At 30.2% G+C, this 57,083-nt stretch carries 75 protein-coding genes (1 of these 75 running past the window's edge); 47 read left to right on the top strand and 28 right to left on the bottom strand.

Translation table 11 applies throughout. The features are described from left to right. From KSU54_RS05240 to KSU54_RS05155, 18 genes are all read left to right on the top strand, one after another. Nucleotides 1-443, top strand: the 3' portion of a protein-coding gene (locus tag KSU54_RS05240) for an aldose 1-epimerase family protein (protein ID WP_003538252.1). 436 nt of this gene lie to the left of the window's left edge; only the last 443 of its 879 coding nucleotides appear in the window; its start codon lies beyond the left edge, outside the window; it ends in the stop codon at nt 441-443. Between the two features lie 38 nt (nt 444-481). Continuing rightward, nucleotides 482-655 (top strand): sporulation protein Cse60, encoded by a 174-nt coding sequence (locus KSU54_RS05235; protein WP_003538253.1) that lies wholly within the window; start codon nt 482-484, stop codon nt 653-655. 68 nt (nt 656-723) lie between these two features. Then, nucleotides 724-873: a DUF1540 domain-containing protein gene (locus KSU54_RS05230; protein ID WP_003538256.1), complete on the top strand. Its 150-nt coding sequence runs from the start codon at nt 724-726 to the stop codon at nt 871-873. Nucleotides 874-1,016: 143 nt separating this feature from the next. Further along, on the top strand, nt 1,017-1,508 hold the full coding sequence (locus tag KSU54_RS05225; RefSeq protein WP_003538258.1) for a hypothetical protein: 492 nt from the start codon (nt 1,017-1,019) through the stop codon (nt 1,506-1,508). Then, nucleotides 1,492-2,211 (top strand): pseudouridine synthase, encoded by a 720-nt coding sequence (locus tag KSU54_RS05220; protein WP_008791749.1) that lies wholly within the window; start codon nt 1,492-1,494, stop codon nt 2,209-2,211. The genes KSU54_RS05225 and KSU54_RS05220 overlap by 17 nt, the downstream gene beginning before the upstream one ends. A 32-nt stretch (nt 2,212-2,243) precedes the next feature. Then, nucleotides 2,244-2,897, top strand: coding sequence for a tRNA (guanosine(46)-N7)-methyltransferase TrmB (gene trmB / locus KSU54_RS05215; RefSeq protein ID WP_003538263.1), 654 nt, complete (start codon nt 2,244-2,246; stop codon nt 2,895-2,897). After that, nucleotides 2,890-3,210 (top strand): thioredoxin family protein, encoded by a 321-nt coding sequence (locus tag KSU54_RS05210; RefSeq protein ID WP_009009120.1) that lies wholly within the window; start codon nt 2,890-2,892, stop codon nt 3,208-3,210. Before trmB ends, KSU54_RS05210 begins: the two co-directional genes overlap by 8 nt. A gap of 11 nt (nt 3,211-3,221) precedes the next feature. Then, nucleotides 3,222-3,821: a YtpR family tRNA-binding protein gene (gene ytpR / locus KSU54_RS05205; protein WP_003538266.1), complete on the top strand. Its 600-nt coding sequence runs from the start codon at nt 3,222-3,224 to the stop codon at nt 3,819-3,821. A gap of 17 nt (nt 3,822-3,838) precedes the next feature. Further along, complete coding sequence (locus tag KSU54_RS05200) at nt 3,839-4,507, top strand: hypothetical protein (RefSeq protein ID WP_117791796.1); 669 nt, start codon at nt 3,839-3,841, stop codon at nt 4,505-4,507. Nucleotides 4,508-4,509: 2 nt separating this feature from the next. Beyond that, nucleotides 4,510-4,845 carry a holo-ACP synthase gene (gene acpS, locus KSU54_RS05195; protein WP_003538269.1) on the top strand — a complete coding sequence of 112 codons (336 nt, stop codon included), beginning with the start codon at nt 4,510-4,512 and terminating at the stop codon, nt 4,843-4,845. A gap of 289 nt (nt 4,846-5,134) precedes the next feature. Continuing rightward, nucleotides 5,135-7,399 (top strand): bifunctional diguanylate cyclase/phosphodiesterase, encoded by a 2,265-nt coding sequence (locus KSU54_RS05190; RefSeq protein WP_117791795.1) that lies wholly within the window; start codon nt 5,135-5,137, stop codon nt 7,397-7,399. A gap of 20 nt (nt 7,400-7,419) precedes the next feature. After that, complete coding sequence (locus KSU54_RS05185) at nt 7,420-9,501, top strand: sensor domain-containing diguanylate cyclase (protein WP_003538274.1); 2,082 nt, start codon at nt 7,420-7,422, stop codon at nt 9,499-9,501. Nucleotides 9,502-10,063: 562 nt separating this feature from the next. Continuing rightward, nucleotides 10,064-10,399: a single-stranded DNA-binding protein gene (locus tag KSU54_RS05180; protein WP_003538275.1), complete on the top strand. Its 336-nt coding sequence runs from the start codon at nt 10,064-10,066 to the stop codon at nt 10,397-10,399. Nucleotides 10,400-10,459: 60 nt separating this feature from the next. Then, the gene (gene lepA, locus KSU54_RS05175; protein ID WP_008791747.1) at nt 10,460-12,268 is read left to right on the top strand and encodes a translation elongation factor 4; all 1,809 of its coding nucleotides are present in this window, start codon (nt 10,460-10,462) and stop codon (nt 12,266-12,268) included. A gap of 89 nt (nt 12,269-12,357) precedes the next feature. Then, nucleotides 12,358-13,758 (top strand): glycoside hydrolase family 1 protein, encoded by a 1,401-nt coding sequence (locus KSU54_RS05170; RefSeq protein WP_008791746.1) that lies wholly within the window; start codon nt 12,358-12,360, stop codon nt 13,756-13,758. A 306-nt stretch (nt 13,759-14,064) separates the two neighbouring features. Continuing rightward, the gene (locus KSU54_RS05165) at nt 14,065-16,176 is read left to right on the top strand and encodes a peptidoglycan D,D-transpeptidase FtsI family protein (RefSeq protein WP_003538278.1); all 2,112 of its coding nucleotides are present in this window, start codon (nt 14,065-14,067) and stop codon (nt 16,174-16,176) included. Nucleotides 16,177-16,248: 72 nt separating this feature from the next. After that, a complete protein-coding gene (rpmG, locus tag KSU54_RS05160; protein ID WP_008791745.1) occupies nt 16,249-16,398 on the top strand; it encodes a 50S ribosomal protein L33 in 150 nt (49 codons plus the stop codon). A gap of 36 nt (nt 16,399-16,434) precedes the next feature. Beyond that, nucleotides 16,435-17,052: an MBL fold metallo-hydrolase gene (locus tag KSU54_RS05155; RefSeq protein WP_003538280.1), complete on the top strand. Its 618-nt coding sequence runs from the start codon at nt 16,435-16,437 to the stop codon at nt 17,050-17,052. A 38-nt stretch (nt 17,053-17,090) separates the two neighbouring features. Here the strand turns inward: KSU54_RS05155 and KSU54_RS19405 are convergent, their stop codons facing one another. Beyond that, nucleotides 17,091-17,267, bottom strand: coding sequence for an IS3 family transposase (locus tag KSU54_RS19405; protein ID WP_147360195.1), 177 nt, complete (start codon nt 17,265-17,267; stop codon nt 17,091-17,093). 80 nt (nt 17,268-17,347) lie between these two features. Beyond that, nucleotides 17,348-17,725 carry a DDE-type integrase/transposase/recombinase gene (locus KSU54_RS05145; protein WP_009300662.1) on the bottom strand — a complete coding sequence of 126 codons (378 nt, stop codon included), beginning with the start codon at nt 17,723-17,725 and terminating at the stop codon, nt 17,348-17,350. Nucleotides 17,726-18,128: 403 nt separating this feature from the next. On the opposite strand from KSU54_RS05145, the gene KSU54_RS05140 reads away from it, so the two are divergent. The 27 genes from KSU54_RS05140 (at nt 18,129) to KSU54_RS05010 (ending at nt 40,781) form a co-directional block, all read left to right on the top strand. Then, entirely contained in the window at nt 18,129-20,822 is a 2,694-nt protein-coding gene (locus KSU54_RS05140) for an alpha/beta hydrolase (RefSeq protein WP_226814550.1), read from the top strand. 296 nt (nt 20,823-21,118) lie between these two features. After that, nucleotides 21,119-21,529, top strand: a complete 411-nt coding sequence (locus tag KSU54_RS05135) for a MerR family transcriptional regulator (protein ID WP_308214321.1) — start codon at nt 21,119-21,121, stop codon at nt 21,527-21,529. Between the two features lie 305 nt (nt 21,530-21,834). Continuing rightward, the gene (locus tag KSU54_RS05130) at nt 21,835-22,821 is read left to right on the top strand and encodes an ATPase, T2SS/T4P/T4SS family (RefSeq protein ID WP_008791742.1); all 987 of its coding nucleotides are present in this window, start codon (nt 21,835-21,837) and stop codon (nt 22,819-22,821) included. After that, nucleotides 22,814-23,815, top strand: a complete 1,002-nt coding sequence (locus KSU54_RS05125; protein ID WP_003538290.1) for a type II secretion system F family protein — start codon at nt 22,814-22,816, stop codon at nt 23,813-23,815. Before KSU54_RS05130 ends, KSU54_RS05125 begins: the two co-directional genes overlap by 8 nt. A gap of 12 nt (nt 23,816-23,827) precedes the next feature. Further along, a complete protein-coding gene (comGC, locus tag KSU54_RS05120; RefSeq protein WP_003538293.1) occupies nt 23,828-24,133 on the top strand; it encodes a competence type IV pilus major pilin ComGC in 306 nt (101 codons plus the stop codon). Next, entirely contained in the window at nt 24,111-24,530 is a 420-nt protein-coding gene (gene comGD / locus KSU54_RS05115) for a competence type IV pilus minor pilin ComGD (RefSeq protein WP_224209103.1), read from the top strand. The genes comGC and comGD overlap by 23 nt, the downstream gene beginning before the upstream one ends. Continuing rightward, nucleotides 24,520-24,741, top strand: a complete 222-nt coding sequence (locus KSU54_RS05110; RefSeq protein ID WP_009301114.1) for a hypothetical protein — start codon at nt 24,520-24,522, stop codon at nt 24,739-24,741. The genes comGD and KSU54_RS05110 overlap by 11 nt, the downstream gene beginning before the upstream one ends. Further along, a complete protein-coding gene (locus tag KSU54_RS05105; protein ID WP_008791741.1) occupies nt 24,693-25,154 on the top strand; it encodes a competence type IV pilus minor pilin ComGF in 462 nt (153 codons plus the stop codon). The genes KSU54_RS05110 and KSU54_RS05105 overlap by 49 nt, the downstream gene beginning before the upstream one ends. Next, entirely contained in the window at nt 25,132-25,512 is a 381-nt protein-coding gene (locus KSU54_RS05100; RefSeq protein ID WP_008791740.1) for a hypothetical protein, read from the top strand. The genes KSU54_RS05105 and KSU54_RS05100 overlap by 23 nt, the downstream gene beginning before the upstream one ends. Before the next feature lie 75 nt (nt 25,513-25,587). Then, nucleotides 25,588-26,145: an elongation factor P gene (gene efp / locus KSU54_RS05095; RefSeq protein ID WP_003538298.1), complete on the top strand. Its 558-nt coding sequence runs from the start codon at nt 25,588-25,590 to the stop codon at nt 26,143-26,145. A gap of 79 nt (nt 26,146-26,224) precedes the next feature. Next, nucleotides 26,225-26,695, top strand: a complete 471-nt coding sequence (locus KSU54_RS05090; RefSeq protein WP_003538299.1) for a SpoIIIAH-like family protein — start codon at nt 26,225-26,227, stop codon at nt 26,693-26,695. A gap of 50 nt (nt 26,696-26,745) precedes the next feature. Next, entirely contained in the window at nt 26,746-27,084 is a 339-nt protein-coding gene (locus KSU54_RS05085) for an Asp23/Gls24 family envelope stress response protein (protein WP_008791739.1), read from the top strand. 104 nt (nt 27,085-27,188) lie between these two features. Next, complete coding sequence (nusB, locus tag KSU54_RS05080; protein ID WP_003538301.1) at nt 27,189-27,593, top strand: transcription antitermination factor NusB; 405 nt, start codon at nt 27,189-27,191, stop codon at nt 27,591-27,593. After that, a complete protein-coding gene (gene xseA / locus KSU54_RS05075) occupies nt 27,593-28,909 on the top strand; it encodes an exodeoxyribonuclease VII large subunit (protein WP_003538303.1) in 1,317 nt (438 codons plus the stop codon). Before nusB ends, xseA begins: the two co-directional genes overlap by 1 nt. A gap of 10 nt (nt 28,910-28,919) precedes the next feature. Then, nucleotides 28,920-29,135: an exodeoxyribonuclease VII small subunit gene (gene xseB / locus KSU54_RS05070; protein WP_008791738.1), complete on the top strand. Its 216-nt coding sequence runs from the start codon at nt 28,920-28,922 to the stop codon at nt 29,133-29,135. Nucleotide 29,136: 1 nt separating this feature from the next. After that, complete coding sequence (locus tag KSU54_RS05065; protein WP_003538307.1) at nt 29,137-29,985, top strand: polyprenyl synthetase family protein; 849 nt, start codon at nt 29,137-29,139, stop codon at nt 29,983-29,985. After that, the gene (gene dxs / locus KSU54_RS05060; protein WP_117791793.1) at nt 29,985-31,856 is read left to right on the top strand and encodes a 1-deoxy-D-xylulose-5-phosphate synthase; all 1,872 of its coding nucleotides are present in this window, start codon (nt 29,985-29,987) and stop codon (nt 31,854-31,856) included. Before KSU54_RS05065 ends, dxs begins: the two co-directional genes overlap by 1 nt. Continuing rightward, entirely contained in the window at nt 31,837-32,637 is an 801-nt protein-coding gene (locus KSU54_RS05055) for a TlyA family RNA methyltransferase (RefSeq protein ID WP_003538311.1), read from the top strand. Before dxs ends, KSU54_RS05055 begins: the two co-directional genes overlap by 20 nt. Nucleotides 32,638-32,645: 8 nt before the next feature. After that, entirely contained in the window at nt 32,646-34,301 is a 1,656-nt protein-coding gene (gene recN / locus KSU54_RS05050; protein ID WP_003538312.1) for a DNA repair protein RecN, read from the top strand. A gap of 53 nt (nt 34,302-34,354) precedes the next feature. Beyond that, nucleotides 34,355-35,344 carry a SpoIVB peptidase S55 domain-containing protein gene (locus KSU54_RS05045; RefSeq protein WP_003538314.1) on the top strand — a complete coding sequence of 330 codons (990 nt, stop codon included), beginning with the start codon at nt 34,355-34,357 and terminating at the stop codon, nt 35,342-35,344. Between the two features lie 86 nt (nt 35,345-35,430). After that, nucleotides 35,431-36,102: an AzlC family ABC transporter permease gene (locus tag KSU54_RS05040; RefSeq protein WP_009301112.1), complete on the top strand. Its 672-nt coding sequence runs from the start codon at nt 35,431-35,433 to the stop codon at nt 36,100-36,102. After that, entirely contained in the window at nt 36,095-36,418 is a 324-nt protein-coding gene (locus KSU54_RS05035) for a branched-chain amino acid transporter permease (protein ID WP_003538318.1), read from the top strand. The genes KSU54_RS05040 and KSU54_RS05035 overlap by 8 nt, the downstream gene beginning before the upstream one ends. A gap of 13 nt (nt 36,419-36,431) precedes the next feature. After that, on the top strand, nt 36,432-37,634 hold the full coding sequence (locus KSU54_RS05030; RefSeq protein ID WP_008791734.1) for a DNA polymerase IV: 1,203 nt from the start codon (nt 36,432-36,434) through the stop codon (nt 37,632-37,634). A 50-nt stretch (nt 37,635-37,684) separates the two neighbouring features. After that, nucleotides 37,685-38,248, top strand: coding sequence for a hypothetical protein (locus KSU54_RS05025; RefSeq protein WP_008791733.1), 564 nt, complete (start codon nt 37,685-37,687; stop codon nt 38,246-38,248). A gap of 59 nt (nt 38,249-38,307) precedes the next feature. Beyond that, on the top strand, nt 38,308-39,246 hold the full coding sequence (gene xerD / locus KSU54_RS05020; RefSeq protein ID WP_003538326.1) for a site-specific tyrosine recombinase XerD: 939 nt from the start codon (nt 38,308-38,310) through the stop codon (nt 39,244-39,246). Between the two features lie 78 nt (nt 39,247-39,324). Further along, a complete protein-coding gene (locus KSU54_RS05015) occupies nt 39,325-40,506 on the top strand; it encodes a phosphopentomutase (RefSeq protein ID WP_117791792.1) in 1,182 nt (393 codons plus the stop codon). Between the two features lie 8 nt (nt 40,507-40,514). Then, the gene (locus KSU54_RS05010; RefSeq protein WP_003538330.1) at nt 40,515-40,781 is read left to right on the top strand and encodes a hypothetical protein; all 267 of its coding nucleotides are present in this window, start codon (nt 40,515-40,517) and stop codon (nt 40,779-40,781) included. A gap of 137 nt (nt 40,782-40,918) precedes the next feature. Here the strand turns inward: KSU54_RS05010 and KSU54_RS05005 are convergent, their stop codons facing one another. The 18 genes from KSU54_RS05005 to KSU54_RS04920 all read right to left on the bottom strand — a co-directional run bounded on the left by KSU54_RS05005 (nt 40,919) and on the right by KSU54_RS04920 (nt 50,516). Beyond that, on the bottom strand, nt 40,919-41,110 hold the full coding sequence (locus KSU54_RS05005; RefSeq protein ID WP_003538332.1) for a hypothetical protein: 192 nt from the start codon (nt 41,108-41,110) through the stop codon (nt 40,919-40,921). A 132-nt stretch (nt 41,111-41,242) separates the two neighbouring features. Next, a complete protein-coding gene (locus tag KSU54_RS05000) occupies nt 41,243-41,437 on the bottom strand; it encodes a hypothetical protein (protein ID WP_003538335.1) in 195 nt (64 codons plus the stop codon). Between the two features lie 32 nt (nt 41,438-41,469). Next, the gene (locus KSU54_RS04995) at nt 41,470-42,303 is read right to left on the bottom strand and encodes a rolling circle replication-associated protein (protein WP_003538337.1); all 834 of its coding nucleotides are present in this window, start codon (nt 42,301-42,303) and stop codon (nt 41,470-41,472) included. Nucleotides 42,304-42,578: 275 nt separating this feature from the next. After that, nucleotides 42,579-43,265, bottom strand: a complete 687-nt coding sequence (locus KSU54_RS04990; protein ID WP_003538338.1) for a hypothetical protein — start codon at nt 43,263-43,265, stop codon at nt 42,579-42,581. 63 nt (nt 43,266-43,328) lie between these two features. Further along, nucleotides 43,329-43,577 (bottom strand): hypothetical protein, encoded by a 249-nt coding sequence (locus KSU54_RS04985; RefSeq protein WP_003538340.1) that lies wholly within the window; start codon nt 43,575-43,577, stop codon nt 43,329-43,331. Continuing rightward, complete coding sequence (locus tag KSU54_RS04980) at nt 43,574-43,957, bottom strand: hypothetical protein (RefSeq protein ID WP_003538343.1); 384 nt, start codon at nt 43,955-43,957, stop codon at nt 43,574-43,576. Before KSU54_RS04980 ends, KSU54_RS04985 begins: the two co-directional genes overlap by 4 nt. Before the next feature lie 203 nt (nt 43,958-44,160). After that, complete coding sequence (locus tag KSU54_RS04975) at nt 44,161-44,742, bottom strand: hypothetical protein (protein ID WP_003538345.1); 582 nt, start codon at nt 44,740-44,742, stop codon at nt 44,161-44,163. 70 nt (nt 44,743-44,812) lie between these two features. Further along, on the bottom strand, nt 44,813-44,953 hold the full coding sequence (locus KSU54_RS04970) for a hypothetical protein (RefSeq protein ID WP_003538347.1): 141 nt from the start codon (nt 44,951-44,953) through the stop codon (nt 44,813-44,815). A 14-nt stretch (nt 44,954-44,967) separates the two neighbouring features. After that, nucleotides 44,968-45,279, bottom strand: a complete 312-nt coding sequence (locus KSU54_RS04965) for a hypothetical protein (protein ID WP_003538348.1) — start codon at nt 45,277-45,279, stop codon at nt 44,968-44,970. Nucleotides 45,280-45,357: 78 nt separating this feature from the next. Next, nucleotides 45,358-45,630 (bottom strand): hypothetical protein, encoded by a 273-nt coding sequence (locus tag KSU54_RS04960; RefSeq protein ID WP_040434400.1) that lies wholly within the window; start codon nt 45,628-45,630, stop codon nt 45,358-45,360. A 138-nt stretch (nt 45,631-45,768) separates the two neighbouring features. Next, nucleotides 45,769-46,848, bottom strand: coding sequence for a replication initiation factor domain-containing protein (locus KSU54_RS04955; RefSeq protein ID WP_117791791.1), 1,080 nt, complete (start codon nt 46,846-46,848; stop codon nt 45,769-45,771). Nucleotides 46,849-47,147: 299 nt separating this feature from the next. After that, the gene (locus KSU54_RS04950; RefSeq protein WP_117791790.1) at nt 47,148-47,747 is read right to left on the bottom strand and encodes a zonular occludens toxin domain-containing protein; all 600 of its coding nucleotides are present in this window, start codon (nt 47,745-47,747) and stop codon (nt 47,148-47,150) included. A gap of 60 nt (nt 47,748-47,807) precedes the next feature. Then, a complete protein-coding gene (locus KSU54_RS04945; RefSeq protein WP_117791789.1) occupies nt 47,808-48,065 on the bottom strand; it encodes a hypothetical protein in 258 nt (85 codons plus the stop codon). 8 nt (nt 48,066-48,073) lie between these two features. Beyond that, entirely contained in the window at nt 48,074-49,612 is a 1,539-nt protein-coding gene (locus KSU54_RS04940) for a hypothetical protein (RefSeq protein ID WP_117791788.1), read from the bottom strand. Between the two features lie 52 nt (nt 49,613-49,664). Continuing rightward, nucleotides 49,665-49,829, bottom strand: coding sequence for a hypothetical protein (locus KSU54_RS04935; protein WP_158561778.1), 165 nt, complete (start codon nt 49,827-49,829; stop codon nt 49,665-49,667). 17 nt (nt 49,830-49,846) lie between these two features. Beyond that, nucleotides 49,847-50,002, bottom strand: coding sequence for a hypothetical protein (locus KSU54_RS04930; RefSeq protein WP_158561779.1), 156 nt, complete (start codon nt 50,000-50,002; stop codon nt 49,847-49,849). Next, nucleotides 49,981-50,196, bottom strand: coding sequence for a hypothetical protein (locus tag KSU54_RS04925; protein WP_117791787.1), 216 nt, complete (start codon nt 50,194-50,196; stop codon nt 49,981-49,983). Before KSU54_RS04925 ends, KSU54_RS04930 begins: the two co-directional genes overlap by 22 nt. 62 nt (nt 50,197-50,258) lie before the next feature. Then, entirely contained in the window at nt 50,259-50,516 is a 258-nt protein-coding gene (locus KSU54_RS04920) for a hypothetical protein (RefSeq protein ID WP_117791786.1), read from the bottom strand. Between the two features lie 194 nt (nt 50,517-50,710). On the opposite strand from KSU54_RS04920, the gene KSU54_RS04915 reads away from it, so the two are divergent. Beyond that, nucleotides 50,711-51,034: a helix-turn-helix domain-containing protein gene (locus KSU54_RS04915; RefSeq protein WP_117791785.1), complete on the top strand. Its 324-nt coding sequence runs from the start codon at nt 50,711-50,713 to the stop codon at nt 51,032-51,034. A gap of 414 nt (nt 51,035-51,448) precedes the next feature. Here KSU54_RS04915 and KSU54_RS04910 read toward each other — a convergent pair whose 3' ends face one another. The 8 genes from KSU54_RS04910 to KSU54_RS04875 all read right to left on the bottom strand — a co-directional run bounded on the left by KSU54_RS04910 (nt 51,449) and on the right by KSU54_RS04875 (nt 56,196). Then, nucleotides 51,449-52,528, bottom strand: coding sequence for a replication initiation factor domain-containing protein (locus KSU54_RS04910; RefSeq protein WP_117791791.1), 1,080 nt, complete (start codon nt 52,526-52,528; stop codon nt 51,449-51,451). A 299-nt stretch (nt 52,529-52,827) separates the two neighbouring features. Then, nucleotides 52,828-53,427, bottom strand: a complete 600-nt coding sequence (locus KSU54_RS04905) for a zonular occludens toxin domain-containing protein (RefSeq protein ID WP_117791790.1) — start codon at nt 53,425-53,427, stop codon at nt 52,828-52,830. 60 nt (nt 53,428-53,487) lie between these two features. Further along, nucleotides 53,488-53,745, bottom strand: a complete 258-nt coding sequence (locus KSU54_RS04900; protein WP_117791789.1) for a hypothetical protein — start codon at nt 53,743-53,745, stop codon at nt 53,488-53,490. An 8-nt stretch (nt 53,746-53,753) separates the two neighbouring features. Next, on the bottom strand, nt 53,754-55,292 hold the full coding sequence (locus KSU54_RS04895; protein ID WP_117791788.1) for a hypothetical protein: 1,539 nt from the start codon (nt 55,290-55,292) through the stop codon (nt 53,754-53,756). Nucleotides 55,293-55,344: 52 nt separating this feature from the next. After that, on the bottom strand, nt 55,345-55,509 hold the full coding sequence (locus KSU54_RS04890) for a hypothetical protein (RefSeq protein WP_158561778.1): 165 nt from the start codon (nt 55,507-55,509) through the stop codon (nt 55,345-55,347). A 17-nt stretch (nt 55,510-55,526) separates the two neighbouring features. After that, nucleotides 55,527-55,682, bottom strand: coding sequence for a hypothetical protein (locus KSU54_RS04885; RefSeq protein ID WP_158561779.1), 156 nt, complete (start codon nt 55,680-55,682; stop codon nt 55,527-55,529). Next, the gene (locus KSU54_RS04880) at nt 55,661-55,876 is read right to left on the bottom strand and encodes a hypothetical protein (protein WP_117791787.1); all 216 of its coding nucleotides are present in this window, start codon (nt 55,874-55,876) and stop codon (nt 55,661-55,663) included. The genes KSU54_RS04885 and KSU54_RS04880 overlap by 22 nt, the downstream gene beginning before the upstream one ends. Nucleotides 55,877-55,938: 62 nt before the next feature. Beyond that, nucleotides 55,939-56,196: a hypothetical protein gene (locus KSU54_RS04875; RefSeq protein WP_117791786.1), complete on the bottom strand. Its 258-nt coding sequence runs from the start codon at nt 56,194-56,196 to the stop codon at nt 55,939-55,941. 194 nt (nt 56,197-56,390) lie between these two features. Here KSU54_RS04875 and KSU54_RS04870 point away from each other — a divergent pair, with 194 nt between their 5' ends. Beyond that, nucleotides 56,391-56,714 carry a helix-turn-helix domain-containing protein gene (locus tag KSU54_RS04870; RefSeq protein WP_117791785.1) on the top strand — a complete coding sequence of 108 codons (324 nt, stop codon included), beginning with the start codon at nt 56,391-56,393 and terminating at the stop codon, nt 56,712-56,714. Nucleotides 56,715-57,083 lie beyond the last annotated feature (369 nt).

Here is a 57,083-nt window from a genome sequence, read left to right as displayed (position 1 = left end):
CTTGTCCTTTTATGGAAAATGAATCAAGTAATGATTACTATTTAGAATTTAGTGAGAATGAGACTGTTAATCAAAAAATTATTGATGTTGAACATAAAGGAATGTCAGATATAACATTACCGTTTTTAGATAACGAAAAGAGATTTTTTGTTCGTCAGCAATTATTTGATAATGATGCAATTGTTTTAAAGGACGTGAAATCAAAAACATTATCATTGAAGTCATTAAATCACAATAAATCTTTAGTATTCCATATGGAAGGTTTTAATCACTTAGGTATTTGGGCAGCTAAACATGTGGGTGGACTAATTGCCATTGAACCTTGGGTAGGTCATAGTGATTATGTTGGTTTCACTGGGGAATTTAAGGATAAAGAGGGTGTAGTTAGTCTAAATCCTAGTGAGATTTTTGAATGTACTTTTAAAGTTGAAATCAACCAATAATGACAAAAAAGGAATAAGATAAATTTTATAATTATCTTATGAAAGTAAAAATTATTGAAAAAACACACGAGTTAGATTTAGAAGATGAAATTAATGATTTTTTGGAAAAGAAAAATCCTAAAATTTTATCGCTGCATTATCAAGTGGCAATGACTTTTTCAAGTGAATTAGAATATAGTTTTAGCTGTTTGATTGAGTACGAGGATAAATAATCATATTTATCCTTTTCTTTTCGCATACTTTTAGTATTTTAGTTAAAACTATTTATGGAGGTGATTCCATGGCTAAAGGTGTATGTTGTCACGTTGATACTTGTGTTTACAATCATGATTGTAATTGTGAGGCAAAAGAAATTACAGTTTGTAATTGTAAATGTCACGAAGCGAAAGATATTCAAGAAACAGCTTGTGAAACTTTTAAATGTAAATAGAAAGTTTAATATGACATCACAAAAGATAAGAAGTAACTTTTGTGATGTCTTTTGTTATAAGTATGAGCTTTACAAAAAGACATTTATATGTTTTATTTTTTGTATACATATAAAAACGTGATATAATAAAAAAGGTGATAAAAATGAAAAAAATTGCTTTGATTCTAATTTGTTGCCTAGTTTTAATAGGGTGCAAAAATAAAGACAATAACGATAATAAATTTTATCGACAATATAAAGAATATGAAAATAAAATAGATAATCATAATGAATTTTTGAATGCTACAAATGAATTTAATATACGTTTAGTAGTCAATAAAGTTGAAGATAAAAAATATCGGTATGATGTTATTATTGACACACCGACAATAAATATGTATCATTTACAAGCAATAGCAAAAGTTGCTGGTGATGATAATGAAAGTCTACCAACCTTAGGAATTCTTGAGGAAGATATTTTTTCATTAGTTCCTGAAGTAGTAGATAAAGCCAATGGAATTTATAAGGGTGTAAATCTATCTGGTATTACTAGTAAAAGTGAATTTAGTGTATTGGTTTATTTGACTTTTTCAACAGATAAACAATCTAATAACAAAGAAGAAAGGTATATTAAACTATATGGTAATGCGACTTGATAAATTGCTTGCAAACTATGGGATTGGTACTAGAAAAGAAGTAAAATCACTGATTCGAAAAGGTTTTGTAAAAGTAAATGGAATGATTATAAAGAAAGATGATTTTAAAGTTGATCATGAAATTGATGAAATAGTATTTGATGATGAGTTGATTGAATACCGGCCATATGTCTATATAATGCTGAATAAGCCAGCGGGATATATTAGTGCAACTAAAGACAATCTTCATCCTACAGTATTAGAACTGATTGAGGGCTATGAAAATTATGATTTATTTCCTGTCGGCCGCTTGGATTTAGATACAGAAGGACTATTGTTAATTACTAATGATGGTGATTTTAGTCATAAATTATTAGCCCCTAGTCGAAATCATTCAAAAATATATTTTGCAAATATTGCGGGAGTTATGGATGAACAAGATATTCAGGCATTTAAAGATGGGATTATTTTAAATACTGGCTATCACTGTAAACCTGCCAACCTAGAAATTATTAATAAAAACAATGATAGTTGTGATGTTAGAATTGAAATATTTGAAGGAAAGTTTCATCAAGTAAAAAAGATGGTTGAGGTTTGTGGTAAAGAGGTAATATATTTAAAACGCTTATCGATCCGCAATCTTGAACTGGATAGGAGTTTAGCATTGGGTGATTTTCGAGAATTATCTAATGAGGAATTAGTCGACTTGATGGAGGATTTATGATAGAATATTTTTATATGTAAAGGGGAGTAATAATGCGTTTAAGAAATAATCCAAAAGCATATGATATTATGAAAGAAAATAAATCTTTTGTAATATTGGAGCCGGAAAATTGTAAAAATAAATGGAAAGATATTTTTGGAAATAATCATCCAATATATATTGAAATCGGGATGGGTAAAGGTGATTTTATTTATGAAAATGCTCGTCAATTTCCAGAAATAAATTTTGTTGGTATTGAAAAATACCCAAGTGTTTTAGCAGCAGCAATAAATAAGATAAATGCTCGTGAAGAAAAAGTAAATAATTTGCGTTTAATGCATTACGATGCAATTGAATTGCATCAAGTATTTGAAAAAGATGAAGTTGATAAAATATTCTTGAATTTTAGTGATCCTTGGCCTAAAAGTAAGCATGCTAAAAGACGACTTACATCAAGTAAATTTTTAGATGTATACAAGGATATTTTAATAGATGAAGGAAATATTGAATTTAAAAGTGATAATCGTGGACTGTTCGAATATTCGATTATTTCTTTAAACCAATATCCAATGGATATAGAGTACATTAGTTTAGATTTGCATAACAGTCCTGAAAGTGAAATCAATATTATGACTGAGTATGAGCGGAAATTTTGTGAGAAAGGGCCAATTTATAAATTGGTAGCAAGGTATCGTAAAAATGGATAAATTAGTAGAAATTAAAACAATCGAAGAATTTGACAATATTCGTGTAGGTAAAACGATTATAATGTTTACAGCAGACTGGTGTCCTGACTGTATGTTTGTAAAACCGTTCATTGGCGATATTGTTGATGCCAATCCTGAATACAAGTTTTATATGATTAATCGTGACAATATGATTGATTTGTGTAAGGATCAGGATATTTTAGGTATTCCTTCTTTTGTAGCTTATAACGATAAAGAAGAAAGTGGACGCTTTGTAAGTAAGTTACGTAAGACTAAAGAAGAAATACAGGCGTTTATTGATACGTTAAAATAAGAGGTATAGGAATGATATTTCATGGATTTTATAATTTAAAACATGTTGGTGATATTTTATTAGCACGATGTGGAGAAGGTAGGACCTTTGATTATGATAAATATGATGATTTAGTCGTATTGAAAGATAGTAAAAATAGGATACTTGGTTTTAATTTGTTGAATGCTAGTAATTATTTGGGAGAATTAAATACTGGACTAGTTAATTTTTCAGATAATCAAATTGAAAAATTTAATGAACTTTTAACAACTCACGGACTTGATCCGGTTGTCTTAGACAAAGAACCTCGTTTTATTGTTGGTGAAGTAACTGCAATGGAAGAACATCCAGATTCTGACCACTTACATATTTGTCAGGTTGATTTAAAGAATACTACTACACAAATTGTATGTGGTGCCCCTAATGTTGAAGTTGGGCAAAGAGTGGTAGTAGCTACTATTGGCGCAGTTATGCCTAGTGGATTGGTTATTAAACCTTCAAAACTACGTAAAATTGATTCTAACGGGATGATTTGTTCAGCAAGAGAGTTAGGACTGCCTAATGCTCCCCAAATTAGAGGTATATTAGTTTTAGATAAAGATAAATATAGTATTGGAGATTCATTTTTCTAGAAAAGGGGGAAACAGTGATGTTTAGAGGCTTATTTAAAAAGCATGAAGAAGATGAAGATATTTTTGAAGTGGATCCTGTCGTTGAACAGCGACGTAAGGAAAAATTTAGCACGCCATTAATATATGATGAAGAATTTAAAGAGGAGCCAGAAGTGACTGTAACGCCTACCCCAAAGACTAAAGAAAAAACTAAGGTTGTTGAGGCAAAGCCTAAGGTAGAAGAAAAACCTCGTCAAATTTATCAAATGAGTGAAGTTATTTCACCAATGATGGGAATTACAAAAGGAAAAAATGATAAAAAAGCTGTAAAGCCAATAACTTCTTCAAAACCTAAAAAACGTAAAAATGTTGATCAATTAGTTCCTGTAATTAGTCCTTTTTTTGGAAATTATGAGGAAAAGGAACAAGTTGAATCAGAAGCAAAACTGACAACTATTAATGATGAACCTAAAGAAAAAAAAGTTATTGAAGATTTGCCTACAGTAGAAGATAATTTACGTAATATAGCTAAAATTGTGGAAGAAGAACAGGATCAGCTTAAAATTATTGAGGAGCGAACTGGTGAGTTCAAATTAGATTTTGGTACTAACGATGTTGAAAAACAAAACTCTTTGATTGATGAAATTGATGATGATATGTCATTGGATGAATTAATGAGTTTGTATGAAAAGAAGTTTAAAGACTAACAATGATAAGTGGTATTGGTTGTGATATTGTTGATCTAAATCGGCTGAATTTAGATAATGAATGTTTTGTTTTAAAACTATTAACAAAAAATGAATTTTTAATTTTTAAAAATAAAAATTCTTTAAAACAAAAAAAAGAATTTTTGGGTGGACGTTTTGCTGCCAAAGAAGCTTTTTTTAAGGCTCATGGGATTGAACATGGCATGCTGTCTTTTCATGATATTGAGATATTAAATGATAAAAACGGCAAGCCAAAAATTAATTATCCTAATACTTTTATTTCAATCGCTCATGAAAATGATTATGCAATTGCATATGTTGTTGTAGAAGAAGGCTAAATTGCCTTCTTTTTCAGTATATATTGGTAAATTTATTAGATAATTATAGATTAGAGCAATAATAAGATATTTGTAAAATTAGTTTTGAAGATTTTATAAAATTATTATATAGTTGGTATATGATTCTTTTATGAGTTACTTGTAATTGGGCAATAATTATATACAAGATACAATAAAAATATTGCAATATTAAACGAGGTATATTTTTATTTTCAACAGTTGTTATAATTTCATTTTTTGGTATAATAACATACGTAAAATTTCAAGTTTGTGATAGGAAGCGAAAATCATGTATGAAGATAAAGTTAAGAAAAGTCTTAGAAAAATAATTATTTTTGCAGTCATTATTGGGATATTTTTAGCATCAATTGGAGCTGGATTTTTCTATGTGATAAGAACAGCTTTTGATCGTTCAACCGATGAAAGAATGATTGAAGAAACAGATAATTATAAAAAGAGATTAGATAAACAAATTAATAATAATTTTCAAATGTTAAATACCGTCGCAAGCATTATTGGAAATTCTAATTTGGATGAGTCTGCTGATTTTGATTCCATTTTGGAAAGGGCATATATTGAAAATGATTTCTTGACAGTTGCTTTTTTTTACAATGATGAAATGGGAACACTATCTACAGGTGATCATATTATTTCTAGTGATATTCATTTATCGTCGCTACAGCCTGAAGTACAAGAAGTTGTTCGTAAAGCTTTGCGGGGAAAGGAAAATGTTTCAGAACCATTCTATGGTGATTTTTCCGAAGAAGAGGTTTTTACTTTTGGCGTTCCAGTATATCGAAATAAACAAATTGTTGGAGCTATGATTGCTAGTAGTGTTGTTGATATATTTTCAGAAATTATAGATGGCGAAAAGGTCTTAAATGGGAGTGCTTATATCCATTTATTGGATGTGAATGGGAAATTTTTGATTCGTTCCTCACATGCAGTTGTTAAAGAAAAAAAGACTGATATATTTAAAGAACCGTATTTGTCTGGAGATGAATTAACAAAAATTAAAAAAAGTATGAAAAATTCTGAAATAGTCCGTTTTACATTTACCTATGAAGGAAAAGAGTATCATTCAATTTTAGAACCGCTTGATGTTAATGAATGGTATTTGTTTTGTATTAACTCTGTTCAAAATAGTAATAGTGGGATTTACTCGGTTGCTTATGCAGTAGCTTGTTTCTTTGTCATTATAGTGTTACTAGTAGGTTATCTTTTAATTTATGGTTATCGGACAATGAAAAAGAATAACCAGCAATTAATGGATTTTGCATATTTAGATCGTCTAACAGGAATTTATAATTTGAATCGTTTTGGGGAATTGGCACACCAGCATATTGAAGAACATTCTGAATATGCAATTGCTGCACTAAATGTACGTAAATTTAAATTTATAAATGAGATTTTTGGAAAAGAACAAGCAGATAGGTTACTGTGCTACATTGGAAGAATTTTAAATGATAATATCAAAGATGGTGAACTTGTCTGTCGTGATAGTGCTGATGTTTTTTATATGTTTTTATTAGAGACTGAAAAAAACATTCTTGAAGTTCGTCTTAAAGAAATTTTAGAAAAAATCAGAACGTCATCGAATGATTCTAATAGTAATTATAGAATTACTATGAGTTGTGGTATTGCAACAGCTACAGACAAGCAGGAACTACAAGTGTCAATGACACATGCAATGTTTGCTTTAGAAATATCGAAAAATAGTTTTAAAATACCGCTGTGGTTTTTCGATGCGGCTTTACATGAGCAAGAAAAAATGAATGACTATATCGAAAGGCATATGTACGAAGCCATAGAAAACGGTGAGTTTAAATTGTATTTACAGCCAAAAATAGATTTAAAAACTAATTCTCTTGCTAGTGCTGAAGCCTTGGTACGTTGGATAAGAAACGATGGGACTACAATTTTTCCCTCACAATTTATCCCAATTTTTGAACAGAATGGATTTTGTGTTAATTTAGATATGTATATGGTTGAAAAGGTTTGCCAATTGCTTCGCCAATGGATTGACGAAGGATATCAAGCTATTCCGATTGCAATTAATCAATCAAAATTAGTACTTTATGAAATTGGATACGTAAAGAATCTTTGTGGAATATTAGATAGATATAATATTCCAGCATCATTAATTACTTTAGAAATTCTGGAAGAAATTGCAATCGAAAATGTAGATGACTTAAATAAAAAATTAACAGAATTAAGAGATATTGGTTTTAAAATATCTATGGATGACTTTGGAACAGGATATTCTTCATTAAATACTTTAGGAAAATTAAATATTGATGAATTAAAACTGGATCGTAGCTTTTTAGTTGAGATAAAGGATACTAGAAATCAAAATGCACGTTTAATAATGGAGGAAATTGTTCAACTATCTAAGAAACTTTCTATCTTTTCTGTTATTGAAGGAGTAGAAACAAGTGAAGATGATTTATTGGTTAAAGAAATTGGTTGTGATTATGGACAGGGATACTATTATAGTCGTCCTATTGATTCAAATGATTTTACAAGCAAGATGCTAAATAAGTTTAATAAATAATTTTAATTGGGAGAATTTTAATGGAAAATTTATTAATAGATAATATGCTGGAAAATGCTAAAATTGGAATTTGGGTTATTGAATTGTCTCATAATAAAAAGAATGACCCTAAAATGTTTGGTAATACTCATATGAAATTACTGTTAGGAGTAGCGGATTCTTATTCGCCGGAGGAAGTTTATCAATTTTGGGTAGAACGAATACATCCAGCTTATGTTTCTTATGTAGAGGAAGCAGTTGAACGTTTAATAAGTGGGAATAAGGCAGAAGTCGAATATCCTTGGAAACATCCTGAAAATGGCTGGATGTATATACGATGTGGCGGGTATCTCAATACTAATTTTACACAATGTTATCGATTGGAAGGGTATCATCAAGATATTAGTAATTTAATTTTCCGTTTCGAACCATTCTCATTTGATTATCAAATTCAAGATCAACTTTTATTTAAAGAATATTCACGCTATTATATGGATATATACGATGAATTATGTGAAATTGATCCGGTTACGAATACGATGGAGATTGTTTTTCAACGAAAAGATAAATATTTATCCATATTTTCGGGAATTAATTTTTTTGAATTTATAAAAAAATATATTTATTCTATGGATCATCTTATCATTTGTGAAACTTATAATGAATTATCTTCAGCAAAAAAACAAAAAGTGACGATTGATGTTCGTATTCATAATAGTAATGATGGGTATTCATGGATACGGCTTGTTTTTGTACTAGCACAAATGAACTATAGTCCTAAAGTTTTAATGGGAATTATGGACATTCAAGAACAAAAACGAAATATGGAGTTTTTTATTGATAGTGATGCAATACTCTCAACGATTATCGAGGAAAATGCTTATATTTTTGATATAGATATAATGACACAAAACATATCTGCTATTAAAGGTGAAAATTTATCAATTCATGATATGTCTTATAACAAATTTTTATCTTTATTTATGCAGAGATGCAGTGATATTTCTGAATTAGAATATCTTAATAGTTTTTTATCATTTAACCATTTAAAAGAACTTGTTTTTCAAAAAAAGAATGCACATATCGATATCCGTGAAAAAACAGAGCATTTTCTTTATGGCTGGTATCGGATCCATTTAATGGTTCCTAAAGCATTAGAAGACCGTATTTTAATTCTAATTAAAAAAATCGATAAAGACGATGTATTTCAAACGGTAATTACAAAATATGTACAAAAGAATTTTGAATCGCTCTGTTATATTGATTGCGATAGTGGCAAATATTTACAATTTGTTACTGAAGGAATGAAGGAACTAATTTTTAATGAAAATGAATTTGATTATAAAGATGCCTTAGATACATTTATTGAAAGTCAGGTGGTTATAGAAGATCGCAAAGTAGCTCAAACTAAAATGAATCTCGATTATATTTTTTTAACTTTGCAAAAAGATGGCGACTATTTTTGTAATATACGAATTTTGGATAGTTGTGGAGAATTTCACCAAAAAACAATACACTATTATATTTATGATGAAGATACAAAAATCATATTAATGATGGTTGCAGATACCACAGAACAATATTTATTAAATCAAAGTGAAAAAGAGCAAATAGAAAGATTAAAGCTAAAAGCAAATACAGATGAGTTAACTGGACTATATAATCGATATTATTGTAAAACACATATTAATGAATATTTACAAGAAGTACCTCAAGGACAGCAGGCGGTTTTTTTATTAATTGATCTAGATAATTTTAAAAATCTTAACGATTCTTTAGGACATTTAGCTGGTGATCAAGCATTAGTTGATGTAGCAAATGTTTTGAAAAATTCATTTTGTGATGATGCTATTATTTCACGTTTTGGAGGAGATGAATTTGTGGTTTTTGTAAAAAACATTCAAGACATCAAGCTTTTTAATCGTTTAATATCCAGACTTCTTCAACAATTAGATTTGTATTATCAAAGTGAAAAGGATCAGATAAACATCCAAGCTTCTATTGGAATAGCACTAGCACCTATTGATGGTAGAGATATGAATACTTTATATTTAAAAGCAGATAAAGCGTTGTATCAAGCAAAAGAAGGCGGAAAAAATAGATACAAGTATTACAATAATTAGTTTTGTTTAGATAAGATGTTAACTAAATATTTAGCCCAATTTAATATTAATTGAACTCTAGCAAAATAAATTGGAATTCTAAAGATAAAGTATGTACAAGCAAGATGAGTTAAGGTACTATAATGGAGCATAATCAAAAATATATTTATTTCTGTGTTTAAGAAAGTATAAGAAAATATCTTTTTTATATTGTCCTCATTATGATGGGGTGGGAATAATAAAAAATGAATCTTAATTTGGGAATATTAAACTCTATTTTTATAGAGTTTTTTTTGTTATTGGAGGTATTGAAAAATATTATATAAAAATAAATATAGTAGTTATTTTGGGCGAAACAGGGATAAGATGGACTTTTTTTGCAAAATATGTATATTTTTTTCGACAATTTTTTATAGACTGATATAGTCTATTTAAGCATATCTGTTAACTTTTGCTACACATCTGAAAGAAAAAGTTTCACCAGTGACCCATTTTGACAATGTCGTTAATTATGGTTAATTTTACAGTGTTGTAATCTTTTTATAATTATGCCTATAATTTTGTCATAAAGGAGGGGTAAATAATGTTAAATACTGTAGCATTAGTAGGGAGATTAGTAGATATCCCGGAAATGAAAACAACGATTGGAGGTGTAAAAGTAGCAAATGCAACTATTCAAATCGAACAAGGTTTTAAAAATAGTCTTGGTGCATTTGAAAATGATTACATTGTTGTAAGTTTATGGCGCGGTATCGCTGAAATGATTATTGATTGTGCAAGACCAGGATGCATGATTGCAGTTAAAGGAAGACTGCATTCGAGAACATTAGAATGTGCCGAGTCAAAACAAATTACTTCAATTGAAGTAATTGCAGAACGAGTTTCTTTATTAGATAAATATTTCAAAAACTATGATTAAATATCATTTGAGTTTAACCGGCTTATTTGTTATAATGATTTAACGAAAGTGGGTGAAAAAATGACTATTGATCAAAGTAAAATTAGAAATTTTTCAATTATCGCACATATCGATCATGGTAAAAGCACCCTAGCAGATCGAATTTTGCAAATAACTGGAGCTGTCGCAGATCGTGAAATGAAGGCACAGTTACTCGATAGTATGGATTTAGAGCGAGAAAGAGGAATTACCATCAAATTAAACGCAGTTCAACTGAATTATACTGCTAAAGATGGTCAAACATATTTGTTACATTTAATTGATACACCAGGTCATGTCGACTTTACTTATGAGGTATCGAGATCGTTGGCTGCTTGTGAAGGTGCAATATTAGTTGTTGATTCAGTGCAGGGAGTTGAAGCACAAACGTTGGCAAATGTGTATTTGGCTCTAGATAATAATTTAGAAATATTGCCAGTTATTAATAAAATCGATTTGCCAAGTGCTGACCCGCAACGAGTTATACGTGAAGTTGAAGAAGTTATTGGTTTGCCGGCAGATCATGCACCGTTGATTTCAGCAAAGAGCGGTTTAAATGTTGAAGAAGTTCTTGAAAAAGTTGTACAGGAATTTCCTGCTCCTAGTGGAGATGTGAATAATCCAACACAAGCTTTGATTTTTGATTCTTATTATGATAGTTATCGCGGAGTAATTGTATTTGTTAGGGTTAAAGAAGGAACTATTAACGTTGGAGATCATGTGAAGTTTATGGCAACAGGAGCAACATATGAAGTAACTGAATTAGGTGTAAGAACTCCTCGTGAAGTAAAAAAAGAACAGTTAGTGGTAGGTGAAGTAGGCTGGTTTGCCGCTTCAATAAAATCCATCCAGGATATTCATGTGGGGGATACTGTAACTACAGTTGAAAATGAGTCTAATATTCAATTACCCGGATACCGCCAATTAAATCCGATGGTATATTGTGGTTTATATCCTGTTGATAACGCTCGTTATAAAGATTTACGGGAAGCGTTAGAAAAAATGAAATTAAGTGATTCATCATTAATGTTTGATCCAGAAACCTCACAAGCATTAGGATTTGGATTTAGATGTGGTTTTTTAGGCTTGTTGCATATGGATGTTATTCAAGAACGTTTAGAAAGAGAATTTGATCTTGATTTAATTGCAACGGCACCATCAGTTATTTATCATTGCTATTTGACAGATCGTAGTGAAGTAATCGTTGATAATCCAGCGATGATGCCTGAGCCGCAAGTAATTGATCATATTGAAGAACCTTATGTTAAAGCTTCTATTATGACTCCAAACGAATACGTAGGGGTTATCATGGAATTATGTCAATCTAAACGTGGAGAATATCAGGATATTGAATATATTGATGATACTCGACGTAATGTAATTTATGAAATTCCTTTATCTGAAATTGTATATGATTTTTTTGACAAATTAAAATCAGGTACTAAAGGCTATGCATCTCTTGATTATGAATTGATTGGCTATCGTACTAGCAAACTTCAAAAAATGGATATTTTATTGAACGGAGAAGTCGTTGATGCACTTTCAACAATTGTGCATAAGGATTTTGCATATGGACGAGGAAAAATTATCTGTGAAAAATTAAAAGAAATTATTCCAAAACAAATGTTTGAAGTGCCAATTCAAGCAGCACTACAAGGGAAAATAATTGCCCGTACTACAATTAAGGCGATGCGTAAAAATGTATTGGCAAAATGTTATGGCGGCGATATTTCTCGTAAAAAGAAATTACTAGAGAAACAAAAAGAAGGTAAAAAACGAATGAAGGCAGTTGGAAATGTTGAAATTCCACAAGAGGCATTCATGGCGATATTATCTGTTGACGATGAGTAGGATAAATTATCTATCCTACTTATTTTTTTGTTGTAAATAGTCTTGATAGCCATTACAATATAAATATATACGAATAAAGGAGAATGAAAATGACAATCAAATTACCAGACAATTTTTTCTTTGGGGCGGCTTTATCTGGTCCGCAAACTGAAGGTGCTTATAACGTTGGTGGTCGCCTAAGATCATACTGGGACATGTGGTCTGACCAGGAAATCAATGCTTTTCATAACAATGTTGGCTCATATGTCGGAAATGATATGTATCACCGTTATGAAGAAGACATAAAACTGTTCAAATCAATGAACTTTAAATCTTTTAGAACATCAATGCAGTGGACTAGACTGCTTGATCAGGATGGAAATATTAATCCAGAAGGAGCTGCATGGTATCATAAACTGATCGATTGTGCCAATGAAAACGGAATCGATATCTTTATGAACATGTATCATTTCGATATGCCTGAATACTTATATAAACGTGGTGGTTGGGCTAATCGTGAAGTTGTTGAAGCTTATGCAAATTTTGTTAAAAAGGCAATGGAGGAATTTGGTGGCAAAGTTAAATATTGGTTTACATTCAATGAGCCAATCGTTGAACCAGAACAGCAATATTTGCATGGGGTTTGGTTTCCCTATGAAAAGAACATTAAACGTTCATTGGATGTCCAATATAATATCACATTAGCACACTGTCTAGCAGTAATGAACTTTAGAGAACTGCAGGCTAGAGGGAAAATGGTTGAAGGAGCGAAGATAGGGATGATCAACTGCTTTGCACCACCATATACAAAAGAAGATCCAAGTCCAGAGGATCTGGAAGCAGTAAGAATGACAGACGGGTTGCATAACCGCTGGTGGTTAGATGTAGTAGCACACGGACATCTGCCAAAGGATGTAATTGATACAGTAGAAAATGAATGGAAGATCAAAATGAATCGTCGCCCTGGAGATGAAGCAATCTTAGCTGGAGGAAAAGTAGATTGGTTGGGATTTAATTATTACCAGCCGACAAGAATTCAGGCACCAGATCAGAAATTTGATGAAAATGGATTGCCATGTATAGCGAAACCATATATCTGGCCAGAGAGAAGAATGAACGAACACCGTGGCTGGGAGATTTATCCGAAAGGAATCTATGATTTTGGGATGAAGATTAAAAATGAATGTCCGGATCTGCCTTATTTCATATCAGAAAATGGAATGGGGGTAGAAGGAGAAGAAAAATATATGGATGAAAATGGATCGGTACAGGATGATTATCGAATAGAATTTGTAAGGGATCATCTGGAATGGATTGCAAAAGCAATAGAAGATGGATCAAACTGTTTAGGATATCATTACTGGGGAGTAATAGACAACTGGTCATGGGCAAATGCTTTTAAAAATCGTTACGGATTCATTCGTGTAGCATTAGATCAGGGATACAAGAGAATTGAAAAGAAGAGTGCTAACTGGATAAGAGAAGTAGCGAAGAATAATGAATTCGAGTAGGAAGTGAGTAATCACTTCCTTTATTTTTTATTAATAATATTTTAATGTACTATCTAATTATTATAGTTTATAATTAATAACGAATAGGATGATATCTCTAATTGTTGTATTAATATTTTTTATTATTAGGAAATTAGTAACATGTTTTGTCTTTAATCAATGATATTTTAATTTTTAAAACCTATTTTGTCATAAAATATTTTAATAAAATTATGGCAGTTATTTTTACTTTGTGGTAAATTTTGTTTTTAATTTACTTACAAGTAAATTTGTTTTATAATGAACAAATGATAAGGAGGCGTAGAAATGGCATTTAATTTTCGAAATAAAATACCTAAGGTACGTTTTTATGGGGCGTCAGAACAAGAACGTGAACAAAAAAATTTACAAGATAACATTGTTAGTCGGCGATTAATCGGACTACTTTGTTTTGTTATTGCTGTTACTTCCGTAATGGCAATACGTTTAGGAATTATACAATTTAAACAGGCTGATGAATTGGCAGTAAAGCTGGAACAATATGGTACTACTACATATACGAGTGATGCTCCTAGAGGAGAAATTGTTGACCGTGAATATGTAAAATTAGTGGAAAATACAAGTGTAATTTGTGCAACATATTATGCACCTAAAAAAATTGATAATGATGTTTTAAAAGAATCAGCTGCTTTTTTAGCAAAAAATATCAATATTGATGTAAATGATAAAAAAATCATTTCTGATCGAGCAAAAAAGGATTATTTTATTTTAGCTTTTAAAGATGTTGCTGACGGATTGATTAGCGATAAAGAAAAAGAAGAAATCAAAGCTCAAGAAAATGCAGACAAAAGATTATATAGTCTTAAATTAGAGAGAATTACTGATGAATTAATTAGTCAATATATGGATGAAGCAACATTAAAATATACTCACTTTTTATACTTGATGCAAAATTGTACGAGTGGTTCGTCAATTTTGGCTGAAGGTTTAACTGATGAGGAGGCTAGTATTATTGGTGAAAATGCAGATATCTTACCCGGGGTGACAGTTACAACAGATTGGGCACGTCAATATTCAAATTCAACAGAGTTTGCTTCAGTTTTAGGCAAAGTGACGACTAAAAAACAAGGGTTACCTGTAGAATTAAAAAATGAATTATTAGCATTGGGATACCAAAATGATTCTAGAGTAGGAACTTCGGGCTTAGAGGAGCAGTATGAAGATATTTTACGAGGGAATGATAGTACCTATACCTTAAATTATGATAGCTCAGGAAACCCAATAATAACAAGTACTAAAGCAGGAACTGCAGGTTCAAATATTCGTATTTCAATTGATTGGGAACTTCAACAATTAGCTAATCAAAAAATCGAAGAGGAATTAAAAGCTTGTAATAGCAGTAATAAATATTTTAATAAAATGTTTTTTATTCTAATGGATCCATATACGGGTGAAATTATTGTAATGGCCGGCAAAACAATCGATAAAGCAACTGGTGAAGTTAGTGATTATGCTTCAGGGAATTACCTAGATGCAAATAAAATCGGTTCAACAATTAAGGGAGGTTCAATTTATACTGGTTTCAAAGAAGGAGTAATTGGACCAAACACTTATTTTGTTGATGAGCCAATCAAAATTAAAGGAACAAAAGCTAAAAAGTCTTGGAAATCCTTTGGAACTATTAATGAAGTTGATGCTCTGGCTTATTCATCAAATGTTTATATGTTTAGGATAGCAATGCTTTTAGGTGGGGCAAATTATGTTTATGATGGGCCGTTGAAAATAAATGAAGAAGCTTTTGATACTTTAAGAAATGATTTAGGTGAGTTAGGGTTAGGAGTTAAAACAGGATTAGATGTTTCAAATGAAGCATTAGGATATCGAGGAAAACAACGTACAGGTGGGTTGTTATTAGATGCAATGATTGGTCAGTATGATACTTACACAAATATTCAATTAGCACAATACGCATGTACATTGGCTAATGGCGGGAAAAGAATCCAGCCCCACTTACTTTTAGACTCATATACTACTGATGAGGATGGAGAAATACAAGTTAATTATGAGGCAAATACAAATGTATTAGATGATGTTAGTAATCAAGCGACGGCGTTTAGCCAAATTAAACAAGGAATGAGAGCTTGTGTTACCCGAACTGAAGGAACTGCACATTCTTGGAATTCAAAACCATATGTAACTTATGCTAAAACCGGAACAGCAGAAGATTATACAACTGATGATGGTAAGACTGGAACAACCGATTATCCTAATCATTTACAAATAGGTTATGTGCAAACAACGGAGGATTCTAGACCAGAAGTTGCTTTTGCTTGTATGAGTTATCGACAAACTACTGCAACAAGCGGATCTAGTTCTGCTCCGATCGTTGCTCAAGCAGTAATTGATCGTTACTGGGAGAAGTATCACTCAACAAATTAAAAAAAGTGCTAGTAATTATTTAAATACTATGATAATATATTAGACGGAAGTTTACTAATGGAGGTGTAACTAATGAGAGAAAATATCATTTATAAATGTACTGAATGTGGTGAAGAAAACTATATCAACACAAAAAATAAAAGAAATCATCCAGATAGAATGGAAATCAACAAATACTGTCCAAGATGTAATAAAAAAACTGTACATAAAGAAAAGAAATAAGCCTTATTGGCTTTTTTTCTTTATAGGAGGAAGAAGATGAAAATAAAAACATTACTGCTAGGTAATATGCAAACTAATGGCTATGTGGTAAGTGATGAGAATCATCATTGCTTAATCATTGATCCTGGAGCTAATGGTAAGAAAGTTGTGCATTATTTGACGGAAAATGAACTAGTTCCAGAAGCTGTTTTATTAACTCATGGACATTTCGATCATATTGGTGCGGTTGACTATTTATACGAACATTACCACTGTCCTATCTATCTTCATCAAGACGATTTAGAAATGCTAGATAATCCTCAGTTAAATTTATCAGTGTATGAAAATCCTTTTACTGTTAAAGCACCAGTTCAGTCAAGCCATGAGGAGATGAAGTTTGGGGATTTTGATGTACAATGGCTACATTTACCAGGACATTGTCCAGGATCGTCAATGATTTATTTAAAAGATGAAAATATAATTTTTTCTGGAGATGTATTGTTTAAAGGGTCAATTGGACGCTTTGATTTTCCAAATTCATCAAAGTATGAAACAATCGAAAGCATAAATAAAATAAAGGAATATGATTTTGATGCTGTTATTTATCCTGGTCATGGACCAAACTCTACGTTAAGTGAAGAACGCCTAAATAATCCATATTTAAAAAAGTCGTAATTTTTATAGTGAACTGCCTTTGTTGGACAAAAAATAATTTAAATTAATTGTAAGGCTTGATTCCTAATTTGTATAGGGGTTAAGCCTTTTCTTTTTACTGTAATTATAGAATTATTATGGTATTCGATATAATCTATCATAGCTTGTTTTAACTCTTCTAATGATTTGAATGTATCTTCAAATCCATAAAACATTTCATTCTTCATTTTTTCCAAGAAGTTTTCTATTAGTAAATTATCCTGACCGTTCCCTTTCGAGACTTTGATTAAGTAATTCCTTTTTCTTTTAATTTATTTTAATATGAGAAATGTTGGTACTGCCATCCTTGATTACTATGGAAAAATTTAGAGAAAGCCATATCTAACATTCGGTATGTTTGAAATAGACTTGGTGTAGTTGATATATCGTATCCTACGATTTTTCTACTATGCATATCTAAAATTGGAGATAAATATAATTTACTCATAGCTGTTTTAAAATCAGAAACATCAGTTGTCCATTTTTGATTAACCGATGTAGTTTTAAGGTTTCTATTAAAATATGTTTTTCTAATATACTTATTCTCTCGTTTATCAAGAAGTAAGTTCTTACAAGTTCCATTCATTTCCCCCTTATAAGAGTTATAACGTTGCTTAGGAGTAGGATTAAGTGCATATAAACCCATATGTGACATAGTACCACTATTCTTTGTTTATTCGTAAGTTTGGACATATAAAAAGTGAACCGAATAGGTTGGACAACTTATTCGGTTCGCTATAATTTTTTACGATTTTTTTAATAATTCAATTATTGCAGTATTTTACAATAATGCGAGTTGATCGCTGTGAGTTTATTTTAGGAAAGAATCCCATGGTTGAAATAATAAAAAATGAGTCATGATATAATTATCTTAGTGTAAATATATTGCAACTTGACATTCTACTAGCTTATATAATTAATGAATATATTAACTTTTCTGCCTGCATGCTCTTTCAAATTATAGAACCTGCTTGCAAAAAATGAAAGCAGCTTGCATAAAGGAATGTGGCGTTCTTATTCCTTCTTCGGATAGAATGTTAGTGAAAGGAAGGGATAACATGAATAAAAAGAATTTGTTATTGTCAGTGGCATTATCAGGAACTATGCTAATGTCCAATGGTATTACCGCATTAACGGCTCAAAATGCTGTATATAGTCCGGGCGTAACGGTAGAGAAAAATACTAATCCAGACTGGGATGCCGATTATACCGCAACCTTTGTTTATGAAGACAAAGATGCACGTGACGCAGAAAGAGTAACAGTTTCAGGTAATTTTCAGTTTTACTCATTAAATGATCCGGTTGTTAAAAATTATGAAAAAACAGCTGATCCTACCGGAGCCAAGGTTTACAGTGCTTATGACTATGATAAGGATAACGCAATGTTCAATGTAAGCGGCGGACAAAATAACGATACACCCATTTATGAACTGGAGGAAACAGGAGACGAAAGATTCGAGATTACACTGCCGTTACCGGGCAATCAGTATTTTTATGATTATACAGTAGAGTATAGTGACGGTTCAAAAGTTACGATTCAGGATCCGGTAAATCCATCAAAGAAAAACAGCTTAACTGATCATGATTCGGGACACAGTGTTTTCTATGTTGGAAACAGTGAAAATACAACAGCAGGACAGGAGTATATTTATCCAAGAGCTGACGGTCAAACAGGGAAATATGAATTTATTGAATACAAGGATGCACATAACACAGATGAAGAAACACAGTCATTAGGTGTTTATCTACCATACAACTATGATCCTTCAAAAACATATAAAACGATTTATGTATCACATGGCGGTGGCGGAAATGAAGCCGAATGGATGGAAATTGGTTCATTGCCAAATATTATGGATAATATCCTTGCGGAAAAAGAAGCAGCAGAAAGTGTTGTTGTAACAATGGATAACAGTCACTTTGGATGGGATTATGATTTAATTGCGAAAAATTTCAAAGAAAATATCATTCCGCTGATTGAAGAGAGATACAGCGTATCTACGAAAGTGGAGGACAGAGCGCTGTGTGGTCTATCAATGGGAGCATTGACAACAGGGACAATCATGTTCAGTTATACAGACATGTTTGGAGCGTATGGAAATTTTTCAGGGACAGCAGATCCACTGATTTGTAAAGACTGGGAGTTATTAAAAACAAAGACAGTATATCTAACTGGCGGGAATCTAGATATGGCTATTCAGGCGACGCAGGAATCTGGAGATTCAGCATTTAACAGAGGGAAGACAGTAAGAGCACATGAATATTTAGAAGAGCTGGGAGTAGAGCATTTTTATGATTTAAAATACGGTTCACATGACTGGGGCGTATGGAGAGATGCATTTACAACATTTGTTAAAGATATTTTATGGGGTTATGAATATCCTGGAGAATCTACTTATCAAGCCGGTGTGACAGTAGAAGAAAACATTAATCCAGCATATGATGGTGATTATATAACAACTTTTGTATACGAAGATCAAGATATCAAGGATGCGGTCAAGGTAACTGTTTCAGGAAATTTACAATTCTATTCTAAAGATGATGAAGCGGTTAAAAACTATACTCAGACTTTAGATTTTTCACAAGCAAAAGTATATAATGCTTACGAGTATAAAGATGGAATGTTTAATACTGGCTATGGGTTAAATAATGATACTGCCATTTATGAATTGACAGAGACAAAAGATGAACGTTTTGAAATTACTTTACCATTACCAGGGAATCTTTACTACTATGACTATACAGTTACTTATGCTGACGGCACTACAGTAACAATTCAAGATCCAGCAAATCCGTCACTAAAAAATGACTACAATAATCATGATGCTGGCCACAGTTTGGTGTATGTTGGTTCTTCAAAGAATACTATTGATGGACAAGAATATGTTTATGCTAGAGATGATAATCAAAAAGGAACATATTCATTCGTAAATTATGATGCGATTGATGGAACAAAACAACCATTAGGTATATATCTACCATATAACTATGATGCTACTAAAAGCTATAAAACTATTTATGTATCACACGGTGGCGGTGGTAATGAAGTTGAATGGATGACAATTGGTGCGGTTCCAAATATAATGAATAATTTATTAGCTGATAAAGAAGTAGCTGAAGCAATTGTTGTAACAATGGATAATACATATTTTGGTTGGGACTACGATCAAATTAAAAATAACTTAATGAATCATATTATTCCATTTATTGAAGCTAACTATAGTGTTTCAACTATCAGCAATGATCGTGCATTCTGTGGATTATCTATGGGTGGTCTTACAACAACGTCTATTTATACGACCTTAGCAGATAAATTTGGATATTTAGGAATTTGGTCAGCAACTGATCCAAATACTGATATATCAGCAATAAAAAATGCGGACAAACCAACATTATTATTAGCAGCTGGTATTGTTGATTATGGTAAAGTTGGATTTACAGGAAATAAAGATTTTGCAGGATTATTAGCAAATCTAGATGAAGCAGGCATTAAATATGATTATATTGAAACTTATGGTGCTCATGACTGGGGAACATGGCGTAGTCTGTTTACAACATTTGTAAAAGACTATTTATGGGATATTAAAGAAGTAAAGGATGAGCCAACAGTAAATCCTGGAGATACGACAAAACCGGTTGTAAGTGTAAAAACTGGTGATAATGTTGATATAAATGGACTGTTACTCATTTCTGGACTATCATTATTAGGTATTTCTATTCAATACTATTGTAAGGCTCATAGAGGACATTAAAAGACTATATATTTTGAAGCGAACCCCAAAAGTTGGACATAACCAACGTGAGGGGTTTTTATTATGGTAAAGTTAACGAGAAAAAAGATGCTATAATTTATAGAGAGGGATTACAAAACCCGCTATAAATTATAATGAGAGATTATGAAGATAATCCATAATCTCTTTAAAGTATAGTGGGGAAAATGTCCGGATTATCATTCCTTTCACTTTTTTATTTTGTGGACTAATAGAATAAGATTCATATTTATTTTGTGAATAAATATTATCCTTTTTATTGACCTAAACCTTAGGGCATAATATGTAATAAGCGCAAGGAGAATGAATGCTATGAAGACCATGAAGTTGAAGAGTGGTTTCATATTACCAAGAAAGCACTCATATATTATGAAAAAGTTGGTTTAATAAAACCAGATAGAGATGATAATGACTACCGAAATTATAGTCAAAGCGATGCTGATAGTGTGAAACTTATTGTATTTTTAAGATCAATGAAAATATCACTAGAAGAAATAAAAAAATCAATATATCAATGTATAGCAGATTGGGAAAAAGATGGACGATACAATCATGTCGCTTTTGTAGTCGCATCTGGAAGTAAAATATCTAGCGGGTATGATGATGTAACAATTGCACAACATACAAGTAACTGTTGTGCTAGAGTAACCTCTTTCGTAACCGGATTGGGAAATACCTCTGCAGTATAAAATTTACAATCGAAGAACTACGAATGAGAATATAGAAATTGAAAAATAGTTACTTGCAGATTCTAGTACTAGATAAGAGTATAAAATATAGGCGCTTTAAAATAATGTAGGGTGCCTAACAAAAAGTAGGGTTGGAAGATGTAATGTCTTCATTAATAACCCTATTTTTTATGTGTCTAGATATATTATCCAATTTATATTTTATTTAGATTTGTTTTGCTTAAAAGGTTAGAATAATCGTATTTTTTTATTTTTTGAAAGTAATTTCTATATTACAGGCGTAAATGATAATAGGAGGTATTTTTATGGATGAACTATTTGAAAAAATCTTAAATCATGCAATTAATTATAAGACATCAGATATTCATATTTTAATGAAGCAAAAATGTTCTGTTTCTTTTCGGCAACATGGTGATTTGGTATTATATGATACATTTGAAAGTCATATCGGATTAAAATTATTTAATTATATTCGTTTCAAGTCAAATATAGATATTAATTATCGTTTACGACCACAAACGGGTCATTTAAATTATATTTATCAAAATCAAATTTACTATTTACGAATATCTAGTTTACCTGGTAGAGAATTAGATAGTATTGTAATTAGAATTTTAAACAATCATCAACAAATTGCCCTTGATAAATTGACTATTTTTAAAGAAACAACTGTTTTTTTAAAACATATCACGACTTTAGAAGCCGGACTATTTATTGTAAGTGGAGCAACTGGTTCAGGAAAGTCAACCACACTATATACCCTACTAGATTCAATTAACGCTACTCAACAAAGAAATATTGTCACTCTTGAAGATCCAGTCGAAATAAAAAAGGAGTATTGCTTGCAAATTCAAATAAACGAAAAACTAGGAATTACATATAATAACTCTTTAAAACAAATCTTACGCCATGATCCTGATGTAATAATGATAGGTGAAATACGCGATGAGCAAACTGCTCGTCTAGCTGTTACATGTGCATTAACAGGCCATTTAGTATTAACAACAATCCATTCGTCAAATTGCCTTACAACAATCAGACGTCTTTTAAACTTAGGACTTTTAAAAATTGATATAGAGGATGTTTTAATTGGCATAATATGCCAAAAAATGCTCTATCACAAGTATACACATCAGCCCTTAATTTTACCAGAATATTTAAATCGTCAAAAAATTTTAACTTTTTTCAATAATGAACCTGTTAAATATCAAACATTTGAAATGAATGCAAAATATTTATTAAAAAATAATTTAGTTGATTATACACAGGTTGCAGGAATTATTTATGAATGATGATTTACAATTATTAGAAAATATCGCTAACTTTTTAAAACAAGGTTATTTAATCAAAGATGTTTTAAATTTATGTCTGATAATCCATCAAACTGAAAAAATAAAGCTGATTGAACAAAATTTGGTTGCTGGTAAAGCATTTGATGAGGTTATTATAGAAATTGATTTTGACAATACATTTATTGAATACTTTAAATTTTTTCGATTTAAAAATAATATTTCAACTGCAATTGAGCATAGCTTAAAAATATGCAGAAAAAAGGAACAAATATTTACACAGCTAAAAAAAGAATTAACGTATCCAGTTTTACTCATTATTTTTTTAATGTTTTTTTCATTGTTTATTGTATATGGATTATTACCATCAATCATGCAATTGTTTGTCGAATTTAATATTAGTCCAAGTATTATAACTAGAATTATATTTAAGCTTTTTGAAATTATTCCAATTATAGTAATTTTCATTATACTTAGTTTTACAGTATTTTTCACAATAAGTATTTATGCTATTAAAAGAAAATATTTTAAACTTATTGATTTGTTAATTGAAAAAATAGTTTTAATAAGAAGGTTAATCCAAAAATACTATTCACTAAAATTTGCTCTGTACTATAATGAATTACTGATCAATGGCTATGATTCAACTGATATTATTGTCATGCTTTATGAGCAAATAGATGATAGTGATATTAAAATGATAATTTACGAAATTTATCGACAAGTTTTAGAAGGAGAAGCTTTAGAGGATATAATAAATGATTTTGAATATTTTGAACCATTATTTATAGCATATTTTAAATTATTAATTCATGATAATCAAAAAGATAAATCACTCGATAATTATTTAAGGGTATCTATTGATACTTTGCATATGCAGGTAACGAGATTGATTAAACTCTTTGTACCAATAATATATTGTTTTGTGGCTGGTTTTGTAATTTTAGTTTATGTTGCAATTGTTATTCCGATGATGAATGTAGTCAGTAATTTATAGGAGGTATGAAAGATGAAAAGGAATAATGGCTTTACATTGATTGAGATGATTTTTTGTATTTCAGTAATTTTAGTTATTTTGTTACTTGTTATTCCTAATGTAACTAGTAAGAATCGGGTTGTTAAAGAAAAGAGTTGTGATGCGCAAATAGAAGTAGTTAATTCACAAATAGTTTTATACGAAATTGAAAACGGAGAACTTCCAACAAGTATTAGTGATTTGACTTCTGGAGAACATCCATATTTGACAGAAAAGCAGGCAACATGTCCAAGCGGACTTAGGATTTCAATCAGTGATGGACAAGCATATGTACGATGATAGCGGATTCACTCTGATTGAAGTTGTCTTTACAATTAGTATAATCTTAATTTTAAGTACAATTACACTTCATTTTGTAATTAATTCAAAACCAGTAATTTCTTTACAGCAGCAATGTCAACAGGTAATTTCATTGTTAGAAGAAGGAAAAAGTAGAGCTATGATCAACCACGAGCAAATAAATATAGTTATTCAAACAAAACAAATTAGTTATAATGGACAAAAGGATCAACGAACTCTTACGATTAACGACAACTATTATATTGACGATTATTATGAGTTTCACTTTAATCATAATGGAAATATCAGTTCGGGTGGTCATCTAAAGATTTGTAGTTCAAATGGATGTAAAAGTATAATTTTAAATGTTGGAAGTGGAGCATTTTATGTTAAATAAGCAAGGGATGACATTAATTGAAACATTGATGGCTTTTTCTATTTTTATCAGTATTATAGTATTGTTTCTTTCTTGTTATAATAATGCAATAAATCATCATTATCAGATTAATCAGGATTATACGAACTATTTAAAACAGCAACAAGAAAAGGAGGTAGAACTGTGGCAGACAAGTGGTTTGAACGAATCAGTCAACGAGGTTTTACATTGATTGAAGTTCTTTTTTCTTTATCAATATGTTTATTAATTATTTTAAACAGTGTCCCTATTTTAAGAATAGTTACTGCAAAAGATAAATTATCTTTTAATCTTTCTAGTTATGCTCTTGGAGTTAAACAAATTTCATCAATTTTGCATACGGCTAAGGATATTGAAATCAATGATGATTTAACTTACACAAATGCAAATAACGAAATCTTTACTATTTCACTAAATCATCATAGGATAGTAAAAGAGCCAGGTTTTGATATCATTATACACAATGTTGATGAATTAAATTTTTATCAAAAAAATAAGAATATTTATATGAAAATAATAGTCGATAATAAAGAACATGTTTATCTTATTGCTACTGATTATCAAATAAGTGAGAATGAAAAAGATGAAGTTGAAACAGTATTGTAATAATCGGGGTACGATTCTTCAAGTCGTGTTAGTTATTTTTATTGTTTTAATCTTAAACATAAGTCTTGTTTTTAATAATATAATAGAGAATAGCCGCAGTCTAGAACGAATCAGAGAATTAGATAGGGCACGTTTGTTGGAAATAACAATACTGAGATATTATAAAGAAACAATTTTAAATGATCTTCTTTTTAGTGATGAAATAAGTATTGATGATTATTTCATTAATTATACAGTGGATGATATGGGGAGTTACTATTATATTGTTACAACAATCAAACAAAATGATTCATCATACAGTTTTAATTTGGAGATTAATATCGAAACGCTAGTAATATCATCGTTTGATTATCAATAGTTACTAAAATCACTTCACTTTATCGATGATTTTTGATATAATCACAAAGTAAATTACAAGTAAGGAGATTTTAAAATGATTAGTGTTGGAGATTTAAGACCAGGAATTACTTTTGAATATGAAGGTAACTTATATGTAGTGCTTGATTATTCTCATAATAAAACAGCTCGTGCGGCTGCAAATATCAAAGTTAAAATGAAAAATATGCGTTCTGGAGCAACTACTGAAATTACTTTTGGTGGAAATGATAAAGTAAAAAAAGCACATATCGATAAACGTAAAATGCAATATTTATATAATTCAGGAGATGCTTTAGTTTTCATGGATAATGAAACTTACGAACAAATCGAAATTCCTGCTGGAAACTTAGAATGGGAAATGAATTTCTTAAAAGAAAGTGATGAAGTTGAAGTAACTAGTTATGAAGGAGAAGTATTAGGGGTATCTTTACCAATTAATGTACCTTTCACTATTACAGAAACTGAACCAGCAGTAAAAGGTGATACAGCTACTGGGGCAACAAAAAATGCAATTATCGAAACTGGATTTCAAATTAAAGTACCTTTATTTATTTCTGAAGGTGAAGTTGTCATTGTTAATACAGTTGATGGAAAATATCAAGGAAGAGCTTAACACTAGTTTAACTAGTGTTTTTTTTCATATATTTTAACTTTTAGCATATATTAAAGTAGTTGATAAAAGGAGAAATAATATGAATAGACAAGCCATTACTTTTTTAACCCTATTTAGTCTAATTTTGGTACTTTCAATTTACTATATTCTTCTACCACCTGAAGGTGAAGCCAGTGAAGTATCTGTTAATAATGAAGAATTATCGCAAATTGAAGTATTACAACAAAATTTAGAAAAAGAAAGAGCAGATTTAATTAGTGAAAATAATGCAATTATTGCATCAAGTGATAGCGATAGTAATAAAATCGCTGCTGCTTTGGCTAATATTAGTGAAGCTAAAGAAACTGCTGCTTTAGAAGCAAAAATTACAAAGATAATTAATGATGCTGGTTTTAAGAATGCATTTGTTGAGGTTGAGAATAAAACGATTAAAGTAGTTATTGATAAAAAGGAAGCAAGTAGTAGTGATGCTAACAGTATTATTAAAACAGTTATGGAAAAGACTAAAAATGAGTATCAAGTTGAAGTCAAGTTTATCAGTGAGACTTGAATTTTATCTTAAATTTATATACAATGGGAGTATATAAAGGAGCATTTAATATGAGTCAAGAATATTATTCAGTAGAAAAAGAATCTAATTTAGGAGCTTTAAATATTGGTTTGAGCGTTTTTCAAGCTATAGTTGTAAAAGCAGTTGAGTCAGTTGATGGTGTTCAATTTGAAGGAAATATGATCCCAATGCCTGGAAGTGGGCCAGTTAGAACAAATATTAATAAAAATAACCAAGTAATTATTGATGTTGATGTACTAATTGATTATGGATTGAATGTTGCATCAGTGACTAGTGCCTTACAAAATAAAATAGCTCAAAGCTGTTTTGAAATGACAGGAATCAAAAATGTTAAAGTAAATATTGAAGTTAAAGGAATTAATTTTTAAGGTTATCTTCGGATAATCTTTTTTGTTTTATTATGATGCATTTCGTTTATTTTAAGGTGCAAATATGGTAAAATCATGATAGATATTTTGGAAGGACGGATTAGATGAAAAAATATAGAAAAAAAATAATTAGAGAAAAAGCAGTAATTGCAACTTATCAAAAACTGCTAGTAGATACAAATGAAGATGAGATTCGTGAATATTTAAACAGTGATAAGGATTTATCTAGCAATCAAGATGATTTTGATTATTGTTTTATGTTTATTATAAGTATTGCTAGTAACATTGAACGTTATAAAGCTGAAGTTGCTAAATATTTAAAACCCGGATGGACGTTAGATAGATTATCAAAAATGGAACTTGCAATTTTATTAGTTGGATGTTATGAACTTTTAGAAACTGAACAAAGTAAAGAAGTAATCATTAATGAAGCGGTTGAATTATCAAAAAAATATTGTGATAGTGATGCTTATAAATTCATTAATGGATTACTTAATAGGATTAAATAGTGGAAAAACGATATCTGACGGTTAGTGCACTTAATCGTTATTTAAAAGCTAAAATTGATTCTGATAGTCAATTACAGCGAATCTTAATCAAAGGTGAGGTTTCTAATTTCAAACATCATAGTTCAGGACATTTTTATTTTACGCTAAAAGATGAGCATTCAAGAATAAATGCAGTAATGTTCTCTTCAAAAGCTAGTAAAGTTCCTTTTGATTTGACCAATGGGATGAAAGTACTTGTTCAAGCTAGTGTGTCAGTATATGATGTAGCAGGCACCTATCAATTGTATGTTGATACAATTGAACAAGATGGATTAGGAAATTTATTTTTAAAATATGAACAATTAAAAAAGCAGTTAGCTAGTGAAGGTTTATTTAACCCTGAAAATAAATTAGTAATTCCTAAATTTCCTAGTAAGATTGCAGTTTTGTCAGCCTATCCTAGTGCTGCTCTTGCTGATATTATTAGAACCATTCACTTGCGTTTTCCTGTCGTTCGTGTAATCGTATTTCCAATTCCAGTCCAGGGTAAGGATGCATATTTGGAAATAATTAGAACACTTAGATATGTTGATACACTAGGATTTAGTGAAATTATTATTGCAAGAGGCGGAGGTTCATTAGAAGACTTATGGAACTTCAACGAGGAAGGATTAGCTCGAGCAATTTATCAATGTAAGACACCTATTATTAGCGGTGTTGGTCATGAAGTTGATTTTACTATTTGTGATTTTGTTGCAGATTATCGTGCTGCAACACCAACGGCTGCGGCAATTAAAGCAACACCGGACTTATTTGAATTACAGCAGGCTGTAGACAATATAAAATATACTTTAAATAATTTAATGAAACAAAAAATTATATTAAATAAAGAAAATTTAAATCGATTAAAGTCATTCTATTTATTTAAAAATCCTCAAAAAATGTTTGAAGATAAGACGGCTAAAATTGATTATTTATATGATCAATTAAATAATGTTTTTAACCATGATTTGATTGAAAAACAAAACAAAGCAAGCAATTTAATACAAACTTTTAATCATCAAGCCAATTTATTTACACTAAATCAGCGAAATCGTTTAGATACAATTAATCGAACGATGAGTCTTGAGATTAAACGTAAATTACAACATAATCAAGAAAAGTTTTATTATTCATTATCAAAATTAAATACTTTATCACCCCTTAAAACATTAGAACGTGGTTATGCAATTGTTTTAAAAGAAGATCATGTTATTTCATCAGTTGATGATTTAAATAGTGGTGATAAAATTGAATTAAAATTACATAATGGCATTAAAAAGGCCATTATAGAATAGAGGTTAATTTATGGACAATATAACATTTGAACAAGCAATGAGTCGCTTAGAAGAAATTATTGCGGCTCTCGAAAATAACCAAATATCACTTGAAAAAAGTGTAGATTTATTTCAAGAGGGAATAAAACTATCAAAGATTTGTAGTGATAAGTTAGCTGGAATTGAAGATAAAGTAGCAAAAATCTTAGTGGATGGAAAGTTAGAAGATCTAAAAATCGAGGAATAACATGGAAAATTTAATTGAACAAATTAATGAACGATTATTAGAAATCATTGAGGAATTTGGCGATTCTAAAGTTAAAGAAGCCATGAAATATTCTTTGATGGCCGGTGGAAAAAGGATTCGTCCGGTAATGATGCTGCAGGTGATTCGTAGTTATGATAAAAATTACCAAGATTATCTAGATATTGCTTGTGCAATTGAGATGATACATACGTATTCATTGATTCATGATGATTTACCAGGTATGGATAATGATGATTTAAGACGTGGGCGACTAACTTGTCATAAACAATTTGATGAAGCAACTGCCATTTTAGCTGGCGATGCATTATTGAATGAAGCTGTTAATGTAATTATTAAAACAAAAGTTCCTGATGAATTAAAAATCTCGTTGTTAGCAACTTTATATCAAGCCAGCGGTATTAACGGAATGATTTTAGGGCAAGCATTGGATATGGAATACGAAACTAAATTGGCTACTCGTGATCAGTTAGATTTGATTCATCACCATAAAACAGGAGACTTAATCAGTGCAGCGATGAAAATGGGAGCGTTAATTGCTAATCCCGATGACCAAAAAACATGGGTAGAAATCGGTTATAAGATTGGTTTAGCTTTTCAAATTCAAGATGATGTTTTAGATGTAGTTGGTGATAGTAGTTTATTAGGAAAAAAAGTTGGTAGTGATCAAGTAAATCATAAATCTACATATGTAACTTTGATGGGAGTAGAACAATCTCAAATGATTGTTGAGCAATATTTTAAAGAAGCAATGGAATTAATTTATAAATTAAAGATTAATCATGGATTAATTCTAGAAATAATGGAAAAATTAAAGAAAAGAGTGAAATAATGGATCTAAAAAAAATTACAGATCCCTCTTTTTTAAAAGAGCTGGATATTAGACAATTGAATCAATTAGCCGATGATATCCGCAAATTTTTGATTAATAATATTTCAAAAACGGGAGGACATCTTTCGAGTAACTTAGGAGTTGTAGAATTGAGCATTGCACTGCATTATGTTTTTAATTCCCCTAAAGATAAAATTTTCTTTGATGTAGGACACCAGTCTTATGTTCATAAAATTTTAACGGGACGTGCTGGTCAATTTTCTACACTACGCCAATATAAGGGACTTTCAGGCTTTCAAAAGCGTTGTGAAAGTGAACATGACCCTTGGGAAGCTGGTCATTCCTCAACTGCATTAAGCGGGGCCTTGGGAATGGCAGTAGCAAGAGACTTGAATCATGAAAATTATCATATTTTACCTGTGATTGGCGATGCTGCAATGGTTGGGGGTGAATCTTTAGAAGCATTAAATCATCTTGGCTCAATTAATAATAAAGTGATTATTATTTTAAATGACAACCAAATGGCAATTGGTAAAAGTGTTGGTGGTTTTGGTGATTTTTTATCTTCAATAAGAATTAGTGGTACATACAATAATTTAAAAGAGGATTATCGCAATATTACTTCGCACAATAAAATAGGTAAGATGATTTTTAATGTTTCCAAACGAGTTAAAGATTTTGTTAAGCATGGATTGATTGATGATACAATTTTTGAAGATTTTGGGGTTGATTATCTGGGTCCGGTAAATGGTCATGATTTTGATGATCTAATTAGGGTTTTAAATTTAGCTAAAAGTGCAAAAACTAGTGTTGTAGTTCACGTGGTTACGAAAAAAGGGCGTGGCTATAAATACGCCGAAAATGATATTGCCGGTAAATGGCATGGGATTGCCCCATTCAATATTGAAGACGGAACTATGAAAGGTGCGGGAACTAGTTCGAAAATAAGTTGGTCAAAAATGGTTGCTGATCATATTGAAAGGCAGATGAAATCAGATCAGGATATTGTTGCTATTACCCCTGCCATGATTCATGGTTCTGCAATGGATAATATTTTTATGCATTATCCTGAGCGAAGTTTTGATGTTGGAATTGCTGAAGAGCATGCTTTGACTTTTACAGCAGGGTTAGCAATTTCTCAAAAAAAGCCATTTATTTCTATCTATTCTTCATTTTTACAACGTGCATATGATCAAATAAATCATGATATTGCAAGAATGGATCTGGGCTGCTTGATTTGTGTTGATCGCTGTGGATTTGTTGGAGCAGACGGACCTACACATCATGGTGTTTTTGATTTAGGAATATTAACACCTCTGCCAAATGTAATAATTTGTACTCCAAGTAATAGTTGTGATGCTAAACGCTTTATTAACACATATTTAAAGAATAACGATCATCCTTACATTTTAAGAATCCCTCGAGGCGATATTGAAGATATGAATGTAGGTGATGAGCTTTTAACTATTGGTAAATGGCAAGTTGTAAATCGAAAAGATTACGATGTAACAATTATTTGTTATGGTCAAAACGTTAACTTGATTCGTGAATTTTTTAAAGATAAAGAGATAAAAGTTAGAATTATTGATGCTTTATTTATTAAACCTATGGATGAAGATATGTTAAATGAAATTATTGATGAAAAACCGTTGATTGTTTATGAAACAGAATTAAAAACTGGTTCTTTAGCTAGTAATATTGCTTATTATTATAGCCAAAATAATATTTTAAAACGGATTCATAGTTTTGGAGTAGATGACCACTATTCTGTTCAAGGAACAGTTGCACAAATTTTACAAGATGAGGGTTTAGATATGGATACTTTTTATCAAAAAGTTAAGGAGATACTAAATGAAGAAGGAAAGAATTGATGTTTTATTAGTCGAACAGGGCTTTTTTGATTCTCGTGAAAAAGCTAAACGCGCGATTATGGCCGGGATTGTTCATGATGATTATGATATTATTGATAAACCGGGAACAAAAATTCCAATAGATTCAAATCTTCATGTTAAAGGAAACATAATGCCATATGTGTCACGTGGTGGCTTAAAACTGGAACGTGCCTTAAAGGAGTTTGAATTAGATATAACGGATAGAATAATGGTCGATATCGGCAGTTCAACAGGTGGGTTTACCGATTGTGCTTTACAGAATGGTGTAAAACTAGTTTATGCAATTGATGTTGGAACCAATCAATTAGTTTGGAAATTACGCAATGATCCACGTGTTATTGTAAAAGAACAAACAAATTTTAGATATGCAACAAGTGAACTGTTTGAACATGGAATTCCTACTTTTGCTTCAATTGATGTATCTTTTATTTCTTTGAAGTATATTTTTGATGCATTAAAAAATATTTTACATAGTGGTAATCAAGTTGTAGCACTAATCAAACCGCAGTTTGAAGCTGGACGTGAAGAAGTTGGGAAAAAGGGAATAGTCAAAGAACCATCTGTCCATCAAAAAGTAATTCAACATGTTATTGAATATGCAAATCATGATGGCTTTGTTTTAGAAAAGTTAACTTATTCGCCAATAACTGGTGGTGAAGGGAATATCGAGTTTCTAGGGCTTTTTGTTAAAGATGGTAATAATGTTGCCATTGACATAGAAAGAGTTGTAGAAACAGCACATAATTGTTTTAAAGGGTAGGTGAGATAATGTTAGAGAGTATATATATTGAAAATTTTGCTATTATCGACCGTCTTGAAGTCGATTTTCATAATCATATGACTGTTCTTACGGGAGAAACTGGGGCAGGAAAATCAATTATTATTGATGCGATTGGTCAATTAATGGGAAATCGTAGTCAATCAAGTTTTATTAAAGCTGATTGTGATGAATGTTTTATTGAGGGTGTTTTTACAATTGGTGCTAAGTCACCAGTCTTAAATAAATTAAAAGAATATCGTATTGATTATGAAGATAAATTAGTTGTTTCAAAATCTTTTAATCGTGATAATAAATCGATTATTAAAATTAATTATCGTAATGTTTCAAAAATGGTATTACAATCAATCATGGCTGATTTAATTGATATTCATTCACAATTTGAAACCCATAGTCTTTTTGATGCTGAAAATCATTTAATTATTTTAGATGAGTTCATTAATCAGCCTTTAAAAAAATTATTTCAGACATACTCACTAGCATATCGTACTTATAGAGAAATAAATCGTGACTATCAAAAAGCATTAAACGAAGAGCTGAGTGATGAGCAATTAGAATTTTATCAAGCTCAATTAGCTGAAATTAATAGTCTTGATCTTGAAGAATTAGATGAAGATGAGTTAGAACGTGAAAAAAAACTGCTTCAAAGTTATGAGAAAACAAATGAGCAAATTTCTAAATATCGACAATATATGAATGGTGATCGTGGTGCTCTAGCAACATTAAGCAATGCATTAAGCGAATTAGAAGAATTAAACGATAATCCTCAATATCAAAATACGTATGAAAGGATGTATGACCTATATTATAATTTAATTGATCTTGATGATGAAATAATCAATGAATTTAATAGTACTAATTTTGATGAATATCGTTTAAATGAAATTCAAGAAGTCTTTTTTAAATTAAATCGTTTAAAAAGAAAGTACGGACAATCAATTGAGGCGATTAAAGAAGCTAAAGAAGATTTAGAAATGAAAGTTGCTGCTTTTAACAATCGGGAAACATATTTGAATGATTTAAAAAAACAATTGGATATTGCTTATCAAGAGACCAAATCAATAGCTGAGCAAATTACTAGATTAAGGCAATCAAAAGCTAAAGAATTTACTGAATTAGTTACAAAAGAATTAAAATCTTTATATTTAGATAAAGTTGTTTTTAAGGTTGATTTTAAATTAGTTGATTTTCAAAAAAATGGACAAGATAATGTAGAATTCTTAATTTCTACAAATGCTGGACAAACATTAAAACCGTTGAATAAAGTAGCTTCAGGTGGAGAAATGTCCAGAATTATGTTGGCAATCAAGATATTGTCCTTATCTTCGAGCTCTGTGGAAACAATTATTTTTGATGAAGCTGATACTGGCGTTAGTGGTAAAGTGGCTGAAAGTATTGGAGCAAAGATGAAATATATTAGCAAGCAGCATCAAGTATTGTGCATTACTCATTTAGCACAAGTTGCCGCTTTTGCTAAAAATCATTATTTGATCCAAAAATCAAGCAATGACAATTATACAAATGTAAAGATTAAAGAATTATCTTATGATCAAAGTATTAATGAAATTGCTAAATTGATTTCTGGAAAAGAAGTATCTCAGGAATCAATAAATCATGCAAAAAAATTAAAAATAAGTAGTGAATAATTAAAAGCATAGAAACCAAACTATGATGTAACGAATGTTACAAGGAGGTTTCTATGCTTTTTAAAAAGCTAATCCTTTCCTTTATCTTAGCTTTAGCCATTATTAATCCAATTGCAATATATGCTATTTCTCTAGTACCTGGTGGAGATTCCATTGGAATCGAACTAGATTATCAAGGTGTGGTTATTACAGGAGGATATAAGATCAAAGTCGGTAATGAAAGCTACGATCCACTAGCAAAAGATTTTAAAGTTGGAGATATTATTGTCGCAATTAACAATCAAAAGGTAACAAGTATTGAAGAATTAAGCAATGTTATTAAAGAAGGCGATATAGCTAATCCCAGATATGATTTAACCATTAAAAGAGGTAAAGAAACCCTCCACCACGACCTCCAGGTCGTTTATGAAAATCAGCAATTTTCTACGGGATTATATGTCAAAGATGCAATTAGCGGGGTTGGAACACTTACATTTTATAACCCGGCAACTAGTACTTTTGGAGCTTTAGGACATGCAATGAGTGACTCTAAACTTGACAGCGAAGAGCTTATTCAAAATGGTAATATTTTTGAAAGTACAGTAACTAGTATTAAAAAAGCAACAACGCAATCTTCAGGAAATAAAATTGCAGACATTTCCAATATTGAAATAGGTAGTATAAACAGCCATAGTCAATTTGGTATTTATGGAACTTATAATTATGATATTTCAAAACGAGAAATGATGGAAACTGCATCTATTGAAGAAACTAAATTAGGAAAAGCCTACTTTTTAACTGTTTTAGATGGTGATAAAATCCAGAAGTGTGAAATTGAAATCACTAAATTGAATGACCAGGATTCTATAAAAGAAAAGGGAATTGAATTTACTGTGACAGATCAAGAAGTAATTAATAAAGCTAATGGAATTGTACAAGGGATGAGTGGATCACCGATTATTCAAAATAACAAAATAGTTGGGTGTGTGACTCATGTATCAGGTAATAATCCAATTATTGGCTATGGTCTATATATAGATTGGATGCTTGAGATGGATAAATAAGGATAAAAAGGTGCTCAAATTGAGCACCTTTTTATTTCAATTTGGTGAGATTTTTAGTATAATTATACAACTAAGGGGGAAACATGATGAATTTATTAACGATAAAAAGTGCATTTAAAGAAAGTATCCCCGTTATGATGGGATATTTAGTCTTAGGATTTGCTTTTGGAATGTTGCTTGTTTCTAAAGGATTTCCAATTTATTATGCATTTATTATGAGCTGTTTTATATATGCGGGAAGTATGCAGTTTGTAACAATTTCTTTATTAGCTGGTCAAGCTTCTTTTATTAGTTCATTTATTATGACACTGATGGTTAATGCAAGGCATTTAGTTTATGGATTATCAATGTTAAAAAAATTTAATTTTTTAGGGAAATTAAAACCTTATATGATTTTTTCATTAACGGATGAAACATTTTCTTTACTTGTGAAAAATGATTTTAAAAGTAAGAATGAGGTTTTTTTAATAAGTTTTTTAGATCAATGCTATTGGATCATTGGTTCTTTGGTGGGGGCAACAATTGGAAATAATGTATCTTTTAATACTCAAGGTTTAGAATTTTCAATGACAGCATTGTTTATAGTTATTGTAATTAATCAAATTAAAAATAATTCTAATCATTTAGCGACATTGATTGGTTTTTTTGTCAGCATAATTTGTTTGATTATTTTTGGTAGTGATAACTTTGTTATTTTTTCTATGATTTTAATCATGATAATATTAATTTTAGTTAAACCGAGGTTAAAAAATGAATAATGATGTCTTGATAATAATAGCAGTAGCTTTAGGAACAATCTTAACAAGGGTCTTACCATTTCTGATATTTAATGATGCTGAAAATTTACCACCGGCAATTAGTTATTTATCTAAAGTGTTGCCATATTCAATTATGGCAATGTTAGTTGTATATTGTTTAAGGGATACAACTTTTATTTCCGGAAATCATGGTTTTCCAGAAATAATTGCCGTTTCAATTACCATTATAATTCATTTATTAAAGGAAAATACTTTATTATCGATTTTAGTAGGCACAATTACATATATGATTTGCATTCAAGTGATTTTTGCATAAAGGAGGTATAGTAATGCAAGTTGTTTTCCACATTGATCTTAATGCATTTTACGCAAGTGCAGAAATATCACGTAATCCTGACTTAAAAGGAAAACCAATAGTTATATCTGGTAAATCACGACGAAGTATTATTACCACAGCTTCTTATGAAGCCCGTGAATTTGGCATTCACTCTGCAATGCCACTATTTCAAGCATTAGAATTGTGCAAAGATTTAATTGTTTTACCTGCCGATTTTGAATTATATCATCGTTTATCTAATGATTTTTTTTCAATAGTAGCTTCTTATAGCGAAATTTTAGAGGTTGCTAGTATTGATGAATGCTATGTAGATGTAACTAAAATAATTATAGATAAACAGATTCATCCAATATTACTTGCTAAAGAAATTCAAAAAAATATATATGAACATTTAAGTTTACGCTGTTCTATTGGAATCGCACCGAATAAATTTTTAGCAAAAATGGCAAGCGATATGAAAAAACCAATGGGAATTACTATACTTACAAGGTCTAATTTAAAAGAAATAATGTGGCCATTAGATATTAAGGATATGTTTGGAATTGGTAAAAAAACTCAGCCAAAGCTTAAAGCAGTAGGAATTAATACAATTGGTGATATTGCAAATTATGATAACTATAATAAACTAAGACAAATTATTGGCAAAAATGCGCTACTATTGTATCGTAAAGCCAATGGAATTGATAATAGCGCTGTTGATGCTAAACAAAATGAATTAAAGTCTGTAGGAAACTCAACTACTTTACCATATGATACAAATGATGAGGAAATACTAAGGGATACATTAAAGAGTTTAGCTCGCCAAGTTTCAGCGCGAGCTAATAAGCGCAACTTAATTTCAAATTCAATCTCGATTACTATAAAATATACTCGCTTTGAAAGTGTTACTAGACAAACTACTGTCAATTCATTTATTAATGATTATGAAACCATATTATCTACTGCAAAAATGTTATTTGATGCTAATTATAGCGGTCGACCTGTGCGTCTTTTAGGCATCAGTTTAAATAATACAATCAATAAGAAGAACTACAAAGAACAACTTAATATTTTTGAAATGGCGCAAGAGGATGAAACCAATGATGATTCTCTTGAACAGTTACTAAATGCTATCAATAATAAATTTGATAAGAAGCTGGTGACTAAAGCTTCATCATTTGCAAAAAAGACTCCCCAAAAGAAATATTTAAAATAAAAGAATAAAATAATGATTTGCTCATAAGTTGTATAAACGGAGGATAACTTATGAGCATTTTAAATAAAGTTTTTAGAAATGAAAAAGTATTAATTAATATATTTTCTGCAATATTATTTGTTTTTGGTATCTTATTTGGCATTATTTATTATTTTTATGGTAATGAAGCCCTATTAAATTTATGTAAATATATCTTTTTTTTCAAAGATAATGAGGCAACCAATAATTATAATCTATATATTACAATTACTAGTTTCTACATATTTTTATCTCTAATAATTTCAACTAGTTTTTTAGGAACAATTTTTAATAGTTTTGTTATTTTTACAAAAGGAATGCAATTATCGATTGCAAGTATTTTTTATTTTACTTTAAATACGTTTGATGCATCTATGCTTTTTTTAGGTTTTTTTCCACAATTAATTATTGAATTAGCATTAACTTATATTATTTCTATAATTTCTATTAGATTATCAATAAATTGTTTTACAATTTCTTTTTTGACAACAGAAGTATTTAATAGTCGAAAAATAATTAATTATATCTTAGATTACGTAATAATTATCTTAATAATAGTCACATTATCAATGGCATTTAAGGTTTATGCACTTTAGTTAGCAAATCGTTAGTATGGTTAAATTTAAACGTGATATAATTATTAAGTGAAGGTGAGGTGAAAGTAAGTGTAGTACTTGCTAAATTTATGTTAATTAAAGATGCCTTAAGTGAATATAAGCAATATTTGATTGTTGAAAAAGGTTTGAGTAAGAATACTATTTATTCTTATCTACGAGATTTGATTGCTTTTTCTAATTTTATCGGTGAGGAATATGAAATTAATCAAATTGAAAATATTAATAAAGAACATATTCATCTTTATTTAAAGGAGTTATCGAAAACAAACTGTACTAATTCAATTTCTCGTAAACTTGTTTCTTTACGAATGTTATATATTTTTTTAGTGAAAGAAAATATTGTGAAAGAAAATCTCATGAGTAGTTTTACCTTACCGAAAAGAGATAAAAAATTACCTATTGTTTTGTCTCAAGAAGAAATGATAGAGATACTTGATGGGATCATTGTTTGTGATGCAATTAGTTCGAGAAATAGATGTATGGTTGAATTGCTATATGCAACGGGTATGCGTATTTCAGAATTGTTGAATCTTACTTTGAAAGATTTAAATATTAAAATGGGATTTATCAAAGTTATTGGAAAAGGAAACAAAGAGAGAATGATTCCAATCGGTTCATATGTTGGAGAGATATTGGAACAATACATAAATGATTATCGAGCTGAATTTAATATAAAAAATGATAGTTTATTATTTTTTAATAAGCATGGTCAAAGATTAAGTAGAGAAGAATTTTATTCTATATTACAAACAATTGTAAATTCAACTTCTATAACTAAAAAAGTCTCGCCTCATACTTTTCGGCATACGTTTGCAACTCATCTTTTAGAAAATGGTGCTGATTTGCGTTCTATTCAAGAATTGCTTGGCCACAGTGATATTAGTACAACAACTATTTATACACATATTTCGAATCAAAAGATTAGAAGTGAGTATCAGCAATTCCACCCACGCATAAAAAAGCATAATGATGGGTAAAATAATGTCTAGATATGGAAACAATTTAATGATATACTTATGATTGCGTAAAAAGTGACGCAAGGAATGGAGGACAAGATGAAATACAACAGAGTTTTTTTAATTGTGTGTGATTCCTTAGGAATTGGTAATGCAAAAGATGCTAATTTATATAACGATGAAGGATCAAATACTTTAAAACATATATGTAATGCCTGCAATGGCCTTGATTTACCAAATTTGGAAGGATTAGGATTAGGAAGTTTGGGTAATTTTTCTGGAATACATCAATTAACTTCACAATTAGGATATACTTTAGCTTTAAACGAGATTTCTAATGGTAAAGATACTATGACCGGTCATTGGGAAATGATGGGGCTTAAAACTGAAAAACCATTTATTACATTTACCGAAACCGGCTTTCCTCAAGAATTTATTGAACTTTTTGAAGAAAAAACTGGGCGTAAATGTGTTGGCAATAAGGCTGCAAGTGGTACAGCAATTCTTGATGAGTATGGTGAACATCAGATAAAAACAGGTGATTGGATCGTATATACTTCAGCTGATTCAGTTTTTCAAATAGCTGCAAATGAAGAGATTATCCCGTTAGAAGAATTGTATAAAGCATGCGAAATTGCTCGTGAAATAGCCATGGATGAGCGTTGGAAAGTTGGTAGAGTTATTGCTCGACCATATGTAGGAAAAAGGGTAGGGGAATTCAACCGTACTGCCAATCGTCATGATTTGGCCTTAGCACCATTTGGACGGACTGTTCTTGATAATTTGAAAGATAAACAGTTTGATGTTATTGGAGTTGGGAAAATTCCGGATATTTTTGTTGATCAAGGAATTACTAAAGCAGTTAAGACGGTAAGTAATCAGGATGGAATGGAAAAAACTGTTGAACTTGCAAAATCAGAATTTAAAGGATTGTGTTTTGTTAATCTTGTAGATTTTGATGCAGTATACGGTCATCGGCGTAATCCTGAGGGCTATGGGCAAGCAATTGTAGATTTTGATAAGCAATTGGAGGAATTAATGAAATATTTAAATCATGATGATTTATTAATGATCACTGCTGATCATGGTAATGATCCAACTTATAGTGGTACTGATCATACTCGTGAACAAGTTCCATTAATTATTTATTCAAAGGAATTATTGAAGCCACGTCATTTACATGATATGGAATCTTTTGCTGTAATTGGTGCTACAATTGCAGATAATTTTGGTATCGAATTACCAACTATTGGCCAATCAATTTTAGAATTAATTAAATAGGAGAATTTATGGAAGATAATACAAAACGATTGATCGTGATGTCAATTTTAGCTTATGCAATTGGAACGTTTATCTTTGCTGCAGGATTAATGACCAAGACAGCCGTTAGCATAATATTATTTTATATAATTGCAAGCATATTAATAATTTGCGGTATTTTAGCATTATATAATAATTATAAAAAAAATCATCAAATTAAATTATACTTATACTTAATAGTGGTAGGAATTGTTTTCTTGTTTTTAAATACAACGGCATTAATTAATAACTTATAGTTTATAAAAGCATTCTAAGATTATTGGAATGCTTTTAATTAGGATTTATCGATCAATTTATTTGTGTTTGTCTGTTAAAAATTAATTATAAAATTTACATAATATACATTATGCGAAGTAGTATATATTCAAAAAAATTAAATTTTATCTTTGATAAGGTTAACTAAGTCGTTAGCCTTTTCCACATTTAAATAATGATCATAATAGTCAGCTTTAAGAAACATAGTTAAATGAGGTCTAGCAATACCCGTCTCTTTACAAAAAGATGTAAGATTAAGATATTGTTTTCTTTCATTGATAAATTCACGACATTCGCTTTTAGATAACATAGGCAACACTCCTTTATAATATAAGTGTTCGCATATGTATATTATGTAATGTATAAGTATATAATTAACTTACAAATTAAATATATCATAAATAAAACTTTATGTAAATATAATTACATAAAGTTGATTAAATTATTTATATAATACAATATTGCCAATATAATTTATATAATTAAACATACTAATTTTTTTTATACATAAATAGTCAACTTCATTATGAATAAGCAAATCATAAACAATAGCAAATCTTTCAAAATCAACACAATAAATATATTTAATAGTTTTTTTAACAATATAACTAATACAATAGTATTCATAAGTTCTCATATTAATCACCTCATAAATAAATTATAATAAATTTATTTCTTATTTACTATTTTTATATAACAAAAATCATTCTCATATAAACCATCTTCGTCCAAAAAGAAATCTATATCTACCTCTTTATTATATATAACTTTAGGTTCACTAATTAAACCATTACTACAGTAATAATATTTACTAAATATCCTATCTTCCATTTTTGTAATATACTTACTAATATAACTAGAAATTTTAGAATGACTTTCCAACCCTTTATCTATTTTAACCGCAGTATTATAACCTTTATTATCTTGCCATGAAACAATATTATATACATCTCTATCCGTTTTACTTTTTATATTTGCATTTACCAATTGCATTTTATTATTACTATCCCGTATTAGCCCGTGCCAATGCAAAGCACCGTCCTTATGCAGTTCGGGAACAATTATATACTTAATACCATGTTTCTTAGACTGATTTTTTAAATACTCTAGTGTTCTTTTTTTTAAATCTTCCAAATTATACCTATCTTCTACTTTATCCTTAGAAAATGTAAGAGTTATAAAATAATCCCAATCATTGAGAATAGCCATATTAAACACCTTAGACTTAGAACGTCTCTTAGACCTTGCAATATTATATTTCCTAATATCTTCATAATCATAAAGCAAACCCAACTTTTTAAGAAACCTGTCTAAATCAGTTAAACCGTCATTGTAAACCGATATATCATACTTACCGTCTTTATCCTCTTCTATATAGTCCCTAATCTTGACATTATTCTTAAAAAGTATTTGCTTTTCAAAAGACCCGTAATCTTTTACAACGTAGTTAGTATAGACGTTACATTCTTTATCATGCAATCCACTTAAATCTATAACAATCACCTACAATCTAGGGGGTACCCCGATAGTGTCCCTATATCAAGTAAGGGACACGCCTTTAAACCATTTTTTTCACTCGCCGTTAGGCGTCCTAAAGTGTATATATACACTTTAGGGTTGCAACAGTGTTTATGCCTTACACTTCCACAACAACAAAAGTGCATAACCGCTGCGCTTTTATAACTTTTGCGGTTGTGTCGTTGTCGGCTACGTATTATAATTTAGAACCTACTCGGCTCGCTTTGCTCGTGGACCCTCGTTGGATCTAAATTAAAATACTATGTTTTTAATTTTTCACCATTATCCCAACCATAAGAATTATATAGAGAACGTATATAATCACTTTGAATGAACTTAATTTTCTTGAACGGGTGTATCTTCATTTTTTTATTAATATCGACTTCCTCATAAAGTGCTTTATAATCATAGTCCCGATACCACCGAACTTTTGTATATCGTCCAAATATAGTCTTGCACACTCCATATTCGATAGTTAATCTACGAATAGTCTTATGTACTAATTCGTGGTCTTGACTAGCCCAATAGAACATTTTGCCATTACCTTTGCGGTTTAAGGACAATGCTTGTCTTATCTCTTTAGGAAATACCTTATCAGTAGCGGGGAATTCATTTTGAACTTCGTCCCACATAAATACTATAGGTTTATCGTACTGCACACCCGTTTGTCTAACATCATTAAACTCAAAATCTTGGATTGACAAACCGAAATTAGTACAAATATAAATATCATTTCCATGTTTATTCCTTAAATTTAAAGCAATTTTAGTCATTGCCATAGTTTTTCCACAACCATACATACCCGTTAAACAACGTACACCGTACATGTGCAATTTTTTACCATATTTTTTAAATCTATATAAATCAATTAATTTCCATTTTATTAAATCTAAAAGTATTATCTTAAATTCAAATTCCTTTATCTTTTGTTTAGTTTCATTTTTCATAAAAAACCCCTTTATATAAATACTGTTGTTAATACACTGCGCCGTAGAACGTTGCGCAGTGTATTAATTAACACCAGGTATCTTTATATATACCCATTCTATAATTGCCCAAAGTATATCAATGCTAGCCCACAACACTACACTAGCGAATACCATTGCAAACGGCGAACTGCCAAAGAAATATATACCATACTGCAACAAATCATAAAATACACTTGTAATAGAGCCTTGCTCACTATTCATCTTAGGTAAAAGACCAATAAGAAAATTTGCAAAGCCAAAGAAAACTTTTAGCACCAATTCAGTTATCATTTTTCGCTACCTACCTTATTATTAGCATTTTGACCACTATGTCCGTCTCCCTCTATTGGTTTAGATTTTCTAATTAAAAACAAAACGTGAGAATAATGGTACCAACACAAGAATATAGCAACTAACCCCGTACCTAATGCACGAGTATAAGGCTGAGCATAAGAAAGGAAAGATAAGTCTATAGACTGTCTATGTCCAAAGATTGTAAAAACTATAGGAGTAAATATATCGCCCCTAACCTCTTTAGTTTTAGTAAGACTATCTAATATACTTAAATCTATACCAATTTTATTACTAAGAGTATCTTGTATAGTTTTAAAATTACTATCTAGAAAATTATCACTAGGAACAAATAGACCTTTTAATAAATTTCCTAACAACTCTAGAAAATAGCTAAGAACTTCCCCTAAAACATCAAAGAAAGTACCTATAAAATCAAATAAAGGCTGAAAAATAAGTTTGATTAAGTTACCAATAGCTGAAGTTAAAGAAGAAACAAGACCACCAAGAAAATCTAAAACTTTACCTACTGCACCCGTTACTTTATCAACTGAACCAACAACAAAATCAAAGCCACCGCTTATTAAACCGCCAATCGTATCGAACGCCGAACCAAGAAAATCAGTAAGCCCGCCGAAAATATCGCCAAACCAACCGGTAATATCTTCCCACCATCCGCTACTATCTTCCCCGGAATCTCCGCCACTACCTCCGGACGGATAACCGGTTCCACTAATAGCGCCGCATGAAAACCCATAGAATTAATCCTATCTAACAACGTAGTATCATTGGTTTCATAGCGAAATGAAGCATTAGAATTATTGACCTCTGCTACACCAACATTAGCAGTTGTAGCGTCGAACCAACCATCAGCAGAATTATAAATAGCATCACCAACAAATGAAATATTAAGAACAGGTTTACCACCGTAAGAACCTTCCTTAAAAGTGGCGCTATTATAATAATAAAATTCTATTTCCTTATCATTTTTTAATAAAATAAAACAATACTTGTACTCTTTATCTTGAACCGTATAAGCATTAACACTAGAACCAGTAATAAATATAGAACTAAATACAATACCTAAAGTAAGAAGTATTTTTTCAATTTTGTGATTTTCCTTAAATTTAAGAATATGATCACGCGCATTTTTTATAATTTTCATAAATTTTTATCCTTTCTATAAAATTAAAGGGCTAGGAATAAATATCCTAACCCAATATAAGAAGTTAATCTTATAAGAATTTATAAACAATTCTTGGGATAAGACTAACGCCAATCATAATTCCCATGATTGTAATGCCGACAGGTAATAAAATACCTAAATCCGAATTAATACTGTCAGTAATCGGCTTTAACATTTCAGCAGTTAACATTTTTGATTTCCTCCTTATATAAAATTTCTTAAGAATTTATAAAACATAACTAAGAAGAATACAGCTAGAGCAACAACAAGACCCAAGTAAACAACATTATTATTTAATTGTGTATTGTATTGAAGTGTTTCCAAGTTATGGTTTATACTTTGTAACTCAACCAATAATTGGTCTTGATTGTCTAACTGTTGGTTAGACGTTTCGTTTTGCATTTGGGCTTGTTCATCTTTTGTATAAAAATACTGACTAAGCAGTTGATTAAGTACCTCAATATCAATGCTTGATGTTTCATCAACTGAAGTGCCCTCTTGAATATCTTCATCCATAGTCACCTGTTACCTTTCAGCAATCCATAAATTGTACCAATAACTAAAGCACCTACAAAAAGCCATATCATACTCATATTATTGACCTCGTTTAATGAAACCACATACATTGACATAATTTCCATTTTTACGATAATTGAAATCGCCCTCTAAACCTAACATAGAAACAGTTTTTAAACCTTCGCACATCTGTTCATAAGCAACTGGTGTAAGCCATTCATAACCGCACAAACTGCCTTCAACATTATCCTTACCATGCTCCATATCGTTATAATGGACTTTTACACCCGTAACATGTTTACCTTGTTTATTTTCATAATCTAAACTTTCAATTCCTACAATCTTAATCATTTTCTTTTTCCTCTTTTCTTTATTTTTCATTTAATTAAATAAGAATACTTTATGTAAGAATAATTACGTATGTATACATTATGCGAAGTTATAACTATATCGGTGCGAAAGTGCCGATTATTTCTTTTTGCTATAAAATCAATCAAATTCATGCGTAAATCCAACCTTTTCATATAATTTATTTATATCACTCATTGTTAAAACTTTTTGATTAGTAGCAATCAAATGACTATTTATAATACTTAAATCATTTGGATTTATTTTATTAAGACCTTTTTTCATTAATTTCAAGAAAAAATCATTATCAACCACACATAGCATAGCCATAAGTTTACTAAGATTACGGTCAGCGTAATTTTTTTTCTTTTGAATACTTGTTTGATATGAGTTAGGAAGGAGTCTTAATTTTTCAGTATCATGCAAAAATCTTTCCCATACTTCCCATGTAGGTATTCTACTTTTGATTGTATCACTATAACCGCTCTCCTTAAAATCAAGATAATTATATATTATCTTAAAAAGGAAACTGTCCATTTTAAAATCATGATCCATAAGCAGTGTAACCAACTGATTACTATGAGTCTTTTTAAAACGTATTTCCAACCTTGTCCAAAACTTAATTGCATCACTAACAAGATAACCACCATTAATACGTTCACGCAGCTTATCATATATAACTATATAAATATCACTGCTCATACTTCCAAATTTAAGAGAACTAGATTCACTTAAACCATCTTTTAAATTTAACTGTTCTATATAAGTAGACTGTTTAAATCTTGTTGCCAACTCCCCTTTTTTTATCTTTTTACGTAACTGATTGACAGTGAAATATTTCTTATACATATCTATAGCAATGTCAATACGTGTAAAATGATATGAAGTAGAAAGAATTTTTTCAAAAAAATACTGCCATGAAAATAACTGTTCATATTCTCTACAAGCCGAACCACTCAATAAAATATGTACTCCCATTTGCTCATTTTTTGTATTATACATAACATGCATTTTAGAATACACTGTATAAGTAGTGTTATATCCAAAACGACCGCTCTCAGTTTTTGTAATATTAGCACTGTCTATAGTAACACCAAAAAGCATTAAAAGCACATCATCTACAGTACTTTTTTGAATAGTAACTTGAACCCAGTCTATACACACATCTAAATCTGGAATTTCACCGATATTATCAATATTTTCATGCGTTAAATCATTCATAACAACACCCCTTTTATGTAGTTTCCACCCCCCTATCAGAATACGGGGGATAGAACCAAATTACTGCACTATTCCAAGAATAGAAATAACAATAAAATGGCCCCAATAAACAAATAAAAACAAAATAAAATAAGCAAAACAAATAATAACAACAAGTCGCAAGCTCCATAAACCTTGAAAAAAATTAGAACTGTAACAAGAAGATACGAACGGTTTAAACTCTAAGAACCAACTCATAACTACGTTAATCGTCGAACCTTAGAGTAATTTATATCTTTTTTTATAATAATCAATAAGAGTTAATCAAAAGTATTAAAGGTATCATATAAAGAATAATACTTCTTATTAGCCTTAAAATACTCACTTCCAACTTTTTCTTTTATCGGATACCAAACACGTACACAAACAAAAAGTTTACCTAAAGCAAATGCCGATAATATAAAACCTGCTTTACCAAAATTAGATACCTTACGATGTATACATTCATATTCAATTAAAGAACGAATTTGTCTGTCTATCATACGGTCGAACTGTGCAATTAATAAAATATCATAGCCATACTTACGATGATTAGTAAAAAAACCTAACCATTCCGAACGACCTTTAACATTCCATTCTCTAGCATTAAAAATGAGCTGACATTCATCTAAAACGAGCATTATAGCGCCCTCTTTAAAATTATGAGTTTTAAAATATTCTTTAGCGAAAAGTCTTAATTTTTGAGGTGTAAGAGTATTATTAGAAACCTCTAAAAAAGTACCATTAAACTTTTTAATATTATCCTTATTAATATTGAAATTAGCTACAACACAACTTTTAGAACGCATACGATTGTAAATAACCCTTGCACAATGCAAACTTTTTCCACTTCCTGGAGTACCGCTATATAAAGTGATCATATTTCCTCCTATCCACTAATAAATACAGCTATAACAAACATAAATAAAATTTTTAACATATTAATCACCTATTACTTTAATCCAGCGCATAATTATCTGGTAAATATAAAACAGACCTATAACTGTAAGCCACAACCCGCCAATGTAAATAAAATCTCTAAACGGTATAAACCAGTTAACCCAACCAAGATAAGGTATATTACTAAAAGTATTTAATAAATCACTAAAAGGACTTTTAGGTAAAACACTTAAAAGTGTATTAGCAAAATCGGTTAAAGCATTCAAAAGCCACTCAAATATACTTAAAAATATATCCATATTTATACCTACCCTTTTATAAGATTTCTAGTAACCATTGTAAGTCCTAAAACGAACAGTAAGTCAAAAAGAGTTCTTGCAACTAAAGCAACACTTTCATATTCCTTTAAATCAACCTTTACAGTTCCTTTAGTTCCTAATATCTCATAATCCCATTTAAAATTAGGCGCCTCTGGTTCCGCTGCTAAACAACCTATAAATTTTATAAGGTCAAATGGAATGCAAAACGGAAAATATTCTTTCCAATTAAGCTTTCCAGGTACATCATAATCGCCTAGAAAATCTCCAACCGTAGGGATGACATAATCAGGGTCATCTATGTCGGCATCCTCATCCGTGTTTTCTATCGGTGTATCTTTTGTAATATCTCCCGTATAGTCATTAGGAATCGTTCCAATATCTGGCAATGGGAATGGCAGAGGAACGGGAACAGGTCTATCTAAATTAGGAATATACTGATTAGGAATACTCCAACTGCCAGGATAATCTATAACACCCTCTGGTGTATAAGTAGCATCAGGAGCAACATATCGAGGAATTGCAATATCGTCAATATCGCCATAATTTATATAACTATCGTCTAGCAGTTTTAAATCCGTATTAGTACCTTTATTAGTAACCCAGGGCGGGTCTAATTCCAAAGTAAGACCTCGTGGGTCAACCCATTTATTACCTAAATGAAAAGCATTAACACCCGCATTATAAATCGTATAAAAAGTACCAAAGAATGAAGAAAATAAAATATCGTCTAAATAAATACGAGTAGATTTACCAAGTTCAATACCATTTCGGTCATACTGTGTAAAACCAACACTATTATTAATTGTATTTTGAGAACTAGAACCATACAAAACATATTTAGTATTTATATAAGTATCATTAATTACAGCAGTTAAACAATAAATTTCATGCGGATATGAATAATCCTGAATACTAGAAATATAAGTCCCATTACTAGTTACAATACAAAGACCACTAAAACCGGCAAATAAAGCATCAAAAGCGGGATTATTTAAGGGATTGCCAGGAGAATAAAAGAAATAATTATCCCCACCAATAGTTACAAAATCCGTTACACCATCAGCCAATTCCAAATCACCTACATAACTATTCCCATTACTTGTATTAAAAATATCGTACATTGCGTGTCCTAACTCACTTCCAATAGTATTAAACGCGTCTAATACAACCGAACCCGTATACATAATGCCGTTCATTAAAGTATCGAATTTATCTTTAACCGTACCTACAAGCGTCTCTCCAAAGCGACTAAAACCGTCCGCAATATCGTAGCAGGTATCCGTTAAATTATCAGCTCCCGCCGAACTAATACCAATCCCCAATAAAGCTAAGACCGACATAACACCACTTACAACAACCGCATCATCGATACCGACAATTGCATTAACTTCTTTATAAGAAGAATAAATAGGAGAAAAAGCACAAACAAGACACGTAGCAACAATCATTATTTTTCTAACAATCTTTTTTTTAGCTTTTCTATAAAATCTAAGAATATGATCACTTATCTTTTTTAGTTTTTTCATAAAAATACATATTTAAGGAAAATTAAAACGTGAGGATAACCCCACGTTTTTACTAGGCTTTGTTACCCAACATTTTAAAAGATTTAATAGCAAATCTAACAACTAACATTGCAGTAATTAAACCCATACCAATAGGTAAAACATCACCTAAAATAGACTGACATGAAGTAACACTTGTACTAAATGCAGTTGTAAGCGCTGTTGTAATTCCTTCCATTTTCCTTTTCTCCTTTCTTAGAAAAATATTTTATATATAAAACCGATTGTATAACCGATAAAATATAACAAACATAAGAATAATAAACCCGTTACAATCCCTATTGGAATAAGAGCTAATACCTCATTAAAAGTATCTATATTAACTAATATCAGGGGCGCAAATTCTTCCATAAGGCACCTCCCAATAAAACACCAATAATAACACATAACAAGAACATATTAATAATTTGAATATTATTAATACTATCTATCATATTTAAAGTATTTATTTGATAAGTAGTATCAATTTCAGTTGTTTGAACTTCCTTTGGCTGTTCAATATCTTCGGCTGGTTGACTTATTTGTTCGTCCTGGTTTTCGTTCATACTCTACACGTCGCACGAGGGAACCCGTACCCTCCGCACTCCGTGCAGAGGATTACGAAATTCTAGACTAATAAACTAGTAACCTTACCGTATTTATTATAATTAAATTCACATTCGACCCCAACCAAAGTCAAAGAACCAATAGCATCTAACATACTGTTAAAAACTTGATTATTAACAAAACATTTATCACACATAACACCTTCAAGATGATTGTCCAACTCCTCAGGATCTTCAGTAAAGTATAAAGAATGACCCTCAATCAAATCACCATCTTTAGTTTTAAAGCTTACACTTCTAGTACCAATAATTTTTTTCATTTTTCTTTTCCTCATTTCTTTATTTTTCATTTAATTAAATAACGTTATATAATATTCAAACAAACAAAATATAACTATTTGATATATTTATAATAACAAAAAATATTACATATTGCAATATGTAATATTACATTTAGTTATATTATAGTGTAAAAAAATTTCAATAGGTTATAATGAAATTGTGAGGTGATAGCATGAACGGAAATAAATTACAAAAATTAAGAAAAAATAACAATTTAACACAAAAACAATTTTGTAAGATATTTAAAATATCACAACCAACATTATCACTATGGGAAAATGAAGAAAGAGAACCAGATACAAAAATGCTTAAACAATTAGCAAACTATTTTAATGTATCGATCGACTACTTATTAGATAACGAAGAAAGCATAAAAGAAAACGAATTAGTAAAACTAGAAAGAAAACTAAAAAAAGATGATAAAGAAAGATTAATAATAATATTAAAAACAATGTTTCCAAACGAATATGAAGAAACAAAAAAAGAGCAACTATAGTTGCTCTCTATCTAAATCTATTATATAAAAATACCTAAATTCCAATGGGTAAAAAGAAATTTGGACATAGTAGTAAACTAATTCCCAACCGTAATTATCAACATAATGTATATCTTTCATATTAGACATAACATTAACTTTAATCTTTATATAATTACCCTTTCGCCAAACAGTCACATAATGTTCGCTAAGCCAAGAAAACTTAGCTGACTTTTCAACAATAACAGTTTTATTAGATTTCTTTAACCTCTCAATTTCAGCTTCTAGATTTCTAATGCGCTGTTGTTGTTGTCTTATTACATACTTGTCCTTATTATACATAATATACGCGATAAGAATTTACATTTCCTACCATTATGCGAAGTTATAACTATATCGGTGCGAAAGTGCCGATTATTTCTTTTTGCTATAAAATCAATCAAATTCATGCGTAAATCCAACCTTTTCATATAATTTATTTATATCACTCATTGTTAAAACTTTTTGATTAGTAGCAATCAAATGACTATTTATAATACTTAAATCATTTGGATTTATTTTATTAAGACCTTTTTTCATTAATTTCAAGAAAAAATCATTATCAACCACACATAGCATAGCCATAAGTTTACTAAGATTACGGTCAGCGTAATTTTTTTTCTTTTGAATACTTGTTTGATATGAGTTAGGAAGGAGTCTTAATTTTTCAGTATCATGCAAAAATCTTTCCCATACTTCCCATGTAGGTATTCTACTTTTGATTGTATCACTATAACCGCTTTCCTTAAAATCAAGATAATTATATATTATCTTAAAAAGGAAACTGTCCATTTTAAAATCATGATCCATAAGCAGTGTAACCAACTGATTACTATGAGTCTTTTTAAAACGTATTTCCAACCTTGTCCAAAACTTAATTGCATCACTAACAAGATAACCACCATTAATACGTTCACGCAGCTTATCATATATAACTATATAAATATCACTGCTCATACTTCCAAATTTAAGAGAACTAGATTCACTTAAACCATCTTTTAAATTTAACTGTTCTATATAAGTAGACTGTTTAAATCTTGTTGCCAACTCCCCTTTTTTTATCTTTTTACGTAACTGATTGACAGTGAAATATTTCTTATACATATCTATAGCAATGTCAATACGTGTAAAATGATATGAAGTAGAAAGAATTTTTTCAAAAAAATACTGCCATGAAAATAACTGTTCATATTCTCTACAAGCCGAACCACTCAATAAAATATGTACTCCCATTTGCTCATTTTTTGTATTATACATAACATGCATTTTAGAATACACTGTATAAGTAGTGTTATATCCAAAACGACCGCTCTCAGTTTTTGTAATATTAGCACTGTCTATAGTAACACCAAAAAGCATTAAAAGCACATCATCTACAGTACTTTTTTGAATAGTAACTTGAACCCAGTCTATACACACATCTAAATCTGGAATTTCACCGATATTATCAATATTTTCATGCGTTAAATCATTCATAACAACACCCCTTTTATGTAGTTTCCACCCCCCTATCAGAATACGGGGGATAGAACCAAATTACTGCACTATTCCAAGAATAGAAATAACAATAAAATGGCCCCAATAAACAAATAAAAACAAAATAAAATAAGCAAAACAAATAATAACAACAAGTCGCAAGCTCCATAAACCTTGAAAAAAATTAGAACTGTAACAAGAAGATACGAACGGTTTAAACTCTAAGAACCAACTCATAACTACGTTAATCGTCGAACCTTAGAGTAATTTATATCTTTTTTTATAATAATCAATAAGAGTTAATCAAAAGTATTAAAGGTATCATATAAAGAATAATACTTCTTATTAGCCTTAAAATACTCACTTCCAACTTTTTCTTTTATCGGATACCAAACACGTACACAAACAAAAAGTTTACCTAAAGCAAATGCCGATAATATAAAACCTGCTTTACCAAAATTAGATACCTTACGATGTATACATTCATATTCAATTAAAGAACGAATTTGTCTGTCTATCATACGGTCGAACTGTGCAATTAATAAAATATCATAGCCATACTTACGATGATTAGTAAAAAAACCTAACCATTCCGAACGACCTTTAACATTCCATTCTCTAGCATTAAAAATGAGCTGACATTCATCTAAAACGAGCATTATAGCGCCCTCTTTAAAATTATGAGTTTTAAAATATTCTTTAGCGAAAAGTCTTAATTTTTGAGGTGTAAGAGTATTATTAGAAACCTCTAAAAAAGTACCATTAAACTTTTTAATATTATCCTTATTAATATTGAAATTAGCTACAACACAACTTTTAGAACGCATACGATTGTAAATAACCCTTGCACAATGCAAACTTTTTCCACTTCCTGGAGTACCGCTATATAAAGTGATCATATTTCCTCCTATCCACTAATAAATACAGCTATAACAAACATAAATAAAATTTTTAACATATTAATCACCTATTACTTTAATCCAGCGCATAATTATCTGGTAAATATAAAACAGACCTATAACTGTAAGCCACAACCCGCCAATGTAAATAAAATCTCTAAACGGTATAAACCAGTTAACCCAACCAAGATAAGGTATATTACTAAAAGTATTTAATAAATCACTAAAAGGACTTTTAGGTAAAACACTTAAAAGTGTATTAGCAAAATCGGTTAAAGCATTCAAAAGCCACTCAAATATACTTAAAAATATATCCATATTTATACCTACCCTTTTATAAGATTTCTAGTAACCATTGTAAGTCCTAAAACGAACAGTAAGTCAAAAAGAGTTCTTGCAACTAAAGCAACACTTTCATATTCCTTTAAATCAACCTTTACAGTTCCTTTAGTTCCTAATATCTCATAATCCCATTTAAAATTAGGCGCCTCTGGTTCCGCTGCTAAACAACCTATAAATTTTATAAGGTCAAATGGAATGCAAAACGGAAAATATTCTTTCCAATTAAGCTTTCCAGGTACATCATAATCGCCTAGAAAATCTCCAACCGTAGGGATGACATAATCAGGGTCATCTATGTCGGCATCCTCATCCGTGTTTTCTATCGGTGTATCTTTTGTAATATCTCCCGTATAGTCATTAGGAATCGTTCCAATATCTGGCAATGGGAATGGCAGAGGAACGGGAACAGGTCTATCTAAATTAGGAATATACTGATTAGGAATACTCCAACTGCCAGGATAATCTATAACACCCTCTGGTGTATAAGTAGCATCAGGAGCAACATATCGAGGAATTGCAATATCGTCAATATCGCCATAATTTATATAACTATCGTCTAGCAGTTTTAAATCCGTATTAGTACCTTTATTAGTAACCCAGGGCGGGTCTAATTCCAAAGTAAGACCTCGTGGGTCAACCCATTTATTACCTAAATGAAAAGCATTAACACCCGCATTATAAATCGTATAAAAAGTACCAAAGAATGAAGAAAATAAAATATCGTCTAAATAAATACGAGTAGATTTACCAAGTTCAATACCATTTCGGTCATACTGTGTAAAACCAACACTATTATTAATTGTATTTTGAGAACTAGAACCATACAAAACATATTTAGTATTTATATAAGTATCATTAATTACAGCAGTTAAACAATAAATTTCATGCGGATATGAATAATCCTGAATACTAGAAATATAAGTCCCATTACTAGTTACAATACAAAGACCACTAAAACCGGCAAATAAAGCATCAAAAGCGGGATTATTTAAGGGATTGCCAGGAGAATAAAAGAAATAATTATCCCCACCAATAGTTACAAAATCCGTTACACCATCAGCCAATTCCAAATCACCTACATAACTATTCCCATTACTTGTATTAAAAATATCGTACATTGCGTGTCCTAACTCACTTCCAATAGTATTAAACGCGTCTAATACAACCGAACCCGTATACATAATGCCGTTCATTAAAGTATCGAATTTATCTTTAACCGTACCTACAAGCGTCTCTCCAAAGCGACTAAAACCGTCCGCAATATCGTAGCAGGTATCCGTTAAATTATCAGCTCCCGCCGAACTAATACCAATCCCCAATAAAGCTAAGACCGACATAACACCACTTACAACAACCGCATCATCGATACCGACAATTGCATTAACTTCTTTATAAGAAGAATAAATAGGAGAAAAAGCACAAACAAGACACGTAGCAACAATCATTATTTTTCTAACAATCTTTTTTTTAGCTTTTCTATAAAATCTAAGAATATGATCACTTATCTTTTTTAGTTTTTTCATAAAAATACATATTTAAGGAAAATTAAAACGTGAGGATAACCCCACGTTTTTACTAGGCTTTGTTACCCAACATTTTAAAAGATTTAATAGCAAATCTAACAACTAACATTGCAGTAATTAAACCCATACCAATAGGTAAAACATCACCTAAAATAGACTGACATGAAGTAACACTTGTACTAAATGCAGTTGTAAGCGCTGTTGTAATTCCTTCCATTTTCCTTTTCTCCTTTCTTAGAAAAATATTTTATATATAAAACCGATTGTATAACCGATAAAATATAACAAACATAAGAATAATAAACCCGTTACAATCCCTATTGGAATAAGAGCTAATACCTCATTAAAAGTATCTATATTAACTAATATCAGGGGCGCAAATTCTTCCATAAGGCACCTCCCAATAAAACACCAATAATAACACATAACAAGAACATATTAATAATTTGAATATTATTAATACTATCTATCATATTTAAAGTATTTATTTGATAAGTAGTATCAATTTCAGTTGTTTGAACTTCCTTTGGCTGTTCAATATCTTCGGCTGGTTGACTTATTTGTTCGTCCTGGTTTTCGTTCATACTCTACACGTCGCACGAGGGAACCCGTACCCTCCGCACTCCGTGCAGAGGATTACGAAATTCTAGACTAATAAACTAGTAACCTTACCGTATTTATTATAATTAAATTCACATTCGACCCCAACCAAAGTCAAAGAACCAATAGCATCTAACATACTGTTAAAAACTTGATTATTAACAAAACATTTATCACACATAACACCTTCAAGATGATTGTCCAACTCCTCAGGATCTTCAGTAAAGTATAAAGAATGACCCTCAATCAAATCACCATCTTTAGTTTTAAAGCTTACACTTCTAGTACCAATAATTTTTTTCATTTTTCTTTTCCTCATTTCTTTATTTTTCATTTAATTAAATAACGTTATATAATATTCAAACAAACAAAATATAACTATTTGATATATTTATAATAACAAAAAATATTACATATTGCAATATGTAATATTACATTTAGTTATATTATAGTGTAAAAAAATTTCAATAGGTTATAATGAAATTGTGAGGTGATAGCATGAACGGAAATAAATTACAAAAATTAAGAAAAAATAACAATTTAACACAAAAACAATTTTGTAAGATATTTAAAATATCACAACCAACATTATCACTATGGGAAAATGAAGAAAGAGAACCAGATACAAAAATGCTTAAACAATTAGCAAACTATTTTAATGTATCGATCGACTACTTATTAGATAACGAAGAAAGCATAAAAGAAAACGAATTAGTAAAACTAGAAAGAAAACTAAAAAAAGATGATAAAGAAAGATTAATAATAATATTAAAAACAATGTTTCCAAACGAATATGAAGAAACAAAAAAAGAGCAACTATAGTTGCTCTCTATCTAAATCTATTATATAAAAATACCTAAATTCCAATGGGTAAAAAGAAATTTGGACATAGTAGTAAACTAATTCCCAACCGTAATTATCAACATAATGTATATCTTTCATATTAGACATAACATTAACTTTAATCTTTATATAATTACCCTTTCGCCAAACAGTCACATAATGTTCGCTAAGCCAAGAAAACTTAGCTGACTTTTCAACAATAACAGTTTTATTAGATTTCTTTAACCTCTCAATTTCAGCTTCTAGATTTCTAATGCGCTGTTGTTGTTGTCTTATTACATACTTGTCCTTATTATACATAATATACGCGATAAGAATTTACATTTCCTACCATTATGCGAAGTTATA

Source organism: Erysipelatoclostridium sp. MSK.23.31 (genome assembly GCF_019125875.1).
Lineage (GTDB): Bacteria > Bacillota_I > Bacilli_A > Erysipelotrichales > Coprobacillaceae > Thomasclavelia > Thomasclavelia ramosa.
This window is presented reverse-complemented; position numbering and strand designations above follow the sequence as displayed.

Coding starts and splice junctions, on each gene's coding strand:
- KSU54_RS05235 (WP_003538253.1), top strand. CDS start 482: ATGAAAGTAAAAATTATTGAAAAAACACACGAGTTAGATTTAGAAGAT.
- KSU54_RS05230 (WP_003538256.1), top strand. CDS start 724: ATGGCTAAAGGTGTATGTTGTCACGTTGATACTTGTGTTTACAATCAT.
- KSU54_RS05225 (WP_003538258.1), top strand. CDS start 1,017: ATGAAAAAAATTGCTTTGATTCTAATTTGTTGCCTAGTTTTAATAGGG.
- KSU54_RS05220 (WP_008791749.1), top strand. CDS start 1,492: ATGGTAATGCGACTTGATAAATTGCTTGCAAACTATGGGATTGGTACT.
- trmB (WP_003538263.1), top strand. CDS start 2,244: ATGCGTTTAAGAAATAATCCAAAAGCATATGATATTATGAAAGAAAAT.
- KSU54_RS05210 (WP_009009120.1), top strand. CDS start 2,890: ATGGATAAATTAGTAGAAATTAAAACAATCGAAGAATTTGACAATATT.
- ytpR (WP_003538266.1), top strand. CDS start 3,222: ATGATATTTCATGGATTTTATAATTTAAAACATGTTGGTGATATTTTA.
- KSU54_RS05200 (WP_117791796.1), top strand. CDS start 3,839: ATGTTTAGAGGCTTATTTAAAAAGCATGAAGAAGATGAAGATATTTTT.
- acpS (WP_003538269.1), top strand. CDS start 4,510: ATGATAAGTGGTATTGGTTGTGATATTGTTGATCTAAATCGGCTGAAT.
- KSU54_RS05190 (WP_117791795.1), top strand. CDS start 5,135: ATGTATGAAGATAAAGTTAAGAAAAGTCTTAGAAAAATAATTATTTTT.
- KSU54_RS05185 (WP_003538274.1), top strand. CDS start 7,420: ATGGAAAATTTATTAATAGATAATATGCTGGAAAATGCTAAAATTGGA.
- KSU54_RS05180 (WP_003538275.1), top strand. CDS start 10,064: ATGTTAAATACTGTAGCATTAGTAGGGAGATTAGTAGATATCCCGGAA.
- lepA (WP_008791747.1), top strand. CDS start 10,460: ATGACTATTGATCAAAGTAAAATTAGAAATTTTTCAATTATCGCACAT.
- KSU54_RS05170 (WP_008791746.1), top strand. CDS start 12,358: ATGACAATCAAATTACCAGACAATTTTTTCTTTGGGGCGGCTTTATCT.
- KSU54_RS05165 (WP_003538278.1), top strand. CDS start 14,065: ATGGCATTTAATTTTCGAAATAAAATACCTAAGGTACGTTTTTATGGG.
- rpmG (WP_008791745.1), top strand. CDS start 16,249: ATGAGAGAAAATATCATTTATAAATGTACTGAATGTGGTGAAGAAAAC.
- KSU54_RS05155 (WP_003538280.1), top strand. CDS start 16,435: ATGAAAATAAAAACATTACTGCTAGGTAATATGCAAACTAATGGCTAT.
- KSU54_RS05145 (WP_009300662.1), bottom strand. CDS start 17,725: ATGTCACATATGGGTTTATATGCACTTAATCCTACTCCTAAGCAACGT.
- KSU54_RS05140 (WP_226814550.1), top strand. CDS start 18,129: ATGAATAAAAAGAATTTGTTATTGTCAGTGGCATTATCAGGAACTATG.
- KSU54_RS05130 (WP_008791742.1), top strand. CDS start 21,835: ATGGATGAACTATTTGAAAAAATCTTAAATCATGCAATTAATTATAAG.
- KSU54_RS05125 (WP_003538290.1), top strand. CDS start 22,814: ATGAATGATGATTTACAATTATTAGAAAATATCGCTAACTTTTTAAAA.
- comGC (WP_003538293.1), top strand. CDS start 23,828: ATGAAAAGGAATAATGGCTTTACATTGATTGAGATGATTTTTTGTATT.
- comGD (WP_224209103.1), top strand. CDS start 24,111: ATGGACAAGCATATGTACGATGATAGCGGATTCACTCTGATTGAAGTT.
- KSU54_RS05110 (WP_009301114.1), top strand. CDS start 24,520: ATGTTAAATAAGCAAGGGATGACATTAATTGAAACATTGATGGCTTTT.
- KSU54_RS05100 (WP_008791740.1), top strand. CDS start 25,132: ATGAAGTTGAAACAGTATTGTAATAATCGGGGTACGATTCTTCAAGTC.
- efp (WP_003538298.1), top strand. CDS start 25,588: ATGATTAGTGTTGGAGATTTAAGACCAGGAATTACTTTTGAATATGAA.
- KSU54_RS05090 (WP_003538299.1), top strand. CDS start 26,225: ATGAATAGACAAGCCATTACTTTTTTAACCCTATTTAGTCTAATTTTG.
- KSU54_RS05085 (WP_008791739.1), top strand. CDS start 26,746: ATGAGTCAAGAATATTATTCAGTAGAAAAAGAATCTAATTTAGGAGCT.
- nusB (WP_003538301.1), top strand. CDS start 27,189: ATGAAAAAATATAGAAAAAAAATAATTAGAGAAAAAGCAGTAATTGCA.
- xseB (WP_008791738.1), top strand. CDS start 28,920: ATGGACAATATAACATTTGAACAAGCAATGAGTCGCTTAGAAGAAATT.
- KSU54_RS05065 (WP_003538307.1), top strand. CDS start 29,137: ATGGAAAATTTAATTGAACAAATTAATGAACGATTATTAGAAATCATT.
- dxs (WP_117791793.1), top strand. CDS start 29,985: ATGGATCTAAAAAAAATTACAGATCCCTCTTTTTTAAAAGAGCTGGAT.
- KSU54_RS05055 (WP_003538311.1), top strand. CDS start 31,837: ATGAAGAAGGAAAGAATTGATGTTTTATTAGTCGAACAGGGCTTTTTT.
- recN (WP_003538312.1), top strand. CDS start 32,646: ATGTTAGAGAGTATATATATTGAAAATTTTGCTATTATCGACCGTCTT.
- KSU54_RS05045 (WP_003538314.1), top strand. CDS start 34,355: ATGCTTTTTAAAAAGCTAATCCTTTCCTTTATCTTAGCTTTAGCCATT.
- KSU54_RS05040 (WP_009301112.1), top strand. CDS start 35,431: ATGAATTTATTAACGATAAAAAGTGCATTTAAAGAAAGTATCCCCGTT.
- KSU54_RS05035 (WP_003538318.1), top strand. CDS start 36,095: ATGAATAATGATGTCTTGATAATAATAGCAGTAGCTTTAGGAACAATC.
- KSU54_RS05030 (WP_008791734.1), top strand. CDS start 36,432: ATGCAAGTTGTTTTCCACATTGATCTTAATGCATTTTACGCAAGTGCA.
- KSU54_RS05025 (WP_008791733.1), top strand. CDS start 37,685: ATGAGCATTTTAAATAAAGTTTTTAGAAATGAAAAAGTATTAATTAAT.
- KSU54_RS05015 (WP_117791792.1), top strand. CDS start 39,325: ATGAAATACAACAGAGTTTTTTTAATTGTGTGTGATTCCTTAGGAATT.
- KSU54_RS05010 (WP_003538330.1), top strand. CDS start 40,515: ATGGAAGATAATACAAAACGATTGATCGTGATGTCAATTTTAGCTTAT.
- KSU54_RS05005 (WP_003538332.1), bottom strand. CDS start 41,110: ATGTTATCTAAAAGCGAATGTCGTGAATTTATCAATGAAAGAAAACAA.
- KSU54_RS05000 (WP_003538335.1), bottom strand. CDS start 41,437: ATGAGAACTTATGAATACTATTGTATTAGTTATATTGTTAAAAAAACT.
- KSU54_RS04990 (WP_003538338.1), bottom strand. CDS start 43,265: ATGAAAAATGAAACTAAACAAAAGATAAAGGAATTTGAATTTAAGATA.
- KSU54_RS04985 (WP_003538340.1), bottom strand. CDS start 43,577: ATGATAACTGAATTGGTGCTAAAAGTTTTCTTTGGCTTTGCAAATTTT.
- KSU54_RS04975 (WP_003538345.1), bottom strand. CDS start 44,742: ATGAAAATTATAAAAAATGCGCGTGATCATATTCTTAAATTTAAGGAA.
- KSU54_RS04970 (WP_003538347.1), bottom strand. CDS start 44,953: ATGTTAACTGCTGAAATGTTAAAGCCGATTACTGACAGTATTAATTCG.
- KSU54_RS04965 (WP_003538348.1), bottom strand. CDS start 45,279: ATGGATGAAGATATTCAAGAGGGCACTTCAGTTGATGAAACATCAAGC.
- KSU54_RS04960 (WP_040434400.1), bottom strand. CDS start 45,630: ATGATTAAGATTGTAGGAATTGAAAGTTTAGATTATGAAAATAAACAA.
- KSU54_RS04955 (WP_117791791.1), bottom strand. CDS start 46,848: ATGAATGATTTAACGCATGAAAATATTGATAATATCGGTGAAATTCCA.
- KSU54_RS04950 (WP_117791790.1), bottom strand. CDS start 47,747: ATGATCACTTTATATAGCGGTACTCCAGGAAGTGGAAAAAGTTTGCAT.
- KSU54_RS04945 (WP_117791789.1), bottom strand. CDS start 48,065: ATGGATATATTTTTAAGTATATTTGAGTGGCTTTTGAATGCTTTAACC.
- KSU54_RS04940 (WP_117791788.1), bottom strand. CDS start 49,612: ATGAAAAAACTAAAAAAGATAAGTGATCATATTCTTAGATTTTATAGA.
- KSU54_RS04935 (WP_158561778.1), bottom strand. CDS start 49,829: ATGGAAGGAATTACAACAGCGCTTACAACTGCATTTAGTACAAGTGTT.
- KSU54_RS04930 (WP_158561779.1), bottom strand. CDS start 50,002: ATGGAAGAATTTGCGCCCCTGATATTAGTTAATATAGATACTTTTAAT.
- KSU54_RS04925 (WP_117791787.1), bottom strand. CDS start 50,196: ATGAACGAAAACCAGGACGAACAAATAAGTCAACCAGCCGAAGATATT.
- KSU54_RS04920 (WP_117791786.1), bottom strand. CDS start 50,516: ATGAAAAAAATTATTGGTACTAGAAGTGTAAGCTTTAAAACTAAAGAT.
- KSU54_RS04915 (WP_117791785.1), top strand. CDS start 50,711: ATGAACGGAAATAAATTACAAAAATTAAGAAAAAATAACAATTTAACA.
- KSU54_RS04910 (WP_117791791.1), bottom strand. CDS start 52,528: ATGAATGATTTAACGCATGAAAATATTGATAATATCGGTGAAATTCCA.
- KSU54_RS04905 (WP_117791790.1), bottom strand. CDS start 53,427: ATGATCACTTTATATAGCGGTACTCCAGGAAGTGGAAAAAGTTTGCAT.
- KSU54_RS04900 (WP_117791789.1), bottom strand. CDS start 53,745: ATGGATATATTTTTAAGTATATTTGAGTGGCTTTTGAATGCTTTAACC.
- KSU54_RS04895 (WP_117791788.1), bottom strand. CDS start 55,292: ATGAAAAAACTAAAAAAGATAAGTGATCATATTCTTAGATTTTATAGA.
- KSU54_RS04890 (WP_158561778.1), bottom strand. CDS start 55,509: ATGGAAGGAATTACAACAGCGCTTACAACTGCATTTAGTACAAGTGTT.
- KSU54_RS04885 (WP_158561779.1), bottom strand. CDS start 55,682: ATGGAAGAATTTGCGCCCCTGATATTAGTTAATATAGATACTTTTAAT.
- KSU54_RS04880 (WP_117791787.1), bottom strand. CDS start 55,876: ATGAACGAAAACCAGGACGAACAAATAAGTCAACCAGCCGAAGATATT.
- KSU54_RS04875 (WP_117791786.1), bottom strand. CDS start 56,196: ATGAAAAAAATTATTGGTACTAGAAGTGTAAGCTTTAAAACTAAAGAT.
- KSU54_RS04870 (WP_117791785.1), top strand. CDS start 56,391: ATGAACGGAAATAAATTACAAAAATTAAGAAAAAATAACAATTTAACA.